The 56,080-nt window shown below is 66.5% G+C and carries 56 protein-coding genes (2 of these 56 running past the window's edge); 43 read left to right on the plus strand and 13 right to left on the minus strand.

All coding sequences use genetic code 11. From position 1 onward, the window contains the following. Both Q8Z05_RS14760 and Q8Z05_RS21475 read right to left on the minus strand, forming a co-directional pair. Positions 1–1,288 carry the 5' portion of a lipase maturation factor family protein gene (locus tag Q8Z05_RS14760; protein ID WP_305940358.1) on the minus strand. It extends 176 nt beyond the left edge of the window, so the window shows 1,288 of its 1,464 coding nt (coding positions 1–1,288); the start codon lies at positions 1,286–1,288; its stop codon lies off the left edge, out of view. A gap of 144 nt (positions 1,289–1,432) precedes the next feature. Further along, positions 1,433–1,951: a DUF3883 domain-containing protein gene (locus Q8Z05_RS21475; RefSeq protein WP_371745982.1), complete on the minus strand. Its 519-nt coding sequence runs from the start codon at positions 1,949–1,951 to the stop codon at positions 1,433–1,435. Between the two features lie 62 nt (positions 1,952–2,013). On the opposite strand from Q8Z05_RS21475, the gene dxr reads away from it, so the two are divergent. The 11 genes from dxr to Q8Z05_RS14820 all read left to right on the plus strand — a co-directional run bounded on the left by dxr (position 2,014) and on the right by Q8Z05_RS14820 (position 13,514). Next, positions 2,014–3,198: a 1-deoxy-D-xylulose-5-phosphate reductoisomerase gene (dxr, locus tag Q8Z05_RS14770; protein WP_305940360.1), complete on the plus strand. Its 1,185-nt coding sequence runs from the start codon at positions 2,014–2,016 to the stop codon at positions 3,196–3,198. 18 nt (positions 3,199–3,216) lie between these two features. Further along, positions 3,217–4,548 carry a M50 family metallopeptidase gene (locus tag Q8Z05_RS14775; protein WP_305940361.1) on the plus strand — a complete coding sequence of 444 codons (1,332 nt, stop codon included), beginning with the start codon at positions 3,217–3,219 and terminating at the stop codon, positions 4,546–4,548. Positions 4,549–4,625: 77 nt separating this feature from the next. Further along, a complete protein-coding gene (locus Q8Z05_RS14780; protein ID WP_305940362.1) occupies positions 4,626–5,300 on the plus strand; it encodes a MarR family transcriptional regulator in 675 nt (224 codons plus the stop codon). Beyond that, entirely contained in the window at positions 5,297–5,770 is a 474-nt protein-coding gene (locus Q8Z05_RS14785; protein ID WP_305940363.1) for a hypothetical protein, read from the plus strand. The genes Q8Z05_RS14780 and Q8Z05_RS14785 overlap by 4 nt, the downstream gene beginning before the upstream one ends. A gap of 42 nt (positions 5,771–5,812) precedes the next feature. After that, positions 5,813–6,106 (plus strand): YciI family protein, encoded by a 294-nt coding sequence (locus Q8Z05_RS14790; protein WP_305940364.1) that lies wholly within the window; start codon positions 5,813–5,815, stop codon positions 6,104–6,106. Positions 6,107–6,155: 49 nt separating this feature from the next. Then, a complete protein-coding gene (gene ispG / locus Q8Z05_RS14795; protein WP_011691265.1) occupies positions 6,156–7,322 on the plus strand; it encodes a flavodoxin-dependent (E)-4-hydroxy-3-methylbut-2-enyl-diphosphate synthase in 1,167 nt (388 codons plus the stop codon). Further along, the gene (locus Q8Z05_RS14800; protein ID WP_305943581.1) at positions 7,285–8,172 is read left to right on the plus strand and encodes a GNAT family N-acetyltransferase; all 888 of its coding nucleotides are present in this window, start codon (positions 7,285–7,287) and stop codon (positions 8,170–8,172) included. Before ispG ends, Q8Z05_RS14800 begins: the two co-directional genes overlap by 38 nt. Positions 8,173–8,213: 41 nt before the next feature. Next, positions 8,214–8,963 carry a hypothetical protein gene (locus tag Q8Z05_RS14805; protein ID WP_305940365.1) on the plus strand — a complete coding sequence of 250 codons (750 nt, stop codon included), beginning with the start codon at positions 8,214–8,216 and terminating at the stop codon, positions 8,961–8,963. 416 nt (positions 8,964–9,379) lie between these two features. After that, positions 9,380–11,191, plus strand: a complete 1,812-nt coding sequence (locus Q8Z05_RS14810; protein ID WP_305940366.1) for a proline--tRNA ligase — start codon at positions 9,380–9,382, stop codon at positions 11,189–11,191. Positions 11,192–11,209: 18 nt separating this feature from the next. Next, a complete protein-coding gene (locus Q8Z05_RS14815; RefSeq protein ID WP_305940367.1) occupies positions 11,210–12,004 on the plus strand; it encodes a sulfite exporter TauE/SafE family protein in 795 nt (264 codons plus the stop codon). Positions 12,005–12,077: 73 nt separating this feature from the next. After that, positions 12,078–13,514 carry a pyridoxal phosphate-dependent decarboxylase family protein gene (locus Q8Z05_RS14820; protein ID WP_305940368.1) on the plus strand — a complete coding sequence of 479 codons (1,437 nt, stop codon included), beginning with the start codon at positions 12,078–12,080 and terminating at the stop codon, positions 13,512–13,514. Here the strand turns inward: Q8Z05_RS14820 and Q8Z05_RS14825 are convergent. The 3 genes from Q8Z05_RS14825 to Q8Z05_RS14835 form a co-directional block, all read right to left on the minus strand. Continuing rightward, positions 13,511–14,584, minus strand: coding sequence for an aminoglycoside phosphotransferase family protein (locus tag Q8Z05_RS14825; protein WP_305940369.1), 1,074 nt, complete (start codon positions 14,582–14,584; stop codon positions 13,511–13,513). The genes Q8Z05_RS14820 and Q8Z05_RS14825 overlap by 4 nt on opposite strands. Positions 14,585–14,637: 53 nt before the next feature. Continuing rightward, positions 14,638–15,369: a VIT1/CCC1 transporter family protein gene (locus tag Q8Z05_RS14830; protein ID WP_305940370.1), complete on the minus strand. Its 732-nt coding sequence runs from the start codon at positions 15,367–15,369 to the stop codon at positions 14,638–14,640. Positions 15,370–15,482: 113 nt separating this feature from the next. Next, the gene (locus Q8Z05_RS14835; protein WP_305940371.1) at positions 15,483–16,688 is read right to left on the minus strand and encodes a ferritin-like domain-containing protein; all 1,206 of its coding nucleotides are present in this window, start codon (positions 16,686–16,688) and stop codon (positions 15,483–15,485) included. Between the two features lie 105 nt (positions 16,689–16,793). Between Q8Z05_RS14835 and rimP the strand changes: the two genes are divergently transcribed. The 5 genes from rimP (at position 16,794) to rbfA (ending at position 22,766) form a co-directional block, all read left to right on the plus strand. Beyond that, positions 16,794–17,411 (plus strand): ribosome maturation factor RimP, encoded by a 618-nt coding sequence (gene rimP / locus Q8Z05_RS14840; RefSeq protein ID WP_305940372.1) that lies wholly within the window; start codon positions 16,794–16,796, stop codon positions 17,409–17,411. Next, positions 17,411–18,391, plus strand: coding sequence for a transcription termination factor NusA (gene nusA / locus Q8Z05_RS14845; RefSeq protein ID WP_305940373.1), 981 nt, complete (start codon positions 17,411–17,413; stop codon positions 18,389–18,391). The genes rimP and nusA overlap by 1 nt, the downstream gene beginning before the upstream one ends. Before the next feature lie 218 nt (positions 18,392–18,609). Then, on the plus strand, positions 18,610–18,951 hold the full coding sequence (locus Q8Z05_RS14850) for a YlxR family protein (RefSeq protein WP_305940374.1): 342 nt from the start codon (positions 18,610–18,612) through the stop codon (positions 18,949–18,951). Positions 18,952–19,103: 152 nt separating this feature from the next. Next, complete coding sequence (gene infB / locus Q8Z05_RS14855) at positions 19,104–22,013, plus strand: translation initiation factor IF-2 (protein ID WP_305940375.1); 2,910 nt, start codon at positions 19,104–19,106, stop codon at positions 22,011–22,013. Between the two features lie 243 nt (positions 22,014–22,256). Then, positions 22,257–22,766 (plus strand): 30S ribosome-binding factor RbfA, encoded by a 510-nt coding sequence (rbfA, locus tag Q8Z05_RS14860; RefSeq protein WP_305940376.1) that lies wholly within the window; start codon positions 22,257–22,259, stop codon positions 22,764–22,766. A gap of 68 nt (positions 22,767–22,834) precedes the next feature. Here rbfA and Q8Z05_RS14865 read toward each other — a convergent pair whose 3' ends face one another. After that, positions 22,835–23,944 carry a ScyD/ScyE family protein gene (locus Q8Z05_RS14865; protein WP_305940377.1) on the minus strand — a complete coding sequence of 370 codons (1,110 nt, stop codon included), beginning with the start codon at positions 23,942–23,944 and terminating at the stop codon, positions 22,835–22,837. A gap of 185 nt (positions 23,945–24,129) precedes the next feature. On the opposite strand from Q8Z05_RS14865, the gene Q8Z05_RS14870 reads away from it, so the two are divergent. The 4 genes from Q8Z05_RS14870 to Q8Z05_RS14885 all read left to right on the plus strand — a co-directional run bounded on the left by Q8Z05_RS14870 (position 24,130) and on the right by Q8Z05_RS14885 (position 26,265). After that, positions 24,130–24,615: a nucleoside deaminase gene (locus Q8Z05_RS14870; RefSeq protein ID WP_305940378.1), complete on the plus strand. Its 486-nt coding sequence runs from the start codon at positions 24,130–24,132 to the stop codon at positions 24,613–24,615. An 84-nt stretch (positions 24,616–24,699) separates the two neighbouring features. Then, positions 24,700–25,173: a thioredoxin gene (trxA, locus tag Q8Z05_RS14875; RefSeq protein ID WP_371745862.1), complete on the plus strand. Its 474-nt coding sequence runs from the start codon at positions 24,700–24,702 to the stop codon at positions 25,171–25,173. A 68-nt stretch (positions 25,174–25,241) separates the two neighbouring features. Continuing rightward, positions 25,242–25,580 (plus strand): CU044_2847 family protein, encoded by a 339-nt coding sequence (locus Q8Z05_RS14880; protein WP_305940380.1) that lies wholly within the window; start codon positions 25,242–25,244, stop codon positions 25,578–25,580. A gap of 70 nt (positions 25,581–25,650) precedes the next feature. Beyond that, on the plus strand, positions 25,651–26,265 hold the full coding sequence (locus Q8Z05_RS14885; RefSeq protein WP_305940381.1) for a dihydrofolate reductase family protein: 615 nt from the start codon (positions 25,651–25,653) through the stop codon (positions 26,263–26,265). 43 nt (positions 26,266–26,308) lie between these two features. On the opposite strand, the gene Q8Z05_RS14890 is transcribed toward Q8Z05_RS14885, so the two are convergent. Further along, a complete protein-coding gene (locus Q8Z05_RS14890; RefSeq protein ID WP_305940382.1) occupies positions 26,309–26,518 on the minus strand; it encodes a hypothetical protein in 210 nt (69 codons plus the stop codon). A 115-nt stretch (positions 26,519–26,633) separates the two neighbouring features. Then, positions 26,634–27,788 (minus strand): pyridoxal phosphate-dependent aminotransferase, encoded by a 1,155-nt coding sequence (locus tag Q8Z05_RS14895; protein WP_305940383.1) that lies wholly within the window; start codon positions 27,786–27,788, stop codon positions 26,634–26,636. A 99-nt stretch (positions 27,789–27,887) separates the two neighbouring features. Here Q8Z05_RS14895 and truB point away from each other — a divergent pair, with 99 nt between their 5' ends. The 4 genes from truB to Q8Z05_RS14915 are packed head-to-tail and all read left to right on the plus strand — an operon-like array spanning position 27,888 to position 31,241. Continuing rightward, positions 27,888–28,808 carry a tRNA pseudouridine(55) synthase TruB gene (truB, locus tag Q8Z05_RS14900; RefSeq protein WP_305940384.1) on the plus strand — a complete coding sequence of 307 codons (921 nt, stop codon included), beginning with the start codon at positions 27,888–27,890 and terminating at the stop codon, positions 28,806–28,808. Position 28,809: 1 nt separating this feature from the next. Continuing rightward, entirely contained in the window at positions 28,810–29,163 is a 354-nt protein-coding gene (locus Q8Z05_RS14905) for a hypothetical protein (RefSeq protein ID WP_305940385.1), read from the plus strand. A gap of 15 nt (positions 29,164–29,178) precedes the next feature. Then, on the plus strand, positions 29,179–29,634 hold the full coding sequence (locus Q8Z05_RS14910) for a hypothetical protein (protein ID WP_305940386.1): 456 nt from the start codon (positions 29,179–29,181) through the stop codon (positions 29,632–29,634). A 44-nt stretch (positions 29,635–29,678) separates the two neighbouring features. Further along, positions 29,679–31,241, plus strand: coding sequence for an HNH endonuclease signature motif containing protein (locus tag Q8Z05_RS14915; RefSeq protein ID WP_305940387.1), 1,563 nt, complete (start codon positions 29,679–29,681; stop codon positions 31,239–31,241). Between the two features lie 79 nt (positions 31,242–31,320). Here the strand turns inward: Q8Z05_RS14915 and Q8Z05_RS14920 are convergent, their stop codons facing one another. Further along, a complete protein-coding gene (locus Q8Z05_RS14920) occupies positions 31,321–31,746 on the minus strand; it encodes a GNAT family N-acetyltransferase (protein WP_305940388.1) in 426 nt (141 codons plus the stop codon). A gap of 148 nt (positions 31,747–31,894) precedes the next feature. On the opposite strand from Q8Z05_RS14920, the gene Q8Z05_RS14925 reads away from it, so the two are divergent. Continuing rightward, positions 31,895–32,461, plus strand: coding sequence for an adenylate kinase (locus Q8Z05_RS14925; protein WP_305940389.1), 567 nt, complete (start codon positions 31,895–31,897; stop codon positions 32,459–32,461). 11 nt (positions 32,462–32,472) lie between these two features. Here the strand turns inward: Q8Z05_RS14925 and Q8Z05_RS14930 are convergent, their stop codons facing one another. Continuing rightward, positions 32,473–33,300 (minus strand): DUF937 domain-containing protein, encoded by an 828-nt coding sequence (locus tag Q8Z05_RS14930; protein ID WP_305940390.1) that lies wholly within the window; start codon positions 33,298–33,300, stop codon positions 32,473–32,475. A 235-nt stretch (positions 33,301–33,535) separates the two neighbouring features. On the opposite strand from Q8Z05_RS14930, the gene Q8Z05_RS14935 reads away from it, so the two are divergent. The 7 genes from Q8Z05_RS14935 to Q8Z05_RS14965 all read left to right on the plus strand — a co-directional run bounded on the left by Q8Z05_RS14935 (position 33,536) and on the right by Q8Z05_RS14965 (position 41,641). After that, positions 33,536–34,519 (plus strand): bifunctional riboflavin kinase/FAD synthetase, encoded by a 984-nt coding sequence (locus Q8Z05_RS14935; RefSeq protein ID WP_305940391.1) that lies wholly within the window; start codon positions 33,536–33,538, stop codon positions 34,517–34,519. A gap of 29 nt (positions 34,520–34,548) precedes the next feature. Beyond that, entirely contained in the window at positions 34,549–35,403 is an 855-nt protein-coding gene (gene kynA, locus Q8Z05_RS14940) for a tryptophan 2,3-dioxygenase (RefSeq protein ID WP_305940392.1), read from the plus strand. Further along, complete coding sequence (kynU, locus tag Q8Z05_RS14945) at positions 35,400–36,644, plus strand: kynureninase (protein WP_305940393.1); 1,245 nt, start codon at positions 35,400–35,402, stop codon at positions 36,642–36,644. The genes kynA and kynU overlap by 4 nt, the downstream gene beginning before the upstream one ends. 185 nt (positions 36,645–36,829) lie before the next feature. After that, complete coding sequence (gene rpsO / locus Q8Z05_RS14950) at positions 36,830–37,099, plus strand: 30S ribosomal protein S15 (RefSeq protein WP_028271969.1); 270 nt, start codon at positions 36,830–36,832, stop codon at positions 37,097–37,099. 246 nt (positions 37,100–37,345) lie between these two features. Then, positions 37,346–39,586, plus strand: coding sequence for a polyribonucleotide nucleotidyltransferase (locus tag Q8Z05_RS14955; RefSeq protein ID WP_305943582.1), 2,241 nt, complete (start codon positions 37,346–37,348; stop codon positions 39,584–39,586). 167 nt (positions 39,587–39,753) lie between these two features. Beyond that, positions 39,754–41,097 carry a M16 family metallopeptidase gene (locus Q8Z05_RS14960; RefSeq protein ID WP_305940394.1) on the plus strand — a complete coding sequence of 448 codons (1,344 nt, stop codon included), beginning with the start codon at positions 39,754–39,756 and terminating at the stop codon, positions 41,095–41,097. Between the two features lie 82 nt (positions 41,098–41,179). Then, positions 41,180–41,641 (plus strand): DUF1579 domain-containing protein, encoded by a 462-nt coding sequence (locus Q8Z05_RS14965; protein WP_305940395.1) that lies wholly within the window; start codon positions 41,180–41,182, stop codon positions 41,639–41,641. Between the two features lie 58 nt (positions 41,642–41,699). Here the strand turns inward: Q8Z05_RS14965 and Q8Z05_RS14970 are convergent, their stop codons facing one another. Then, positions 41,700–41,966 carry a MoaD/ThiS family protein gene (locus Q8Z05_RS14970; RefSeq protein ID WP_305940396.1) on the minus strand — a complete coding sequence of 89 codons (267 nt, stop codon included), beginning with the start codon at positions 41,964–41,966 and terminating at the stop codon, positions 41,700–41,702. 7 nt (positions 41,967–41,973) lie between these two features. Next, a complete protein-coding gene (gene moaA / locus Q8Z05_RS14975) occupies positions 41,974–43,095 on the minus strand; it encodes a GTP 3',8-cyclase MoaA (protein WP_305940397.1) in 1,122 nt (373 codons plus the stop codon). A gap of 68 nt (positions 43,096–43,163) precedes the next feature. Between moaA and Q8Z05_RS14980 the strand changes: the two genes are divergently transcribed. The 7 genes from Q8Z05_RS14980 (at position 43,164) to Q8Z05_RS15010 (ending at position 48,835) form a co-directional block, all read left to right on the plus strand. Next, on the plus strand, positions 43,164–44,747 hold the full coding sequence (locus Q8Z05_RS14980; protein ID WP_371745863.1) for a molybdopterin-dependent oxidoreductase: 1,584 nt from the start codon (positions 43,164–43,166) through the stop codon (positions 44,745–44,747). A gap of 86 nt (positions 44,748–44,833) precedes the next feature. Next, positions 44,834–46,063, plus strand: coding sequence for a molybdopterin molybdotransferase MoeA (locus Q8Z05_RS14985; RefSeq protein WP_305940398.1), 1,230 nt, complete (start codon positions 44,834–44,836; stop codon positions 46,061–46,063). Beyond that, positions 46,051–46,545: a cyclic pyranopterin monophosphate synthase MoaC gene (gene moaC / locus Q8Z05_RS14990; protein ID WP_305940399.1), complete on the plus strand. Its 495-nt coding sequence runs from the start codon at positions 46,051–46,053 to the stop codon at positions 46,543–46,545. Before Q8Z05_RS14985 ends, moaC begins: the two co-directional genes overlap by 13 nt. Beyond that, a complete protein-coding gene (locus Q8Z05_RS14995; protein ID WP_305940400.1) occupies positions 46,542–47,066 on the plus strand; it encodes a MogA/MoaB family molybdenum cofactor biosynthesis protein in 525 nt (174 codons plus the stop codon). The genes moaC and Q8Z05_RS14995 overlap by 4 nt, the downstream gene beginning before the upstream one ends. Next, the gene (locus Q8Z05_RS15000; protein WP_305940401.1) at positions 47,056–47,511 is read left to right on the plus strand and encodes a molybdenum cofactor biosynthesis protein MoaE; all 456 of its coding nucleotides are present in this window, start codon (positions 47,056–47,058) and stop codon (positions 47,509–47,511) included. The genes Q8Z05_RS14995 and Q8Z05_RS15000 overlap by 11 nt, the downstream gene beginning before the upstream one ends. A gap of 77 nt (positions 47,512–47,588) precedes the next feature. Further along, positions 47,589–48,347, plus strand: a complete 759-nt coding sequence (dapB, locus tag Q8Z05_RS15005) for a 4-hydroxy-tetrahydrodipicolinate reductase (protein WP_305940402.1) — start codon at positions 47,589–47,591, stop codon at positions 48,345–48,347. A 5-nt stretch (positions 48,348–48,352) separates the two neighbouring features. Then, positions 48,353–48,835: a hypothetical protein gene (locus Q8Z05_RS15010; RefSeq protein WP_305940403.1), complete on the plus strand. Its 483-nt coding sequence runs from the start codon at positions 48,353–48,355 to the stop codon at positions 48,833–48,835. Here the strand turns inward: Q8Z05_RS15010 and Q8Z05_RS15015 are convergent. Beyond that, a complete protein-coding gene (locus Q8Z05_RS15015) occupies positions 48,832–50,067 on the minus strand; it encodes a heparan-alpha-glucosaminide N-acetyltransferase domain-containing protein (protein WP_305940404.1) in 1,236 nt (411 codons plus the stop codon). The two genes, Q8Z05_RS15010 and Q8Z05_RS15015, sit on opposite strands and share 4 nt — an antisense overlap. Positions 50,068–50,134: 67 nt before the next feature. Here Q8Z05_RS15015 and Q8Z05_RS15020 point away from each other — a divergent pair, with 67 nt between their 5' ends. The 4 genes from Q8Z05_RS15020 to Q8Z05_RS15035 form a co-directional block, all read left to right on the plus strand. Next, the gene (locus Q8Z05_RS15020; protein WP_305940405.1) at positions 50,135–50,476 is read left to right on the plus strand and encodes a hypothetical protein; all 342 of its coding nucleotides are present in this window, start codon (positions 50,135–50,137) and stop codon (positions 50,474–50,476) included. Between the two features lie 79 nt (positions 50,477–50,555). Then, on the plus strand, positions 50,556–51,464 hold the full coding sequence (dapA, locus tag Q8Z05_RS15025; protein ID WP_305940406.1) for a 4-hydroxy-tetrahydrodipicolinate synthase: 909 nt from the start codon (positions 50,556–50,558) through the stop codon (positions 51,462–51,464). Positions 51,465–51,507: 43 nt separating this feature from the next. Further along, entirely contained in the window at positions 51,508–53,199 is a 1,692-nt protein-coding gene (locus tag Q8Z05_RS15030; RefSeq protein ID WP_305940407.1) for a ribonuclease J, read from the plus strand. Positions 53,200–53,400: 201 nt separating this feature from the next. Continuing rightward, on the plus strand, positions 53,401–56,080 hold the 5' portion of the coding sequence (locus Q8Z05_RS15035) for an FtsK/SpoIIIE family DNA translocase (RefSeq protein WP_305940408.1). It continues 263 nt past the right edge of the window; only the first 2,680 of its 2,943 coding nucleotides appear in the window; its start codon is at positions 53,401–53,403; its stop codon lies off the right edge, out of view.

A 56,080-nucleotide genomic window follows, 5' to 3' on the forward strand; every position in this document is an offset into this window, starting at 1 on the left:
CCGCCCGGTCAGCTTCCAGCAGCTTGGCCAGGAAGGCATAGAACCATTCCTCGTGGACGGTGCGCAGGGGCAGGAACCACATCAGCCAGTCCAGCCGGAGGTGGTAGGGGGCCCACTGGCGCGGCAGCCGGCGGACGTCACCGGGCTTGCCGCGGAAACCGTACTCGCGCCAGTCGGAGTCGTCGTCGGGCTCGTCGTCGAGGGTGCCTTCGACCACAATCTCGATCCGCAGTTTGGTCACCGTGCCGAACGCCCCGTAGGTGTTGACCAGCTGCCAGCGGTTGAAACTGGCGTTCATGAGCTGCCGGTGCTGCAGGAGGTTCCGGGCGGGCCAGTAGCTGAGCACCAGAAGGAGTACCGTCACCGCAAGTACGACGGCAAGCCACCATACCGGGGTCTGCGCACCGCCCGCACCGGAGCCGTCCGTGTGCCAGTCCAGCGGGATAACGGGGAGGACGGCGTGGGCCACCGGATCGCTGACCGCGGCGAAGGCCAGCAGGATTGCCATCCAGTTCAGCCAGGCAAAGTTTCCGCTTGCCACGAGCCACAGCTGGGTGAAGATGATGATGCCTGCGGCGATACCGGCCAGCGGCTGCGGGGCGAACAGGAAGAACGGCACCACCAGCTGCGCGAAATGGTTCCCCAGGACCTCCATCCGGTGCAGGGGTTTGGGCAGGAGGTGTGCCTGCCGGCTCAGGGGACCCGGCATCGGCTGGGTTTCGTGGTGGTAATACAGTGCGGTCAGGTCGCGCCATTCGCTGCCCCCGCGGATCTTGATCATCCCTGCGCCGAACTCCAGCCTGAACAGCAGCCACGCCAGCAGGATCAGGATGGTCCGGGGCGGCGGGGTCTGGTCGGAGCCGAGGAAGGCCACGGTGAAGCCGGCCTCCAGCAGCAGCATCTCCCAGCCAAACCCGTAGAACGGCTGGCCCACATTGACGATCGACATGTACAGCAGCCACAGGGCCAGGAAAGCGATCATCGGCAGCCAGGGCGGTCCCAGCTGCGGAAGTCCCAGGATGAGCGTGGCCGAGATGGCCATGCCGCACCAGCAGACCACGTGCAGCAGGCGGTCGGAGTAGCGCCACAGGAAGAGGCTGGGCCGGCGGCGGCGCCTGAAGCTGTCCAGGTAGTCGGGGACCGGAAGGAGGCCGCGCTCGCCGAGCAGCGCCGGGAACTGGTTGCGGCAGGAAAGGAACGCCACAAAGAAAATCGTGGCAATGCCGCGCTGCAGCACCTGCCGGGCGAACTCGTACTCCGGCGCGTCGAACCATGCGGCCCACTCCACGTTGTTCACGTTACGCCTGCCGCGCACGGCGTCAACGGCAGGGGGCCTATGACGCGAAACAGCCGGCCGTTTGCCCTATTTTGTCGGATTGGGCGGCCAATTCCGACATTTTGTGTCAAACGGCCGCAGCCGGCTCGTGCCGGGTCAGGCAGGCTTCGGCAGGGCTGTGAAGTCGTTAGGCTCCAGGACAGAGGTGGCGTCCAGGCTGCCGCTCAGCGGAAACCATCCCGGGGCATGTCCAAAGTTGAAAACGCGGACGAGGTGGTAAATTTCCGCACGTTCCTTGGAGACCTTCAGTTCATTTCGGCTGACAAAGAACGGCGTTTCGGCCCGCGACCTAGTGGTCTTCACTTCGATGAGCCTTTCTTTTCCATTTTCCTCGAAAGACAAGATGTCGAAGCCGCGCCCGTCCCCGTCGGTCTGGCTGACGTGATCAATCCGGGCAGCGAGCTTGCTCTTTCCGGCCTTCGTTAGACGCCGGTATTCCAAGTCCTGAAATGGCTTTTCACATATAGCTGGCCCGAGACCTCGAGTCGAAGCATCTCCAAGTAGCTCCGGACAGTGGCCGCTACCTCGGCGTCGGACCAAGCCGTTTGTCTTCCGGCCAAGGCCGCCCCCAATCTTTTGACACTTTCCGCCCAGGTACAACACACCCTCCCGCATCGCGCCGCCGTCTGCTGCTGTCCTTCGACGAGCCGGCCTTTTGCGTGCGGGATACTTAACGGATGCAGCCACGCAGAATCGTTCTCCTTGGATCCACCGGTTCCATCGGCACCCAGGCGATTGACGTCGTCGACGGCGCCCCGCACCTTTTCGAGGTTGTGGCGCTAAGTGCAGGCGGCGGCAACCTGGAGCTTCTCGCCCGCCAGGCCGTCCATACGCAGGCCAAGGCCGTCGGCACCGCCAGCGGGGATCCTGCCGCCTTGCAGGACATGATCGACGACGCCGCCCGCGCGGCCGGGATCACCGGCTACCGCCCGGAGATCATCGCCGGTCCGGACGCCTCCACCCGGATTGCGGCCATCGAGGCGGACGTGGTGCTCAACGGCATCACCGGTTCCATCGGCCTGGCGCCCACACTGGCTGCCCTGAAGTCCGGCGCCACGCTGGCGCTCGCCAACAAGGAATCGCTGATCGTCGGCGGCGCCCTCGTGAAGGCTGCCGCCCGCGAAGGCCAGATCGTGCCCGTCGATTCCGAGCATTCGGCCCTTGCACAGTGCCTGCGGTCCGGGACAGCTGACGAGGTGGACCGGCTGATCCTGACGGCGTCCGGCGGCCCCTTCCGCGGCAGGACCCGCGAGGAGCTCCACAACGTCTCGCCGCAGGAAGCCCTCGCGCACCCCACGTGGGACATGGGCCTGATGGTCACCACCAACTCCGCCAGCCTGGTGAACAAGGGCCTGGAGGTGATCGAGGCGCACCTGCTGTTCGACATCCCCCTGGACCGGATCGACGTGGTGGTCCACCCGCAGTCAGTGGTGCACTCCATGGTCCAGTTTGTGGACGGCTCCATCATCGCCCAGGCTTCGCCGCCGGACATGCGCCTGCCGATCGCCCTCGGACTGGGATGGCCGGACCGCGTCCCGAAGGCGGCCGCGCCGTGCGACTGGACCCAGGCAACCAGCTGGACCTTCGAGCCGCTCGACGCCGAGGCGTTCCCGGCCGTCGGCCTTGCCAAGGACGCCGCCAAACAGGGGAGCACCTACCCGGCCGTTTTCAACGCGGCCAATGAAGAGGCCGTGATGGCCTTCCATTCCGGCCGGATCCGGTTTACGGACATTGTGGATACCATCGAAGCGGTGCTCAGCGAACACCCAGGATCTTCCGGGCTGACAGTTGAGTCCGTGCTGGATGCTGAAACGTGGGCACGAGCGCGCACCCACGAACGTTTAGCAGTGAGCAGTCTCTAGGAAGCAGCAGATCTCAGCATGAGTCCCGTCATTCTTTTTATCCTCGGTGTCGTCTTTGTGGCGATCGGCATCGCCGTCTCCATCGCGCTGCATGAAGTGGGCCACCTCGTTCCGGCCAAGCTGTTCAAGGTTCGCGTCACCAAATACATGATCGGTTTCGGTCCCACGCTCTGGTCCAAGCGCAAGGGGGAGACCGAGTACGGCGTCAAGGCCATCCCGCTGGGCGGCTACGTGTCCATGATCGGCATGTACCCCCCGAACAAGGACGACGGCACCGTGCGTCCCTCCAGCACCGGCATGTTCCAGACCCTCGCCACCGAGGCGCGTTCCATGGCGCACGAGGAAGTGGGACCCGGCGATGAGAAGCGGGTCTTCTACCGGCTGCCGGTGTGGAAGAAGATCATCGTGATGCTGGGCGGTCCCGTCATGAACCTGCTGATCGGCGTCGCCCTGACGGCGGTTCTGCTGATGGGGTTCGGGATCAGTACCCCCACCACCACCATTGCGGATGTTTCCAAATGCCAGGTCAAGGCAGGGGAGACAGTAGATCCGGATTCCGCGGACTGCAAGCTCACGCCCGCGGCCGCGGCACAACTCAAGCCCAACGACACCATTACCTCCTTCGACGGCAAGGCCGTGACCAGCTGGGAGGAACTCACCGGCTGGATCCGTGCGTCCGCGGGCCGGGAAGTCAGCATCACCGTGGAACGGGACGGCATGCCCGTCACCACCACCGTGACCCCCGTGCTCTCCGCGCGGCCGGTCATCGGCGCCGACGGCCGCCAGGCCACCGATTCCACCGGAACCCTCCAGTACCAGGAAGTCGGCTTCCTGGGCATCGGTGCCCAGACCGCCCTGGTGCCCCAGCCGGCGTCGTCCGTCCTGCCCATGGCCGGGGAAAACATCCAGCAGGTTGCCGGCGTCGTCCTGAATCTCCCCGCGCGGGTGGTGGGAGTGGCGAAGGCGGCCTTCAGCGAGGAGCCCCGCGATCCGAACGGACCCATCAGCGTGGTGGGTGTGGGCCGCGTGGCGGGTGAAGTTGCCGCCATGGAGGAAGTTCCGCTGCAGTCCAGGCTCGCCGCACTGGTGGGACTGCTGGCCGGACTGAACTTCGCGCTTGCGGTGTTCAACCTGGTTCCGCTGCTGCCGCTGGACGGCGGCCACGTGGCCGGCGCGCTGTATGAGGGAGCCCGACGGCGGCTGGCCAAGTTGTTCGGCCGCCCCGACCCCGGAGCGTTCGACCTCGCCAAGCTCCTGCCGGTGACCTACGTGGTGGCGGCGCTACTGATGGGCATGAGTGCGCTGCTGATCTACGCGGACATCGTCAAACCGGTCAATCTCTTTGGTTAATCACCTCTTTCTGGCTTATTTTGATTAATCAGCCGAAAATGATTGATCTAGCATCATCAGCCAATTATGTTTGACTTATGTATGTACTGACCATCGACCAGAAGGGCAGCACGGGAGACACGGACCGCGTACCCGGGCTCCTGGCCCGGCTGCACCGGATGTCCACCGCCGGCCGGTTCGAACGCTCCGTGGGCGACGAAGTCCAGGGTGTCGTGGAAAAGCCGGCGGAAGTCGTGGAAATCGCCCTTCACAGCCTGCGCAGCGGCCAGTGGTACGTGGGAATCGGCGTGGGCGCCGTGGACCTGCCGTTGCCGGCGAGCCCGCGGGAAGGGTCCGGGGCCGCCTTCGTCGCTGCCCGCCTGGCCGTTGAAAAAGCCAAGGCCGCTGCCGCCCATGTGCCTCTGTCCGTGGTTTCTGGCGGGCTGCGCCGCGGCAGTGCGGCGCCGCCCGAAGCCGGACCCGGCATCGCGGCCTGCGCGAACGCCGAGGCTGTCCTCCGCCTCATCGGCCGGCTGGTGCAGGACCGCACGGAGGCCCAATGGAAAGTGGTGGACGCCCTCCGTGAGCTCCAGCAGGACGCATCAGCCAGGCACGGCACCCAGAAGCTTGCGGCCGAACAACTTGGAATCACCGAGCAGTCGGTGAGCCGCGCCGTCCTGAGGTCCGGTTGGCAGGAAGAATGGGCGGCAAGGCCGGCCGCCGAGGTGCTCCTGGCACTGGCCCATGACGCAGTCCTGGAAGGACACAGGTGAACGCTCTCTGGATTACGCTCGCCCTGCTGACGGCAGGCTTCGCTGGCTGGCCCGTCACGGCGCTGGTGTTCCGGCTGGCCCGGACCATCGACGACAAAGCTGACGCGGCCAAGGCGGCCGAGGACCGGGCCGCCGGGGAGTCCGCGGACGAGCCCGCTGCCGATGTCACGGTGGACAAGGCCGGCGCTGGAAACGCGCCCACACCCGCAGCCGCTACGCCCGCACCCGCCACGCGGATCCTTCGCGGCGGGGCCATCATCGGCGTGCTCGAAAGGCTGGCGGTGTGCCTGGCAATCCTGGGGGGCCAGCCCGTGGCCATCGCCTACGTGGTGGCTATCAAGGGCCTGGGGCGCTTCGCCGAACTGAAGGAGACCCCTGTTGCCGCCGAAAGGTTCATCATCGGTACGCTGGCATCCATGCTTTGGGCCGCCGGAGTAGCGGCCCTCGCCAAGATCCTCTTCCTCAGCTGAGCGGGATACATACTCGGGCGGGCGGGGCGATAGGGTATCCGTATGACTGTTTTTGCTGTTGAGTACGTATACGCCGCCGAGTCCACCGAAGCACGCAACGCCGCCCGCCCGGCACACCGGGAATGGACCGCCCGCCTTGCCGGTGAAGGTGCGCTCCTGGCCAGCGGACCTTACGGCGACGGAGCCGGTGCACTGCTCATCTTCAAGGCCGCCGACGAAAACGCGCTGAACGGAATCCTCAAGCTGGATCCTTTCGCTGCCGCCAACGTTATCGCGGGCACACGCACCACGGAATGGAACCCGGTGACCGGCCTCCTGGCCGACCACGCCGCTTAGCCCGCCGGAACCATCCACCATCGACAGTTCGATATAAAGAGGAGTCCACGTGACCTCGGTCAGCCTGGGAATGCCGTCAGCACCGCCGCCCGTCCTTGCCCCGCGCAGGAAGACCCGCCAGATCAAGGTGGGTTCGGTGGGGGTCGGCTCGGATTCGCCCATCAGCGTGCAGTCGATGACCACGACGCCCACCACGGATATCAACGCCACGCTGCAGCAGATTGCTGAGCTAACGGCGTCAGGCTGCGACATTGTGCGCGTCGCCTGTCCGTCCGCGGACGACGCGGAGGCGCTGCCGATCATTGCGCGGAAGTCCCAGATCCCCGTCATTGCGGACATCCATTTCCAGCCCAAGTACGTCTTCGCTGCGATCGAAGCCGGCTGCGCGGCAGTGCGCGTCAATCCCGGCAACATCCGCAAGTTCGATGACCAGGTCAAGGAGATCGCCCGCGCCGCGAAGGACCACGGCACGTCCATCCGGATCGGCGTGAATGCCGGGTCCCTGGAACCCGGGATCCTGAAGAAGTACGGCAAGGCGACGCCGGAGGCCCTCGTGGAGTCGGCGGTCTGGGAAGCATCGCTGTTCGAGGAGCACGGCTTCCACGACTTCAAGATTTCCGTCAAGCACAACGACCCCGTCATCATGGTTGCCGCCTACGAGATGCTGGCTGAAAAGGGCGATTGGCCGCTGCACCTTGGCGTCACCGAGGCCGGACCGGCGTTCCAGGGCACCATCAAGTCCGCCACGGCTTTCGGCGCGCTCCTGTCCAGGGGTATCGGCGACACCATCCGCGTCTCCCTTTCGGCTCCTCCGGTCGAGGAAATCAAGGTGGGAAACCAGATCCTGCAGTCGCTGAACCTGCGACCCCGCAAGCTCGAAATCGTCTCCTGCCCGTCCTGCGGCCGCGCCCAGGTGGATGTTTACACCCTTGCCGAGCAGGTCACAGCCGGCCTCGAAGGGATGGAGATCCCGCTGCGCGTGGCCGTCATGGGCTGCGTCGTCAACGGACCCGGCGAGGCACGTGAGGCCGACCTCGGCGTGGCATCCGGCAACGGCAAGGGACAAATATTTGTGAAGGGCGAGGTCATCAAGACTGTCCCCGAGAGCGAAATTGTTGAGACACTGATCGAAGAGGCCATGCGTATCGCTGAAGAGATGGGGGAGGCCGATGGCGAAGATGCTGTCAAGGGTAGCCCCGTGGTTAGCGTCTCGTAAGGAGACCACAGGGCCCGGGGTATCGATCCGGGTCCTGTCCGGGCCGGATACCGCCACGCTGCGGGAACTGGCCCGGACGGACGTTGTAGCCAACGTCTTCATCCTGTCGCACCTGGCGGCGACGGGCACGGCCGCGCCCACCATGGGCGGGGCCAGTATCTACGGTGTGTTCGACGGCGACGCCCTGGTGGGCGCGTGCTGGGCCGGGGCGAACCTTGTCCCCGTCCAGTTGGAGCCGGAACTTGCCGGACTCGTGGCCGAGCACGCGCACCGGTCCGGCCGCCGGTTCGCCTCCATCTTCGGCCCGGCGGACACGGTCCTGGCCATGTACGGGCAGCTGGAGCAGCTCGGGCAGCCCGCCCATGAAGTCCGGGAAGACCAGCCCCTGATGACCATCACGGGGCCGCCAGCGGTCCAGGCGAACACTGAATTGGGCATCAGCCAGCTCGCGGATTTCGACAGGATCCTGCCGGCCTGCGCCGCCATGTTTGAAGAAGAAGTGGGTTACTCGCCTTTCCTTGGCGGCCGCGAGTTCTACAGCAGGCGGGTGGAAGGCCTCATCCGGCAGGGCCATTCCCTCGTCCACCTCAACGCAGACGGCCAGGTCATGTTCAAGGCCGAACTGGGCGCCGTGACTCCCGACGTGACCCAGGTCCAGGGGGTCTGGATGAACCCCTCCTTCCGCGGACTCGGCCTCAGCGCCAGCTATATGGCCGCCGTCGTAGTCCAGGCGCAGCAGCTCGCGCCCGTCACCAGCCTGTACGTCAACGATTACAACGCGCGGGCGAGGGCCACCTACGAGCGCGTGGGCTTCCGCCAGGTGGGTACGTTCGCTACAGTTCTGTTCTAGCTGGCCGCAACCGGCCCGCATTCGAACTTATTGGGGGATAAATGAATACGTCCGTTGTGCGCATTTTCGGGGCATCTGCCCTTCTGGTGCTTTGCCTGTCCGCGTGCGGCGGACCCGCGAACACCGCTGACGCCGGGGCCGCCTCGGAAACTCCGGCAGCATCCGCCACCCCAAGCCCGACCCCCACCGAAGATCCGTTCAAAATGCTGACGTCCGACGAGCTCTCGGAGATCGCCGGAGCGGTGAAGGATTCAGACGGTGTGGCCCTGACCGTGATGCCGGCGGACAAAGTCTCGCAGGCCCTGGACCAGATGATGTCCATCATGAACGAGGTGCAGGTGGAGCCCGCCGAGTGCAATTCGATCGCTACGGGCACGGCATTCAAACCGGACAGCAACACCACCATGGCAGTGGGCGCCTCCACGTCCTCCACGGCTGAACTAACGCAGACGCTTTCGCTGCTGTCCGGCGTGGACAAGGAAACGCTGGACCAGACGCTCACGCAGCGCAACAGTGAAATCGGAGCGTGCGGCAACATCAGCATGAACGTCGGGGGAATGGCTATGACAGCCGCCACCACCAAGCTTGACAGCGATGCAAGCACCCCGGGCGCCGTCGCCCTGCAGACGGACGTCACGCTGCCCACGGGCGCCACGCAAAGCACCATTATGATCTTCGCGGTCAAGGGCGGCGTCCTGATTTCCGCCCAGGCGTCAGGCACGGGAGTCACCTCCGCCGACCTGGCCTCAGCAGAATCCTTCCTAGACCAGGCGGCCGCTCTTATTGACTAGGCGGCCGTCACCGGGGGCGCGCACGGTAACAACGAGTCAACAACAGAAAACTGCGTGACGACTCTTGTAATGGTGCCGTGGATCACATAGGTTCTTTCCTAACCGCGCCGATGGGGTGCGTGCGGTCTCAGGGGGAAATCAGCAGATGGCACTGGACGTTGACCTTCCCAGCAGGCACGCCTAGCGCTCCTCCGGACTTGTAGGTCTGACGGACCGTAAGAGCCACGCCAAAACAGGATGACCAGCCGGCAACGGCCAGGGGCTTCCTCTAGTTCTGGCGTGGCTCTTCTCCGTCCGGCAACGGCGTCCGCCGCCCGGGAACCCGGCACCCGCCGCGCCACGGTAGATTAGTACCCAGACGAATTTGCCCAGCCCGTCATCTGAACAGGCACCTCCCAAGAAACGGATTCCTACCCGTGGTCCTTCGACTTTCCAAGCTGTTCCTGCGCACCCTGCGCGAAGATCCCGCCGACGCCGAGGTGGCCAGCCACCGGCTCCTGGTCCGGGCCGGGTACATCCGCAGGGCTGCGCCGGGCATCTACACCTGGCTGCCGATGGGCCTGAGCGTGCTGCGCAAGGTGGAAAAGGTCATCCGCGAGGAAATGTCCGCCATCGGCGCCCAGGAAGTCCACTTCCCGGCGCTCCTGCCCAAGGAGCCCTACGAGGCCACCAACCGCTGGACCGAATACGGCGAGGGCATCTTCCGGCTCAAGGACCGCAAGGGCGGGGACTACCTCCTGGCTCCCACGCACGAGGAAATGTTCACCCTCCTGGTCAAGGACCTGTACTCCTCGTACAAGGACCTTCCGCTGAGCATCTACCAAATCCAGAACAAGTACCGCGATGAGGCGCGGCCCCGCGCCGGCCTGCTGCGCGGCCGCGAGTTCATCATGAAGGACTCATACTCGTTCGACGTCGACGACGCCGGCCTGGACGCCAGCTACAACGCCCACCGCGCCGCCTACCTGAAGATCTTCGAGCGCCTCGGCCTGGAGGTCATCCCCGTGGCCGCCACGGCGGGCGCCATGGGCGGCTCCCGGAGTGAGGAGTTCCTGCACCCCACGGAGATCGGCGAGGACACCTTCGTGCGGTCCGCCGGCGGCTACGCAGCCAACGTCGAAGCCGTGACCACTGTGGTCCCCGCTGAGATCGACTTCAGCAACGCGCCGGCTGCCGAGATCCGGGACACCCCGAACACCCCCACCATCGACACGCTCGTCGACGCAGCCAACCAGCTGGTTCCCCGCGGTGAGAACGACGGCGGGGCCTGGACTGCCGCTGACACGCTGAAGAACGTTGTCCTCGCCGTCACCCTGCCCACCGGGGAACGCCAGATCGTTGTCATCGGCGTGCCCGGTGACCGCGGCGTCGACCTGAAGCGGGTGGAGGCCAACATCGGCGCCTACCTGCCGGTGGCCGGCGAGATCACCGTGGAAGCCGCAGGCGAGGAAGACCTCGCCCGCAACCCCCTGATCGTCCGGGGATACCTCGGCCCGGGTATGACCCTGGGTACCCCCCTCCTTGGCCTGGAAGGTGCCGCCAAGCTCCTGTACCTGGTGGATCCGCGCATCGTCAGCGGCACCGCCTGGGTCACCGGAGCCAACATGGCCGGGAAGCACGTCTTCGGCCTCGTGGCCGGACGCGACTTCGGCTGGGACGGCGTGATCGAGTGCACCGAAGTGCGCGCCGGCGACGAAGCCCCGGACGGTTCCGGACCGCTGGAGACCGCACGCGGCATTGAGATGGGCCACATCTTCCAGCTCGGCCGCAAGTACGCCGAAGCCCTCGAGCTGAAGGTCCTCGACCAGAACGGCAAGCAGGTCGTGGTCACCATGGGTTCCTATGGCGTCGGCGTCACCCGCGCCGTCGCGGCCCTGGCCGAGTCCAACCACGACGCCAAGGGCCTGATCTGGCCCCGCGCAGTGGCTCCCGCCGATGTCCACGTCGTGGCAGTGGGCCGGGGCGAGGAGATCTTCGCGGCCGCGGAGAAGCTGTCACTCGAGTTGGAAGCCGCAGGCCTCGAGGTCATCTACGACGACCGCCCCAAGGTTTCCCCGGGCGTCAAGTTTGGCGATGCCGAACTCGTCGGCGTGCCCACCATCCTCGCCGTCGGCCGCGGACTGGCGGACGGCCTCGTGGAGATCAAGGACCGGCGCAGCGGTGAGGCTGAAAACGTGGCCGTTGAGAAGGCGGTTGACTACGTGGTCAACGCCGTCCGCAGCAAGTAACTCGGCACGGCCCAAGGGGTGATCTCGGGATTCGAGTCGCTGGAGCCCGCCACGTTGGCCCTCATCATCGTGGCTGGCTTCGCCGCAGGGTGGATTGATGCCGTAGTGGGCGGGGGAGGGCTGATCCAGCTCCCGGCGTTGCTGCTGGTGCCGGGTATCAGCCCGGTCCAGGCACTGGCAACCAACAAGATGGGCTCGATCTTCGGGACCACCACCAGCGCTGTGACGTACTACCGCCGCGTCAGGCCGGACCTGCGGACGGCCATACCCATGGCCGTCATCGCGCTGGCGGGAAGCTTCGGCGGTGCGGTGCTGGCCGCCACCCTGCCAGCAAGCGTTTTCAAACCCATCATCGTGGCGGCGCTGGTCGCCGTCGCCCTCTTTACTGCGTTCAAGCCCAACGTTGGTGACCTGACCTCGCTCCGCCACGACGGCAGGACGCACTATGCGGTGGCCTGCCTCATCGGCGCGGCCATCGGTTTTTACGACGGCCTGATCGGGCCCGGGACGGGATCGTTCCTGATCATCGCACTGGTATCGGCTATGGGGTACGCCTTCCTGGAAGCCAGCGCCAAAGCGAAAATCGTGAACATGGCCACCAACGCCGGCGCACTCATCTTCTTCCTGCCGCACGGCTCGCTGCTGTGGGGCGTGGGGCTGGTTCTGGGGCTCGCCAACATGGCCGGCGGCTACCTTGGCGCGCGGACCGCAGTAAAGCAGGGCAGCACGTTCATCCGCAATGTCTTCCTGGCCGTCGTCGGCGCCCTGATCCTCAAGCTGGGCTTCGACATCTGGCAGGACACCTTCGCCTGACGCCTTTCGTCCGGCCGCGTTCCGGACCGAAAGACCCTCCCTGGCGGGCGGGGAGCGGGCGTAGCATGCTCCTATGTCAGCAGGGGACGAACCTTTCCGGGACGCCTTGGACGCAGCAGCCCGACATGCCCGGGAATGGCTGGAAAGCCAGCCGACCCGGCATGTGGGACCCCGGGCCACAGCGGGGGAGCTGGACGCCGTCTTCGGCGGCCCGATGCCCGGGAACGGCCTCCCGGCGGGCGACGTGATCGACTATCTCGCCACCAATGCTGAACCAGGCCTGATGGCCATGCCCTCCGGTCGCTTCTTCGGCTGGGTCATCGGCGGCACCCTGCCCGCTGCCATGGCGGCCGACTGGCTGGTCAGCGCCTGGGACCAGAACACATGCGTGAGGTTCGCCACCCCCGCCACGGCGGCCATCGAAGGGGCCGCCGGGAAGTGGCTGCTCGAGCTGCTCGGCCTTCCTGCGGAGTCCGACGTCGGGTTTACCACGGGAGCAACCATGGCGAACTTCACCGGTTTGGCCGCGGCGCGGTGGCGCCTGATGGCCGACGCCGGCTGGGACTTCGACAGCGACGGCCTCGCCGGTGCGCCTCGGATCCACTGCTTCGTGGGCCAGGAACGCCATGACACGATCGACCTCGGACTTCGATACCTGGGCCTTGGCCGGCCCACTGTCGTCCCCTCCGACGGCCAGGGCCGTATCAATCCGGCAGAACTCGACTGCGCCCTGGACCGTTCCCTGGTCAGTGCCTCGCGTGGTGCAGACGGATCATCCCGGCCCCCGCTGCTGGTCTGCCTGCAGGCCGGGAACCTGCATTCCGGCGCCTTTGATCCGTTTCTTGAAGCGATCACCGTCGCCCGGTCGCACGGTGCATGGGTGCATGTGGACGGCGCTTTCGGACTCTGGGCAGCCGCCCTGCCCGAACTGGCCGCTCTGACCGCAGGAGTGCAGGGTGCCGATTCCTGGGGAACCGACGCACACAAGACCCTCAATGTGCCCTACGACTGCGGCATTGTGGTGGTCCGGGATGCGCGCGCGCTGCGTTCGGCCATGGGACTGCACGCCAGCTACCTGGTCCAGGACGCGGACGGCGCCGCGGATCCGTTCGAGACTGTTCCGGAACTATCGCGCCGCGCACGCGGCGTCCCTGTCTGGGCGGCGCTGAAGTCCCTCGGCAGGGAGGGTGTTGCAGCACAGGTGCGCAACCTGGTCAGCCGCGCTTCGCAGCTGGCGGAGCGGCTGTCGGTGCTGGACGGCGTCGAAATCCTCAACGACGTCCAGTACACGCAGGTCTCGCTGGCTTTCGGCGACGACGCCACAACGCGGGCCGTGACGGCCCGCATCATCGAGGACGGGCTGGTGTGGATGTCCGGCTCCCGCTGGCATGGACGCGACGTCCTGCGGATTTCGGTGAGCAACTGGACCACGGACGGGTCCGACGTCGACACGGCCGTCGACGCGGTTCGGAAAGCCCTGGCGGCAGTCCGCGGCCCGGAGGGCGCCTAACCGGAAGCGTGGCCCGGTGCTGCCTGGCCAGGGGCCCCTTCCGCCGATGCTGCTTGTCCCGGTTCGGGAAGATCGTGGGCCGCGGGCAATCCTGGAAGGGTGCGCCCCGCAAGCGTGCTCGCGACCCACAGGGAGCGTGCGAGGTCGCCGTCGTGGTGCGGACGGCCGGCATACGACAAGGCATTTTCAACTTCGCGGGCAAGGCTCCACTGCCGCGCCACCTCCGCATCCAGCCCCGCGGAGGCGCTGAAATCGCGGCACCTTTCCAGCAACCCCTGCCGGGGATCGGACCGGGGGAGGTCACGGAGACGGTTCCACAGGAGCGGGGCCACGGAGAACTCGGCTTCGCCGATCATCGGCTGCGGATCTATGGCGGCAAAGCCTTCCGCGGCAGCCGAGGGCGGCTGGCACTGCGGCCGGGCCAGGATGTTCAGGTAGTGGAAGTCCGAATTCACCAGAACGTCGGTCCCGGCACGGCGGCCCACCGCTCCGCGGGTCTGGCAGACCTCCAGGGCGGCCTCCAGCAGCCAGCGCGGAAATGGCCTCCCGAGCTGCTCCCAGTCCGCGGGGAGATCATCGCTCCATTGTTCGGCGCGGGCTGCCACATGGTCGAATTCCTGCCACTCCGGGCGCTGGTCCGGCGCCAGGCTTAGCTGCCGGGTCAGCCCGCCCCATACCTCTGTGGCCGTCTCCAGCGGGACATCCTGAAGGGAGCGGCAGGCGTCCAGCCGCTCCAGCAGCATGGAACACGTTCCGGCATCTGATTCCAGGAGCCGCACTGCCCCCTGGCCGTCCCAGAGCCGGAGGGCGTAACGCTCAACCCGGGCTTCGTCGTGCGGGTAGGCAACCTTCAACGCAGCAGGAACACCTGCCCGGGTCACCGGGACAACCACGCCGCCATGACCGCTCCATGGCAGCGCGCCAGGTTCGAGGTCCAGTTCAAGGCCCCACCGCTCCAGGCGTCCGCAGATCAGTCCCTGCAGGGAGCCGAGCCAGGCTCGTCCGCCGCTGGTCCGGCTGTAGCGGCGGCTGAGGTCAGGCGGGATGGGGACGGCTGCGGGTGGTTTCATCGGATCCAGCGTACCGCCGGGTAGCCGGGCCGGATCGCTGGCAGCGCCGCCCGTCAGGCGACGACGCCGCTGGCACCCAGCAGGTTGCCGATGGCGAAGGTGGCGATGAGTGCCAGGGCGCCGCCGACCACCACCCTGAGGGCTGCCTTCGTTTTGGAGCCCCCGCCGATCCAGGCACCGAGTGCGCCGGTCAGGGCCAGCGCCACGAGCACGGCCACGAAGGTCAGGGGGACCCGGATGTTTTCCGGGGGCAGCAAAATGGCCAGCATGGGCAGGACCGCGCCGACCAGGAAGGCTATGGCGGACGCGAAAGCGGCGTGCCACGGGCTGACGATATCGGTTTCGTCAATGTGGAGCTCGGCGGAAAGGTGGGCGCCGAGGGCATCGTGGGCCGTGAGTTCCTTGGCGACGGTGCGCGCGGTGGCGGCGCTGAGGCCCTTGCCCTGGTAGATGGCGGCGAGTTCCTCCAGCTCTTCCTCGGGCTGTTCGGCCAGTTCGCGCCGTTCCTTTTCGATCAGCGCCTGCTGGCTGTCCTTCTGGCTGCTGACGGACACATACTCGCCCAAGGCCATGGAGATGGCGCCACCCACCACGCCGGCGGCACCGGCGATGAGGATGGGGCCCGATTCGGTGGTGACACCGGCAACACCCACCACAATTGCCGCGACGGAGACAATGCCGTCGTTCGCTCCCAGCACACCCGCGCGCAGCCAGTTCAGCCGATGGGCGATGTCGTTGTGGTGCGGTTCATTCTCGTGCTGCGTCGCGGTCCCTGCGGTATCCATGCCTATAGCAAACCATTGGTGTCCGGACCCTGCCACTAACACATGGCTAAGGAAGGTTAGGCAGCCCTCGGCCGGGAGCGGCCGGACGGCAACGTGCTGGACGGGAGCTGGCCTTATCCGGCGTCCGACTGCCGGGGCGGTGCCGGCGGCGCCGTCGGATCCTGGCCCCGCCCGTCCTGCGGGAGTTCGGGGAGCTGCGCAGTGTTCACCACGATGCCAGGGAGGGGACCGGGGTCGGCGCCCCAGAGTATTGCGCGGTTGGCGGCGGCCAGGAGACCCGAAATGGCCCATTGCCGGGTGCTGCCGTCGCTGAGCGCCACCAGGTCCCCGTACACCGGGAGGGTTCCTGCTTCGAGGCTACCCAGGCCGGACGCGGGCGATTCGAGGAACAGCGGGCCGAGCGTGTACCCCGCCTCCCGCGGCGGAATGGCCGCACACTGTGCCCGGCTCAGCGCCTCCGCCTCGGCAAGGACTGCTTCATGCCGCGCCAAAAGCTGCGACGCCGAGTCGGCGGCAGCGCCCTCAAGGCGGGCGACGGCCACCTGATAGCCGTAGACCGTTTCTGCTTCGGTCTTGACCGTCATCGCCAGGGCGCCTTCCGGAGTCGCTGTGGGTGCCACCGGTTCTGCAGCCGTTCCGGAAGCAGCCGGCGCCGCCCGGCATGAATCTTCGCCGGCCGCCTGCGCTCCGGCTGACGGCGTTGTTACCGGAAGGGGCGCCGTTACCGGAAGCGCGGGCGCCGGCGGTGCGGCGGCCCCCACCGCCGGCGCCAGCGAGGATGCCTGAAGAAGCTGGGCGGTGCCGACGGCGGCCAGCAGCCGTGCCATACCGCCGTCGGACGCTTCCGCATCAGTCAGGCGCTGCCCGCCGCTGGCGGACAGTGCGGCCACAAGCCCGGCGGGGGAGTCCGGCCCCGCCGTCGTACCGCCCGCTGAGGCGGAGGGAACCCCGGAGGCAGTCCCCGACGCGGCACTTGTGGCTGATTGCCCCTGATCAGATGTTTTCTGACCGGGGGCGTTCTGATCAGGGGCGGCCAATGCTCTGGCCTGGGTTGTCAGCAAAGTCACAGTGCGGAGCAGGGCCTGGCGCTCGGCACCGGAAACGGAATCGGCCAGGCGGCTGCCAGTGGTGCGCAGCTGCAGCGTTTCGGCAAGGGCCGCGGCCCGTGCGCGTTCGGAGAAGGCTGGTTCCGGCGCCTCAGGCGGCGGGCCCGGAGTCAGCACCAGCCCGAGGCTGATGACAAGCACTGCCAATGACGCCAGGATGCCGTACCGGAAATAGCGGCCCGGCCGTCGTTTTTCCTTGGTGTCGTCTTTCACAACAGACCATGTTGTCATGCCCGGCAGCAAGCGGGTGCACCACGGCGCCCATAAAATCGCTACGCTAGTACACACAACATCATCTAGCGGGAGGCGGCCGGCATCGTGAGTAATGCAGAAGCCACGACTTCATCAGACCGGACCGGGACGGGCAAGGCTGAGGCCGAATCCGTGCACAACCCGGAGGCCGAGCGCGTCCGGGCGCTGCTGGAGCCCTCGGTCCAGGCACACCGACTGTACCTGGAGGACGTTTCCATTCAGGTCGCCGGTGCCAACCGGGTGGTCCACGTAGTGGTGGACCTGCCGCAGGAGGAGACCGGCGGAGTAAGCCTGGACGTTATTGCGGAGATTTCCAAGGAGCTGTCCGGCGTCCTGGACAGCGATCCCAGCTACGACAGCCGCCCTTACGACCTCGAGGTTTCCTCGCCCGGCGTCGGACGGCCCCTCACCGAGCAGCGCCACTGGCACCGTGCCCGCGGCCGCATGGTCAAGGTGAACGTCATTCAAGGGGACAACATCACCGGCAGGATCCAGTCCGTTGACGACGACGGCGTGACCCTCATTCCGGAGATCGCGGCCAAAAAGGGAATGAAGCCCAAGCAGGGCGAACCCGAAAAAATTCCTTTCGACAGGATCCGCAATGGAAAAGTCGAGATAGAGTTCAGCCACCTCGATGAGGTCGGTCTGGAAGATGAACACAATGGACCTTCTGAGGAGGCCTGATGGATATTGACATGAGCGCACTGAGACTTCTGGAGCGTGAGCGTGAAATCCCGCTGGACCTCCTGATCCCCACCATCGAGCAGGCGCTGCTGGTGGCCTACCACAAGTCTCCGGGAGCCTTCGAAAAGGCCCGCGCAGAGCTGGACCGCAAGAGCGGCCACGTGACCATCTGGGCAACTGAAATTGACGACGACGGCGCCCCCATCGGCGAGTTCGAAGACACGCCGGCGGGGTTCGGCCGCATCGCTGCCAGCACCGCGCGGCAGATCATCCTGCAGCGTCTTCGCGACGCTGAGGACGACAACGTCCTGGGCCAGTTCAAGGGTCGCGAGGGCGAACTGGTGGCCGGCACAATCCAGCAGGGCAACAACCCGCACATGATCCAGGTCAACCTTGGAACGGTGGAGGCGCTGCTGCCCCCGCCCGAGCAGGTACCCGGCGAGAAGTACCTCCACGGCAACCGGCTTCGCGCCTTCGTCATCGACGTGCACCGCGGCACCAAGGGTCCGTCCATCACGCTGTCCCGTTCGCACCCCGGCCTGGTCCGGAAGCTTTTCGAACTGGAAGTCCCGGAGATCGCCGACCGCTCGGTGGAGATCGTGGCACTGGCCCGCGAGGCCGGCCACCGCACCAAGATCGCTGTCAAAGCCAACATCCCCGGCATCAATGCCAAGGGTGCCTGCATCGGCGAAATGGGTTCCCGTGTCCGGGCCGTCATGACCGAGCTCAATGACGAGAAGATCGACATTGTTGACTACAGCGAGGACCCGGCCACGTTCATCGCCAGCGCCCTGTCGCCGTCGAGGGTGAATTCCGTCACTATCACGGATGAGGCAACCCGCTCCGCACGCGTTGTAGTGCCGGACTATCAGCTGTCGCTCGCCATCGGCAAGGAGGGCCAGAACGCCCGTCTGGCCGCCAAGCTCACCGGCTGGCGCATCGACATCGTCTCCGACGCGGCGGCTCCGCGCGAAAACTAGGCCGTCTCGGCGGCAGCAACCCCCGGATTATCCCGCCCGGTTTTGACCCGTCATTTCGGGGCCGGGGCACCGGAGGGGCTAGAATAGACATTGACCGTGCCTTATGGCCGGTATTCGTGCGCCTTGAGCGTGCCCGCAGAATCTGCGTTCCTTTCGGACGCGTGATCCCGCAGGCGGGTTCGGGGCGGCAGATTTGCAGGGGCAGGAAGATACTCACCGTGGCATTAGTGCAACACCTTGAGGATCAGCCGCAACGCACCTGCATCGGATGCCGGAAGAAGGGGCCGCGGTCAGAGCTACTCCGGCTCGTCGCCGAAGGCAGCGGTTCCGCCGCTGTCGTGGTGGACGAACGACGCCGGATGGCTGGCCGGGGTGCATGGCTGCACCCCAGCGAAACGTGCCTGGCGCTGGCAATCAAGCGGCGTGCGTTCGGACGTGCCCTCCCGGGCGCCACCGGAACCGCCGCCGTCGAACGCCGGATAACGGCAGGCACGCAAGCCGTGGACACTCCGGTGGCCGCAGCAACAACCGTCCAACCTGAAAGCGGGTCAGAAAACTGATGGAAACCCGATGAGTTCCCAGCGATGAGTGCGCAACGATGACAACTTTGTTGCGCTCTGCAATGGACCTTTCAGCTGCACTCGCGGCGGAGGTCCGCAGTAAGAAGTAGACGGTTCGTGCCTGGCTCGGTGCGGACCGAGACAGGAGAAATGTGGCCAAGGTCCGCGTACATGAGCTCGCTAAAGAGCTCGGTATTACTTCCAAAGATGCAGTAACCAAACTGCAGGAACTGGGCGAATTCGTTCGCTCTGCCTCTTCCACCATTGAGGCCCCCGTTGTGAGGAAACTCCGCAACGCCTACCCCGCCGCCGGCGCTTCGAAGTCCGAAGCTCCCGCTGCAGCGCCCAAGGCGCCCGCCAGCCCCGCGGCTTCCCGTCCGGCCCCCGCGCCGGGCCCGGCAGCACCCAAGGCTCCGGAACCCAAGGCTGAAGCTCCGGCCGCAGCGCCCGCCCCGTCGGCGCCTGCTCCGGCAGCAGCAGCACCTGCTCCCTCGACTCCGGCTGCAGCCGCGCCCTCGGCACCGGCTCCGGCCGCACCGTCCACCGGCGCGAAGCCCGGTGCCCGTCCGGCACCGAAGGCCGAAGCTCCGGCTGCCCCCTCCCGCTCCGGCGGACAGGGCGGCTCGGCGCCCCGTCCGGGCGGTCCCCGTCCCGGCAACAACCCGTTCGCGACTTCCCAGGGCATGCCCCGCGGCCGCGGCGGCGACACCGAACGCACCTCGCGTCCGGGCAACAACCCGTTCGCTCCTTCCCAGGGCATGCCGCGTCCGGGCGGAAGCCGCACCGAGGGCGAACGCCCCGGCGGCCCGCGTCCGGCAGCCGGTGCAGGAGGTCCCCGTCCGGGTGCTCCGCGTCCCGGTGGTACCCAGGGTGCACGTCCCGGCGCTCCGCGTCCGGCCGGCGCTGCCGGCGCACGCCCCGGTGCAGGCGGCGGAAACCGTCCTACTCCCGGCATGATGCCTAACCGCACCGAACGTCCCGCACCCGCTGGTGCAGGTCGTCCCGGCGGCGGCGGCCGCGGTCCCGGACGCCCCGGTGGCGCACCGGGTACCGGTGGCGCTCCCGGCGCCGGCGGCGGTGCTCCGGCCGGCGGTGGCTTCGGCAAGGGCGGCCGCGGTCGCGGTGGCACCCAGGGTGCCTTCGGTAAGGGCGGCGCAGGCCGTGGCAAGCAGCGCAAGTCGAAGCGTGCCAAGCGCCAGGAACTCGAGCAGATGAGTGCTCCGTCGCTGGGCGGCGTCAGCGTGCCCCGCGGCGACGGCAACACCGTTGTCCGCCTCCGTCGCGGCTCGTCCATCACGGACTTTGCCGACAAGATCGAGGCGAACCCCGCCGCACTGGTGACGGTGCTCTTCCACCTCGGTGAAATGGCCACGGCCACCCAGTCGCTGGATGAGGAGACCTTCGCACTGCTGGGCGAGGAACTTGGCTACAAGCTCCAGGTTGTATCGCCGGAGGATGAGGAGCGCGAGCTGCTCTCCGGTTTCGACATCGACTTCGACGCCGAACTTGAAGCTGAAGGCGACGAGGAGCTCGAAGCACGGCCTCCGGTTGTCACCGTCATGGGTCACGTTGACCACGGTAAGACCCGCCTGCTGGATGCCATCCGTAACTCCGACGTCGTCGCGGGTGAACACGGCGGCATTACGCAGCACATCGGTGCTTACCAGATCACCACCGCGCACGAAGGCACCGACCGGAAGATCACCTTCATCGATACCCCGGGCCACGAGGCGTTCACCGCCATGCGTGCCCGTGGTGCGAAGGTCACCGACATCGCAATCCTGGTGGTCGCAGCGGACGACGGCGTGATGCCGCAGACCGTTGAGGCCCTCAACCACGCACAGGCGGCCAACGTGCCGATCGTCGTGGCTGTGAACAAGATCGACAAGGAAGGCGCCAACCCGGACAAGGTCCGCGGCCAGCTGACCGAGTACGGACTGGTTCCCGAAGAATACGGTGGCGACACCATGTTCGTGGAGGTCTCTGCCCGCCAGAACCTCAACATCGACGAGCTGCTCGAGGCAGTCCTGCTCACCGCAGACGCAGCCCTGGACATGCGCGCCAACCCGAACAAGGACGCCCGCGGTATCGCGATCGAAGCCAACCTGGACAAGGGCCGCGGTGCGGTTGCCACCGTCCTGGTCCAGTCCGGTACCCTGCGCGTCGGCGACACCATCGTCGCAGGCACGGCCCACGGCCGCGTCCGTGCGATGTTCGACGACGACGGCAGCGTCCTGACCGAGGCCGGCCCGTCCCGCCCCGTGCAGGTGCTGGGTCTGTCCAACGTCCCGCGCGCCGGTGACACCTTCTTCGTGACCGCTGACGAGCGCACCGCCCGCCAGATCGCCGAGAAGCGTGAAGCAGCCGACCGTAACGCCGCCCTGGCCAAGCGTCGCAAGCGCATCAGCCTTGAAGACTTCGACCAGGCCGTCGCCGAAGGCAAGATCGACACCCTCAACCTCATCCTCAAGGGTGACGTGTCCGGTGCCGTGGAAGCCCTCGAAGACGCGCTGCTCAAGATCGACGTCGGCGAAGGTGTCCAGCTCCGCGTTATCCACCGCGGTGTCGGTGCGATCACGCAGAACGACGTCAACCTGGCAACGGTCGACTCCGCCGTCATCATCGGCTTCAACGTCAAGCCCGCCGAGCGGGTTGCCGAACTGGCAGACCGCGAAGGCGTGGACATGCGCTTCTACTCCGTCATCTACGCAGCAATCGATGACATTGAGATGGCCCTCAAGGGCATGCTCAAGCCGGAGTACGAAGAGGTCCAGCTTGGCACCGCCGAGGTCCGTGAAGTGTTCCGTTCCTCCAAGTTCGGCAACATTGCCGGTTCCATCGTTCGGTCGGGTGTTATCCGACGCAACACGAAGGCCCGCATCAGCCGCGACGGCAAGATCATCGGCGACAACCTCACCGTTGAGACGCTCAAGCGCTTCAAGGACGACGCCACCGAGGTCCGCACGGACTTCGAGTGTGGTATCGGTCTTGGCTCGTACAACGACATCAACGAGGGCGACATCATCGAGACCTTCGAGATGCGCGAGAAGCCGCGCGTCTAGTCGTGTGAGTTTCACAGGGTCGGGGCCGTTGGATTTTTTCCGGCGGCCCCGCCCCTTCGCTGGGTGGCCAACGTCTTACGACGTCGGCCACCCAGCTTCGGCAGGCCCGATGCCACTCCCAGGCCGCCGGAAAAAATCCAACGGGAGTCCGTCGTAGACTCGCCTTAGGCGCGTGGCAATTACCAAACTTGAGTACGTAAGCCGCTAACGCGCCGTCGTACATCCAAATATTTAGGAGTGGAAATGGCTGATCCGGCACGCGCTGCCAAGTTGGCGCAGCGGATTAAGGTTGTTGTTGCAGAGGCTTTGGGCCGGAAGGTCAAGGATCCGCGGCTTGAAGGTATTACTGTTACCGATGCCCGCGTGACCAATGACCTGCAGCACGCCACGATCTACTACACCGTGTTCGGGGACCAGGTTGTCCAGGCGGATGCTGCCAAGGGCCTGGAGAAGGCCAAGGGCGTCCTCCGGCAGGAAGTGGGCCGCAACATCACTGTGCGGCTGACTCCCACGCTCGAGTTCGTGGCTGACCAGATTCCGGTCAACGCCTCCAACCTGGAGGAACTGCTCCGCGCCGCCAAGAAGCGCGACGCTGAAGTGGCCGCCCTGGCTGCCGGCGCCAAGCACGCCGGCGACGCCGATCCGTACAAGAGCGACATTCCCGACGACGTCGAAATCGACGAAGACGACTTCGACGAAGAGGATGAAGACCTCATCGACAACGAAGAACTCGACGAGGACAACAGCAAGTAGGACGTTGCGCTACGAGTGTGGCCGGACCCGTAACGGGCCGGCCACACTCTTGTTTAAGGGGCGCTACGTCAGTGGCGGGAGTGCCTGTCAAGGTCAACGGAAACCACTTTGCCCTCGGGCGCCTGGTTCGGCGCCGGGAGGGCATCGGTGGTTGCGTACAGCTTGGAATCCCTGATGGCGACGTCGGCAGTTACCTTGGCGGCCAGCACCGTCCGCTGCTTGTGGCGGTCTATCTTGAGCACGCCCTCACCGAACAGGGACGCGACGTACACGTCGCCGTCGTCGTCCAGTGCCAGCCCGGTGGGTGACATCACGTCGTCGGCAAAGAGCCGGACACGGCCGTTGTCCGGGTTGACCCGGTATACGGCGCCGCGGGCACCGAGTGCGGGGTCCTCCGGTCCGCCCGGGAGCACTGAAACGTACAGCCATCCGTCGTGACCCACCGCGACGTCCGTGGGAACGGGCTCAAAGTTATAAGTGAGGCCCGCAACGCAGCCCGGGAGCTGCAGGGCTGACGCCACTTCGGCCGTGACGGTATAGGGACGCGGCGGCAGGACGGCGACGGTCTCAGTGTCGCCGGAGTCGGCGTCGACGGCCACGATGCTGTTGGCCCCGGCATCTGCCACGTACACGGTGTCCCCGGACAACGCGATGCCATAGGGGTGGGAGTCGACGGTTCCGGCATACGATGCGGGCACCTCGGGCGGTAGCTGCGCCGCGCACGCCTCCGGCAGGTCCTCAAAACCGTACGTGACGTCGCCGTCGGCGTTCTCGCTTGTCTCCAGGGCGGCAAGGTCACCGAACGTGGCTTGCTTTCCGTCGCGGGCAATGGTGCGGATATGACCGGCGAGCGGACGGGCATCCATGGGCCCTGCTCCCTGGCTTTCGGCGAAATAGGTGGTGCCCCGCCGGTAGGCGCTGCCGGCCACATCCCAGGCAGGGTCCGAATACAACTCCGATCTGGCGCCGTCAGGACCGATCCGGATCAGCCGCCCGGCGAATTCCTCACTGACGGTGACTGCACCGTCGCGGGCCGTGCTGACGTGGAGCGGACTCACCAGCCCGCCCGCAACGATAACGGGATCGGACTGTGGCGGTGCGGCAGCGCCCGCAGGGCCGGATGACAGGAAGACCGCGGCAGTAACAGCAGCCGCGGCAAGCGAAACGTGCTTTCTCATGGTGGTCTCCAAATGGACAGGATGATTCCCGGGAATCACTGAGACCACGGATCAGGCTGGCGGAAACACCGCCGCCCCCCCACATCGCACATTCTATTTCTTCCCCGCCGGGCACGTCGATGGTTCCCGTAAACTCCGCTGGCTTTCTGCCCGGAAAGTCGCGGCTGGCTGGCTATGATCGGAGCATGGACGCCCAACCTTCCGCCGCTGATATCCAGGACTTCCTAGGCCAGGCCGTCAACCTCGCCATGCAGAACGTGGGTGAGGGCGGCGGGCCCTTTGGAGCGCTCGTGGTCACCGCCGACGGCGAACGCTATTTTGGCGTCAACAGGGTGACGCGGGACAACGACCCCACCGCGCATGCCGAGGTGGTGGCCATCCGCACGGCCGCGGCGGAATCCGCCAACTTCGATCTCAGCGGGGCCGTGCTCTATGCAAGCTGTGAGCCCTGCCCGCTGTGCCTGGCCGCTGCGCTGTGGGCGCGGATCGGCCGCGTCTATTTTGCCGCGGACCGGCATGGCGCCGCCGCCGCCGGGTTCGACGACGCCCTGTTTTACGAGTATTTCGAGGGGACCCGGCCGGAACTCATGCCGGTCAGGCAAACCGACATCCCGGCGTCGAACCTCCCGTTTGATGCGTGGCGCGACAACCCGGACCGCACCGAATACTGAACGGGCCCGGGCTTCCGGCCCGGTGGTAGGGCGGCGGGACCTTAGACTCTATCCGCCCCCGGCCGGCAGGCGTCCGATTAACGCATGACTTCAGGAGCGACTGGACGGCCGCGCGGAGCAGTGCAACCGAGACTCATCAAGTGTCCCGGTTGTGGCAAAACGAACAGGATTCCCGCGGCTGCTCCCGGCCGTCCGCGCTGCGGCAACTGCAGCCACGACCTGCCATGGATCGTCGACGCCGGCGACTCTGACTTCAAACACATCGCGGAGGAGTCAACGGTGCCTGCCCTGATCGACTTCTGGGCCGAATGGTGCGGCCCCTGCCGGTTGGTCAGTCCGGTCCTGGACCAGCTGGCGACCGAGAAGGCGGGACGGATCAAGCTGGTCAAAGTCGACGTTGACCGGGCACCGGGGCTCTCAGCACGGTTTGCCGTGCAGGCGATCCCCACCTTGATGGTGATTATCGGCGGCATGGTGGTCGCCCGGCAGGCGGGCGCCGCTCCGGCGCCGGCCCTGCGGACCTGGCTGGAACACGCGCTTTCCTCCAGCCTCAGCTGAGCACCCCACGGCTGTGCTCCCGGGATTCTAGGCACATGTTCGGCACAGTTCGGCATACGGAGGAAGCGATGACAGAAATACTGCGCTACGAAGTCGGGTCAGGCGTGGTCCTGGTGGAAGCCGAGGAGGACAGCTTCGGGGTGGAACACCGCTCACGTGACGAACAGGGGATCCAGGACACCGGGCGCAGGTTCGAAGATGCACTCGCAGCCGTCAGACCGGCCGCCAAGGCGGCCGCCGAAGTTTTGGGGGATCTGGCTCCCGAGCATCTGGAGCTGCAGTTCGGCGTGAAAATGGCGGGGGCGGCCGGGGCCATCATCGCCAGGAACGTGACTGAAGCGCACTTCATCGTCCGGATGTCGTGGTCGCCCGAGCAACCGCCGCCCGACGAGGAGCCTGAGTACTAGGGCGTATCTCCTGCAGCCTCGAAGTGATCCCGTCGCCGGGCCGACGACGGGCGACAGAAAGGAACACCTCATGGGACTGATCCACATCGACCTTTTCACCACGCTCGACGGCGTCGCACAGGCGCCCGGCGGGCCGAGTGAGGACCCCGAAGGCGGGTTCACGTTCGGCGGCTGGCAGGCACCCCTCATCGACGAGGTGGTCGGCGAACAGATCGACGCCGGGATGGAGGGGATGGACGCGCTGCTGCTCGGGCGCCGGACCTACGACATTTTCGCCGGGTACTGGCCACACGCGGACGGGGACATTGCGCGGCTGTTCAACCGCCTCCCGAAATACGTGGCCTCGCGCCGGACGCCCGCCCTCGAGTGGGCCGGCTCCACCCTGCTCGGTCCCGATGTCGCCGCCGCCGTGAGCGAACTGCGCGACCGCCACGCGAACATCCACGTGATCGGCAGCCTCGACTTCGTGCAGACCCTGTTCGCCGAGCGGCTCTTCGATCGGCTCACGCTCTGGGTGTATCCGATCCTCCTCGGCAGTGGAAAGAAGGTCTTCGCCCGCGGCGTGGTCCCGACGAACCTCAGGCTCATCGAGCCGGTGGTCGCCTCACCGAAGGGTGCGGTGTTGCAGCGCTATGCCCTCGCCGAGGGCACGCCCGGCGTCGGCGATATGTCGGCTGTCGACTGATCGCGGCCCTGCTCTGCGGGGCAGGTTCGCCCTGTCCGGGGCGCTACGTTCGCGAACGGCGGCCGCCGCGGGCACCCAGCCCGCCGAGCAGCGGCGATCCCATCCCCAGCAGGAAACCGAAGTCATACCAGTTGCCTGCCCTGGCGGTGTTGTAGAACGGGAATTCCGCCCAAGCTCCGAACACGTGCGCGATGAGCACGATCCACGCCGTCAAACCGTTCCAGAAGCCCCACAGCAGGTCCTGCCACCACATGATATTCCTCTCCGGTGCCGCCCCTGTGGACAGGTTAAGGCGCTGCCGGGTTCTGCACTAGGGACTCAGTGCCCCACTTGATCCGTGCATGCTGCGCCGGGCAGAACGTAATGCGTCAGTGCCGGGAGGGCAGGCGGCCCAGGCCTTCCACGAGTTCGGTCCGGGCGCCGCACAGAGCGATCCGGATCCAGCCTTCACCGATGGAACCGAAGGCCGTGCCCGGGGCGAAGGAAACCCCGGAATCGGCCAGGAATTTCCGGACCCAGGACCGCACATCGCCACCGCTCACGTGGGAAACGTCCGCCCACAGGTAGAAGGCCCCCTGCGCCGAGAGGAACGGAATGCCTTTGGACTCAAGCACGGCCGAGGCCGCGTCCCGGTTGGCCCGGTAGTGGGCATGGGCCTGGCTGACGTAGTCCTGCGGCCCCGTGAGCGCGGCGATCGCGGCGTACTGGGAAGGCGAGGCGACGCAGGAGACGATCGACTCCATGACGTTGTTCATTTTCCGCTCCAGCCCGGGCGGGCAGATCAGTGCCCCGATCCGGAGTCCCGTCAGTCCATAGGTCTTGGACAACGTCAGGGACGTGAAGACCCTGGCCTCGCCGGGGACGTCGCTGTCAAAGCGGGCAGGGCTGACGTGGGGTACGTCGTAGGTGAAGGCCTCGTAGCATTCGTCGGAGATGATCCAGAGGTCGTGGCGGCGGGCCAGGTCAACGAGGCTGCGGGTCAGTTCGCCGCCCAGGACTGCGCCCAGGGGATTGGAGGGCGAATTCAGGACCAGCACCTTGGTCTGCGGCGTGATGAGGGACTCAAGGTCCTCGATCCTCGGCTGGAAGTCGTGCTCAGGGTAGAGCGGGTACCGAACGGGCACTGCGTGCAGGAGCCGGCTGGTCATGGCAAACGTGGGGTAGCCGGGGTTCGGGATCAGGATCTCGTCACCGGGGGAGAGCAACAGGCTCATGGCGAAGTGGAGGCCCTGCTGGGCGCCGTCCACCACGTAGACCCGCTCTGTTCCGACCTCAACGCCGTTGTGCTCACGGAACCTGGCCGCGAAGGCTTCGCGGAGGGCCGGGATTCCGGCATTCGGTGTGTAGTTGGTCTCGTCGCGGTCCAGGCAGGCCATGCCCGCCTCGAGGACATGGCGGGGGAGCGCGAAGCCTGGTTCCCCGATGCTCAGCACAATGGCGCCGGGGGTGCCCCATGCGGCTTCGGTGATCTCGCGGATCTGGTTGGCGGGGAAGTCGCTGACATGGGCGGCAAGCTCGGGCATGTCTGCCATCCTAACTGCCGCCGTCGTGCTGGCCGCGGGACCCTGCCGCCCGCCGTCGGGCGAAAAGGGAGAGGCGCGGGCGCGGATATACTGGGAGGCGTGCTTTCTGGACTGGTAATAGTGGACAAGCCGCAGGGATGGACCAGCCACGATGTGGTTGGACGGATGCGGCGGCTGGCCGGTACCCGGAAAGTGGGGCATGCCGGCACGCTGGATCCCATGGCGACGGGCGTGCTGGTTCTCGGTATCAATAAGGCCACCCGCCTGCTGACCTACATCGTCGGAACCTCCAAGACGTACACGGCCACCATCCGCCTCGGCGAATCCACCGTGACGGACGACGCCGAAGGTGAGGTAATCAGCAGCCAGTCTGCCGCTGCCATCACCGAGGAAGCCATCCGGGCCGGCGTCGCGGCACTCACCGGCGAGATCCAGCAGGTCCCCAGCAGCGTCAGCGCCATCAAGGTCAACGGCGAACGCGCCTATGCCCGGGTCCGGTCCGGCGAAGACGTGAAACTGGCTGCGCGGCCGGTCACCATCCACCGCTTCGACGTCCATGCAGTCCGGCCCGCGGGTGACGGTGACGTCCTTGACGTGGATGTCACCGTGGAATGCTCGTCCGGAACGTATATCCGTGCCCTGGCGCGGGACCTGGGCGAAGCGCTGGGCACGGGAGGCCACCTGACGGCGCTTCGGCGGACCCAGGTCGGCCCGTACACGCTGGACCAGGCCCGGACGCTGGAGCAGTTGGCCGGGGAACTCGAAGTGCTGGAGATGTCGCAGGCGGCGCGGGCGCTCATGCCCAACCGCGAGCTCAGCGCGGAGGAGGCCACTGAAATTTCCTTCGGGCGCCGCATCGCCGCAGGTGCAGGGGCAGGAACGCCGGCCGCCGCCACCGCAGACAAGCCCGCCGCAGCTTTTGCGCCGGACGGCTCGCTGGTGGCACTGCTGGCCGACGCCGGCGGCTATGCGAAGCCGGTGCTGGTTTTCGCGCCCGGTAACGAACAGCAGGCCACGTAGTTTGGACGCGTACTTTTACATCATTCTGGCGGTCGGGCTGCTTTCCACGATCATCTGCACCGTAGCGGGGATCCTGAAGAAAGCCCCGAACGATGCCACCCTCCTGTCAGTCGCCGCCGTCGAACTGGCACTCCTGGTGTACCTGGTGGGCTCCATCGTCCGCGTGGCGTCGGGAGAGCAGATCGCCGGCGAAGCGTGGGAGTTCTGGGGCTACCTGGCCACTGCCCTGATCCTGCCCATTGGCGCCGTGTACTGGTCCATCCTGGAGCGCACCCGGTGGAGCAACTTTGTCCTGGCTGCCGTGGGCGTTACCGCCCTGGTGATGGCCGCCCGCATGAACCAGATCTGGTACTGAGTGGAAGAAGCAGACGTGACTCCGCAAACCCCCGTCAACAAGGCCGGCGCGGCTCCGAAGGCCCCGTCCAAGGACACCCGGAACACCGGCCCCGGGCGGCTGCTGATCGCGGTTTATGCAGTGTTCGCCATCTCCGCCACCGCACGGGCGGGATACCAGATTCTCACCAAGTTCTCCGAGGCTCCGCTTGCGTACCTGCTTTCGGCGTTCGCGGCACTCGTTTACGTGGTCGCCACGGTCTCGCTGGCGAAGGCCGGCAGGACCTGGTTCAAGGTGTCAGTGGCTGCCGTGCTGGTGGAACTCGTAGGTGTGCTGGTGGTGGGGGCCCTCAGCATCTTCGACTCCGTCAGCTTCCCGCATGAAACTGTCTGGTCCCTCTTCGGCCGCGGCTACGCATTCATCCCGCTGTTGCTGCCCATTCTTGGCCTCGTCTGGCTTTACAAGCGGCGGCCTGCGCGTCGCGGGATCTAAGTCGGCGGACCTAAACTGTCAGACCCTCGAGGCAGAGTTATCCCATGGAGGTCTTGGGGGAACTCGCTGACGCAGGAGGGGCGTTGCGGTGGGCCAAATTGCCCGCCGCCGCTTCTGCTGTTCGGCCCGCTTCCGGTCCTGGCCTGCGCAGCGTCCCCGCCGGACCGCAGCCTTCTCAGGCGATAGCGTCCGACGGCGGTGAGCCCGGTGATCTCGCCCGGGTCCTTGGGCTGATGGCGGCTTTGAGTTCGACGGCGGTTGCCGGCTCTGCGGTGATGAGCTTCCGGGAGGCGGCTGACTTCGCTGCGAACGTTGAGGAAATCGCCCGGTCCATGGAATACCTGCAAGTGGTCGCAGCCGGGGCTGTGGAGCGGACCCGGCGGGAGGCTGTTTCTGCGGCACGGGCTGGCTCTGGCTCCGGTTCCGGGGTTGATTGGACCACGGGGTGGGGCAGCCAGAAGTCCACAGCCCCGGATCCGGGTGACGACGGGTGCCGGAACACTACCGAGTTCCTGCGTATGAGGCTGAGGATCGGTGCCGGCGAAGCCCGCCGCCGGCTTGCGCTGGCCGAAGCGGTGCTGCCAACGACCGGGATCACCGGGCACACCGAGCCGCCGGAACGGCCCGAACTCGCCGCCGCCGTGGCCGCGGGGACCGTTGCGTCCCGCGCCGCGAGCATCATCACCCTGGCCCTGGACCGGGTCCGCCATCATGCCCCCGAAGACGCCGTGGCCCGGATGGAACACAACCTCACCAGCGCAGCGGCGGAACACGACACCGATTTCCTCTCCCGTATCGCCCGGCGCTGGGTCGACGGGCTCGACCAGGACGGCTCCGAACCGTCCGAGGAAGAACTCCGGCACCGCCAAGGCGCGTTCATCCGGAAACCTCGGCGGGGACTGCACCACGTGGAAATCTTCGCCACCCCGGACCAGTACGAGCCCCTCCTGACCGCGATGAACACCGCCACTAACCCCCGCACCCGCCCTGGCGACACGGACACCACTTCAGCCGATGCCCTGGACCCGCGGACCAGGCCGCAGCGGCTCCTCGACGGCCTCGTCGGCGCCTCCAAAGCAGGACTCAGCACCGGAGACCTGCCCGCTGCCGGCGGGCTGCGGCCACAGGTCATGGTCACCATCGACTACCGCGACCTGCTCGACAAACTCGAACAAGGCATCCCGGGCACGGGCTCCTTCACGTTCACGGGACCCGTCACCGCCGCCACCGTCCGGAAGATCGCCTGCGATGCGGACATCATCCCCGTCCTCCTCGGCAGCCAGGGCCGCATCCTGGACATCGGCCGCACCACCCGGATCTTCCCGCCGCACATCCGCAAAGCCATCACCGCCCGCGACCAGGGCTGCGCCTTCCCAAGCTGCACCATCCCGGCCCCCTGGTGCGAAGCCCACCACATCACCTACTGGTCACACGGCGGAGCCACCAGCACCGACAACGGCACCCTGCTCTGCAGCCATCACCACCACCTGATCCACAAAGAACAGTGGCACATCCAGGTCAAAACCGGGATCCCCTGGTTCATCCCGCCACCCCACATCGACCCGAGACAGGTTCCGCGAAGAAACAACTACTTCCGGCTCGAATGAGACGCCAGCGGTTCAAACCACATGCCCTCGGGATCCCATGACACCAGCAAGGGATCCCGGCCGGGCCGGCACCCTCGGACTACCGGAACACGGCGAACATCCTCAACGGTTCCGGTCTGAAATCCGAGCCTTCGGTGAATCCCAGGGCCTCGTAGAACGCGCGTTGTCCGGCTTCGTTGTCCGTGATGAGCACCGTCTGCCTGACGTGCCCGTATCTGGACTGGATGGCTTTCAGCATGGCACGGCCGGCGCCGGAAGCCTGAAACGCTGGATTGACCAGGATGTCCTGTATGTAGCAGATGGTGGCGTCGTCAGAGATTGCGCGCGCCAGACCCACGAGCGTCCCGGCATCGTTTCGGCAAGCCACTACGAACGCAGATCCGCGGATCGCTCGGAGGAGCACGGCGGGTTCAGCCGTGTAGCTGGTCCAACCCACTGATTCGTACAAGTCAATGACTTCCGCGTCGGAAAGCTCGCTGCTGTCGTGAATGCTGAACTCTGGCATCGGACCAGTGTTCCATGGCGGATGGTTGCCGCAGCAGGTCAGGGCATTTTCCGACGACGGCTGATTCAGCGGGGTGCTATCGTGGCAAATCGCCGTGCGCCAGGGTTCAGCGGACGCCAGAGTCCGAGCAAAACAGGGGGAGCAACCCGTGACATCCATTCCGGCAACTCCAGGCCGCGTCCTCTTCTACGGTGTGACGGGCAGCGGTAAGTCGTCGGCGGCCCGCGCTTACGCCCACGCGTCAGGGCTCCCGGAGTTTTCAGCAGATGACGACATTGGCTGGCTTCCCGGCTGGCAGCAACGCAGCGTCGAACACCAGCGGCAGCTCGCGGCTGATGTCGCGTCCCGCGACCGCTGGGTGTTGGACAGCGCCTACGGGGCCTGGCGAGACATTGTTGTACCCCGGGCCGAGCTGGTTGTCGCCTTGGACTATCCGCGGTGGCTGTCGCTTGCCAGGCTGATCCGCCGCTCGGTCCGACGAGTCATCACCAGGCAGCCCGTCTGCAATGGAAACGTGGAAACGCTGGCGAGGCTCTTCGCGGGCGACTCGATCTTCTACTGGCACTTCAATTCATTCGCCAGGAAGAGGCGCGTCTTCCGGGAATGGCAGGCCGATCCGGACATGCCGCCGGTGTTGGTGTTTCGCAGGCCGAGGGACCTGGACAGCTGGCTGGCCCAGGTTGCCGCCGCCACGCCACGTCCTGGGCGCGGCTGACGGTCAGGCGGCTATTTCTTTCCGAAGAGCCCGCCCAGCAGCCCGCCGAGCCCGCCGCCGTCGTCCTTTTTATCCTCAGGACGATCGTCGGTCCGGTTCCCGGCCCGCTCGCCCGGGAGATCGACGTCGATCACTTCGCCCGGAACGGGCGCGCCGGCCTGCGGCCTCGGCTGGCCCAGCGGCCCGGTCGGGGTTTGCGGCGCCGATTTATTCACAGACTCCGGTACTACTGCGCCGCGGGACTGCTGGCCACCTTGCGCACCCCCGCCCAGGATGCCCCCGAGGATGTCCCCGAGCCCGCCTTGCGACCCGCCTCCCTGCGACCCGCCGCCAAGAATGCCGCCCAGGATGCTGCCGAGGTCGATTCCACCCGGTCCGGCCGGGGTGCCTGCAGCATCGCCGCCTACCCCGCCGCCTGCCGGCGCGTTCCGGCCGCCAAGAACCTTGTTGGCGAGGTAGGACATCACGATGGGCGCCAGTATGGGCAGGAGCTTCCGGACGAGGTCGCCGCCCACTCCGCCGAGGTTGGCAGTCCCCGCGAGCTGGCTGGCCACCTGGTCCTGTTGTCCGCCGAAAACATGGCTGACGATCTTTTCGCCGTCGGCGGTGTCTACCTGCGAAGCATCCACGCCGCCGTCGATGAGGCCGTCCTGGTGCTGGGCAAGTGCTGACTCAAGGGAGGCGGCGCCATCCGGCGCCTGTGCGTTGCTCTGCATGCCGGCGAGGAGGGTGGGCACCGCAGCCTCGACGGCAGCCTGGGCGGATGCCCTGTCCGTGCCGAGCAGCCCGGCAATCTGGTCAACGGGAATCTGTTCAAGGATCTCGCGGATGTCAGTCATAGCACTCTCCTTCAGCCCGCTGCGCGGCAGCGGGTGTGGTTGGCTGCGGCGCGCAGCTGCGTCGCCGGATGCTGCCCTTGCATCCTAGTCCGGGACGCAGGGCGGTGGAAGGCCGGACGCGGGGGACCGGCCGCGACGTCGGGCGGCCCGGGCAATTGCAGGTAATCTTAGAGAGTTCCGGGGCCCGGCGCGGCATTCCGGACGAGTCAATGGCAGGCAGTAAAAGGCGAGGTTGATGGTCCACATCTGGAACGATCCGTCCGAGGTCCCAGCGGACTTCGGCCCTACCGTCGTCACGTTCGGCAATTTCGACGGCGTGCATCGGGGGCATCAGCAGGTGCTCTCACAGCTCATCCGCACCGCCCGACTGAACCGTGCCCGCGCCGTCGCGATCACCTTTGACCCCCACCCCGCCCAGGTGCACCGGCCCGAATCCGCGCCCGAACTCATCATGGGCCTCGAAGACAAGCTCGTCGCCCTGGGTGAGCTGGGCCTGGATGCCGTCCTGGTGATGAAGTACTCCCTGGAACTGGCAAGCCTCACGCCGGAAGAGTTCGTTGCCAGCGTCCTCGTCGACAGCCTCAAAGTCAGCCACGTGGTGATCGGCCACGACGCCCGCTTCGGCCGCGGCAACTCCGGTGACTTGTCCACCATGCAGGAACTGGGCGAGAAGTTCGGGTTCACCGTCCAGGTCATCAGTGAGTTCGGTTCTGAAGGTTTTCCCATTCACGACGACGGCGGCACGGACCGCCGTTGTTCGTCCACCTGGGTTCGTGAGGCCTTGCGGGACGGCGACGTCTCCACGGCAGCAGCCGTCCTGGGCCGTCCCCACCGGATGCGCGGCGCGGTGGTCCACGGCGCTGCCCGCGGCCGTGCGCTCGGTTTCCCCACCGCCAATCTGGCGTCGGACGCCAGCGGCTACATTCCGGCCGACGGCATCTACGCCGGCTGGCTCGTTGACCAGGCCGGCACCAGATGGCCGGCGGCCATCTCCGTGGGTTCCAATCCCACGTTTGACGGCGTCAGCAGGCAGGTTGAAGCACACGTCATCGACCGGCCGGAAGAGCCCGTTGAAAACTTCGATCTGTACGACCAGACAGTAGTTGTGGAGTTCGTGGCGCGCCTGCGGGGCATGGTGGCGTACCGTGGGCCGGAGGCGCTCGTCGATCAGATGCGCCTGGACGTCGTCCAGGCCCACGACATCCTGTTCCGGCGCTGACCCCAGTCACTGGCAAGGAAGGCACCGCTGTGTCCGTAGAGAAAAACACAAGGAAACTGGAAAAGGACATTGTCCGGGATTTCAGTTCACGGATGAGCTATGCGTCGTACCTGCAACTGCCCACGCTGCTCAGCGCGCAGCAACCGGTCAGCGATCCTGAACACCACGACGAACTGCTCTTCATCATCCAGCACCAGACCACTGAGCTGTGGCTGAAGCTGGTCCTTCACGAGCTGCGCAGTGCCGCGGCCTGGCTCCGCAGCGACGACCTTGGCTCCGCGCTGAAAGCGATTGCGCGGGTCAAACACATCCAGAAGACCTTGACCGAGCAGTGGTCCGTGCTGGCCACGCTGACACCCACCGAGTATTCACAGTTCCGCGGCTTCCTGGGCAACTCGTCGGGGTTCCAGTCCAGCCAGTACCGTGCCGTGGAGTTCGTCCTCGGCAACAAAAACCGCAAGATGCTGCCGGTATTCGAGTCAGACCCGGAAGCGTATGAGCAACTGAGCCGCGTACTGGAAGCGCCGAGCATCTACGACGAATTCCTGGCCTACCTCCACCGGCAGGGCTTCGATATCCCGGCATCCCTGCTGGAACGCGACGTCACCAAGGCTCACCAGTTCTGCCCGGAACTGGTGCCGGTGTTCAAGCACATCTACGAGAATGCGGCAAGCAACTGGGGCGCCTACGAGGCCTGCGAAGAACTCGTGGACCTGGAGGACAACTTCCAGCTGTGGAGGTTCCGGCACCTGCGGACGGTGCAACGGACCATCGGCATGAAGTCCGGGACCGGCGGGTCCAGCGGGGCCGCGTTCCTGCAGAAGGCCCTGGAACTGACCTTCTTCCCCGAGCTTTTCGCTGTCAGGACGGAGATCGGCCAGTGAGCACGGTTCACCAGACTCAAGAGGCCCTGCGGCAGCGCGCCGTCGAGCTCGACGCCGCGGACCCGCTGGCGGGCTACCGAGACCATTTCGTCGGAACGGACACCGACCTTTCCTATCTGGACGGGAACTCGCTGGGCCGCCCGCTGAAGCGGACCGCCAAGGACATCAACAGCTTTATCCAGCACAGCTGGGGCGGCCGGCTGATCCGCGGCTGGGACGAGGAATGGCTCCGGCTGCCGGAGGCCATCGGCGACCAGCTGGGCCGGGCGGTGCTGGGAGCTGCTCCCGGGCAGACCATCATCGCCGACTCCACCACCGTTGTCCTTTACAAGCTGATCCGTGCGGCCCTCGCGGCGGTCAAGGATCCGGCCAGAACCGAAATCGTCCTGGACACAGACAACTTCCCCACGGACCGCTACCTTCTGGAGGGCATCGCCCGGGAAGAAGGGCTGTCGCTGCGATGGATCGAAGCCGATCCCGCCGCCGGGGTGACCGTTGAACAGGTGCGGCGGGCTGCCGGGCCGGCCACCGCCGTCGTGGTTCTCAGCCAGATCGCCTACCGCTCCGGCTACCTCGCCGACCTGCCGGCGATCACTGCGGCAGTGCACGACGCCGGCGCACTGGTGGTGTGGGACCTCTGCCACTCCGCCGGGTCGGTGGAGATCAACCTGGACGCCGCCAGCGTCGACTTCGCCGCAGGCTGCACTTATAAGTACCTCAACGGCGGACCGGGTTCACCGGCCTTCGCGTATGTCAATGCCCGGCACCTGCCCGGGCTGAGCCAGCCGATCTGGGGATGGATGGGCCGCAAGGACGCTTTCGAGATGGCGGCAGGGTATGAGCCGGCCCCCGGCATCCGCAGCTTCCTCAGCGGAACGCCGGCCATCTTCGGGATGATCGCCATGCAGGGCACGTTGGACCTGATCGAAGAAGCCGGGATGGCCGCACTCCGCGAAAAATCCCGGAAGCTCACGGCTTTCGCGCTAGAACTCCACGACGCCTGGCTGGCACCGGCCGGCGTCGAACTGTCCACCCCGCGGGACCCGGAGCAGCGGGGGAGCCACATCACCGTGGACCACCCCGGCTTCCGGGAGATGACCGCCGAGCTCTGGGCACAGGACGTCATCCCGGACTTCCGGGCGCCGCACGGGATCCGGATCGGGCTGTCGCCGCTGAGTACGTCGTTCCTGGAGGTCTACCGCGGTGTTGCCGCCATCCGGGATCTGCTGCCGCGCCCGTAGGGGTACGGCGTGTTTCGACAAGATTGCGGCCGGGCCGGTAAACTAAACGTTGGATCCGGCTGCAGTCCGTGGCGGCTGGTCCTTGTTATGTGCAGGAATCCCCGAATTTGCGGGGATGTCCGGCACAGGCACACCCGGCAGTGAGTTACTGATTCGGGCCTCACGGCACATCTCTAGGAGTTATTGTGGCACTTGACGCCGCTGTAAAGCAGTCCATCATCAAGGATTTCGCAACGTCCGAAGGCGACACCGGTTCGCCGGAGGTCCAGGTTGCAGTCCTGACTCAGCGGATCAAGGATCTCACTGAGCACATGAAGGAGCACAAGCACGACTTCCACACCCAGCGCGGTCTGCTGGCCATGGTTGGTCGTCGCAAGCGTATGCTCACCTACCTCAAGAACACTGACATTGCACGCTACCGTGCGCTCATCGAGCGCCTCGGCCTGCGCCGCTAGTCAGCTCTAAGGGGCGGCCCCTTCCGTGTCGGAAAGGGCCGCCTTCTTCAAACAAAACTAAACAGGAGGATCAACCGCATCACGCATTCGCGGTCCTCGGTAGTGATTCCCGGGAACGGCTTCGAAGAGTGAAGCCCGGCCCGTGGGTCTCGATCGATGACCGGGTGCAGTGCAGGCCAGTAGACAGATGCTGGACTGGGTTGATGCGGCTGGACTTCCGTTAACCAAGAAACGGAGGTGACTCTCTTGGAGGGTCCCGAAATCCAGTTCTCAGAAGCCGTCATTGACAATGGCCGCTTCGGCAAGCGTGTAATCCGCTTCGAAACCGGCCGCCTTGCCAAGCAGGCAGCCGGCGCAGCCATGGTGTACATCGACGAAGACACCGCGCTGCTGTCCGCAACCACCGCCGGCAAGCACCCGCGTGAAGGCTTCGACTTCTTCCCGCTGACCGTTGACGTCGAAGAGCGTATGTACGCCGCCGGCCGCATCCCGGGCTCGTTCTTCCGCCGCGAAGGCCGCCCGTCCACCGAAGCCATCCTGGCGTGCCGCCTCATGGACCGCCCGCTGCGTCCGGCCTTCATCAAGGGCCTGCGCAACGAGGTCCAGATCGTCGTCACCGTGCTGGCGATCAACCCGGACGAGCTCTACGACGTCGTGGCCATCAACGCCTCCTCGATGTCCACCCAGCTCTCCGGCCTGCCCTTCTCCGGCCCGATCGGCGGCGTCCGCGTTGCCCTCGTTGCCGACGAGAACGGCTCGCAGTGGGTTGCGTTCCCGAAGCACTCCCAGCTTGAGAACTCCGTGTTCAACATGGTTGTTGCCGGCCGCATCGCCGGTGACGACGTCGCCATCATGATGGTCGAAGCCGAAGCGACGGACAACTCCTGGAACCTGATCAAGGAACAGGGCGCCACGGCTCCCACCGAAGAGGTTGTTTCCGAAGGCCTTGAGGCTGCCAAGCCGTTCATCAAGGCGCTGTGCGATGCGCAGGCCGACCTCGCCGCCCGTGCCGCAAAGCCGACCGTCGAGTTCCCGGTCTTCCTCGACTACGAGGACGACGTTTACGCCGCCGTTGAGGCTGCCGGAGCCGAGAAGCTTGCCGCTGTCTTCCAGATCGCTGACAAGCAGGAGCGCGACACCGCTTCGGACGCCCTGAAGGACGAGGTCATCTCTTCCCTGGCCGGTCAGTTCGAAGGCCGCGAGAAGGAGCTGTCCGCAGCGTTCCGCTCGGTCACCAAGCACGTTGTGCGCCAGCGTATCCTCAAGGACCAGATCCGCATCGACGGCCGTGGCCTGACGGACATCCGCCAGCTCACCGCCGAGGTTGAGGTCCTGCCCCGCGTCCACGGTTCGGCCATCTTCGAGCGCGGCGAGACCCAGATCATGGGTGTCACCACGCTGAACATGCTGAAGATGGAACAGCAGATCGACTCGCTGTCTCCCGTGACGCGCAAGCGCTACATGCACAACTACAACTTCCCGCCGTACTCCACCGGTGAGACCGGTCGTGTGGGCTCGCCCAAGCGCCGCGAAATCGGCCACGGTGCCCTGGCAGAGCGCGCGCTCGTGCCGGTGCTGCCGTCCCGCGAGGAATTCCCGTACGCCATCCGCCAGGTGTCTGAGGCTCTCAGCTCCAACGGTTCGACGTCGATGGGTTCCGTCTGCGCCTCCACGCTCTCCATGCTCAACGCTGGTGTGCCGCTGAAGGCAGCTGTTGCCGGTATCGCCATGGGCCTGGTTTCCGACCAGGTTGACGGTCAGACCCGCTACGCAGCGCTGACCGATATCCTCGGCGCCGAAGACGCTTTCGGCGACATGGACTTCAAGGTTGCCGGTACGTCCGAGTTCGTCACGGCCATCCAGCTGGACACCAAGCTCGACGGCATCCCCGCGTCCGTGCTGGCAGCAGCACTGAAGCAGGCCCGCGAAGCCCGCCTGCACATCCTGGATGTCATCAACTCCGCGATCGACACCCCGGATGAGCTCTCGGAGTTCGCGCCGCGCGTCATCGCGGTCAAGATCCCGGTTGACAAGATCGGCGAGGTCATTGGGCCCAAGGGCAAGATGATCAACCAGATCCAGGAAGACACCGGCGCCGACATCTCCATCGAGGACGACGGCACGGTCTACATTGGCGCCACCAACGGTCCGTCTGCCGACGCAGCACGCTCCGCCATCAACGCCATCGCCAACCCGCAGGTTCCGGAAATCGGCGAGCGCTACCTGGGTACGGTCGTCAAGACCACCACCTTCGGTGCCTTCATTTCCCTGACCCCGGGCAAGGATGGCCTGCTGCACATCTCCGAGCTGCGCAAGATCGCCGGCGGCAAGCGCGTTGACAACGTCGAGGACGTCGTCTCCGTGGGCCAGAAGATCCAGGTCGAGATCACCAAGATCGACGACCGCGGAAAGCTGTCCCTGTCCCCGGTTATCGCCGAGGAAGAAGGCGCTGAAAGCGCTGAGTCCGTCGAGGCTGCTGCAGAGTAGTCTGCAGAGCCTGTCGTAGTACCAGCAGGACGGCGGGGCCGGTGGATCATCCACCGGCCCCGCCGCATTTAAGCCGAGCGATTGAACGACGGTTCCCGGAGCCGCGTGGGAATGGTCCGCTGGTACGATTGCAGGCAGATTTGGCACCGTATTCGTGAAAGGCCTTGATGACTGTCGTTCCCCTGCCGCTAGTGCAGAACCATCCCGGAGACACCCTGATCCACGGAGCCGACGGCGGGTCCGTTGTCCGCCGGTCCGTGCTCCCTGGCGGCGTGCGTGTACTGACGGAGGCCATGCCGGGCCAGCGTTCCGCGACCATCGGGTTCTGGGTGGGGGTAGGGTCCCGGGACGAAGCCCACGGACAGCACGGATCCACGCATTTCCTGGAACATCTGCTGTTCAAGGGGACCAGACGGCGCACCGCGCTGGAAATTGCGTCCGCCTTCGATGAGGTTGGCGGAGAATCCAATGCGGCCACGGCCAAGGAAAGCACCTGCTACTTTGCCCGCGTCCTGGATACCGACCTCCCGATGGCCATCGATGTCATCGCGGACATGATTACCGGCGCCGTTCTGGACCCCCAGGAGATGGAGCAGGAACGGGACGTCATCCTGGAGGAAATCGCGATGGACAGCGATGATCCCACGGACGTCGCCCATGAGCACTTCGTCGCGGCGGTGCTGGGAACGCACCCGTTGGGACGCCCCATCGGCGGAACCCCCGAGGCCATCCGGGCGGTGGCCCGCGATTCCGTCTGGGACCACTACCGCCGGTACTACCGTCCGGACGAGCTGGTCATCACCGCCGCCGGCGGGCTTGACCACGACGTCGTCTGCGGACTTGTGGTGGACGCGCTCCACCAGGCGGGCTGGGCGCTGGAACCCGGTACGGCTCCCGTGGAGCGGCGTTCCACCGAGCGGGCCGACATCACCGGCACGGCCGGGCTGCACGTGGTCAAACGGCCGGTGGAGCAGGCCAACATCATCATGGGCTGTCCCACGATCGTGGCTACGGACGGGCGCCGCTACGTCATGAGCGTGCTCAATGCCGTCCTGGGCGGCGGCATGTCCTCGCGGCTGTTCCAGGAGGTCCGGGAAAAGCGCGGCCTGGTGTACTCCACGTACTCCTTTGCTTCGTCCTATGCCGATGCAGGCTACTTCGGCATGTATGCGGGGTGCACACCGTCGAAGGTCCGCCAGGTCGTTGAGCTGCTGGGTGCAGAACTGGACAAGCTGGCTGAGCACGGCATTTCCGGCGAGGAACTCAAGAAGGCCGTGGGCCAGCTCTGCGGCGGGATTGTGCTGGCGCTCGAGGACACCGGATCGCGGATGTCGAGGCTGGGCCGGGCCGAGCTGGTCTCCGGCGAATACCAGGACATCGAGGAGACCCTCCGGCAGATCAAGAACGTCACCGTGGAGCAGGTGCGGGAGCTCGCACAGGAGCTGGCGGCAGCGCCGCGGACGGTGACGGTCGTGGGTCCTTTCGAGGAAGACGAAACGTTCGGCCTCTGAGCCGGACTTTCCAACGCTGTCCAAAGCTGGACATCCCACCGTAGCGGCGTGATGATGAAGCCGGGGCCACACTGGAGGAGCAATGGACCGTCTGCACCCGGGGACTGCGCAGGAAGAGCTGCATGCTTTCCTCGGGCATTGGACGGGAACCACCAGCATCGAGGCTACGCCGCGCCGGTCCGCCAGAACGGCGGCTGCTGAACTGACCTTCACCACCGCCGCCGGCGGGTATGCCGTGCTGCAAAGCTACCGTCACACCGAAAATGACGGGATCCGTTTCGAGCGGCATGGGATGTTCACCATGGACCCTGACCACCCGGACACCGTCTGGTATCACGTGGACAGCGTGGGACTGCCGCGGGAAGCGCCCACGCGGTGCAGCTGGCACTGCGGAGTCCTAACCGTGGAACGGCGCAACGGCCGGGATACGTCCCGGCACACCTTCCGGGTAGACGACGGCGTGCTGACGCACACCTCCGAGGTCCGCCTTGCCGGCGCCACCGCTTTCGCTCCGTTCATGACCTCCGTCTGCCGCCGCACCTGAGAGCGCGCGAACGGACACCTGAGGCCCCGCCGGGCGGCACTCGGAACCCCGGGACTGCCTAGCCGCCGGCAAACGGCGGAAGCACGTCGACGACGTCGTCCGGCTTCAGCGCCGCTGCACGGTTCCGCACCGCCACTTCGTTGAGCAGGAAGCTGCTCCGGGACAGCAGGCGTGCCAGCGGCGGAGTTCCGGCCGGGGGCTCCGGGCGCTCGACGGCGAGGATCGCCTCCAGGAGCGAGTCGACAGTGGCGCCGGCGGGGAGCTCATAGCGCTCCTCGTCGACGCCGGCGGCAGCGCGCGCGGCAGCGAAATATCGTACGTTCACAGGTGGTTCAGCCTCCGATGGCGCTCATGCTGCGGTCCGGCTGGACGAAGTCCGGAGCGTCCAAACCGACGTGGTCCATGCCGTGGGCCTTGGGCTTGATCCACATGGCGTCCTGCCAGCGCTCGGCGAGCTGCTGGTCCGTGGCGCCCTCACGCAGCAGCCCCAGGAGATCAAATTCCTCGCGGGAGAACAGGCAGCTCATGATCTTGCCCTCGGCCGTGATGCGGGTGCGGCGGCAATCGGAGCAGAACGGCTCGGTGACGGAGGCGATGATCCCCACCGTTCCCAGCACGGGGCCGGCGGCCCCGGCCGTGCCGGGTACACGGGACCGGACTTCGAAGCGTTCGGCGGGGGCGCCGTCACGGTCCCTCGGATCGGCGCTGAGCACATAGTCGACGGACAGGAGTTCGCGGATTTCGGCCGCGGTGATCATGTTGCGGCGGGTCCACCCGTGGTCGGCGTCGAGCGGCATCTGTTCGATGAAGCGGAGTTCGTACCCCCGGTCCAGCGCCCAGGCGAGCAGTGACGGGGACTCGGCGTCGTTGATTCCGCGCATCAGGACGGCGTTGAGTTTCACGGGGCCCAGGCCCGCGGCCCAGGCGGCGTCCACCCCGGCCAGGACCTTGTCCAGGAACGGCCGGCGCGTCAGCTTGGTGAATGTCTCCTCGTGCAGGGAATCCAGTGAGACGTTGATCCGGGAGAGCCCGGCGGCTTTGAGCCCGGCCGCCTTCTTGTCCAGGCCGACGGCGTTCGTGGTCATGGAGATCGGCAGGTCGGGGTGGGCCCGGCGCAGGGCAGAGATGATGTCGAGCAGGTCGGCCCGGACAAGGGGCTCCCCGCCGGTGAGGCGCAGTTCGCGCACCCCCAGCATGTCAACGCCGATCCGCACGATCCGGACGATTTCCTCAGCGGACATCACGGCCTGCTTGGCCAGCCATTCAAGGCCCTCGGCGGGCATGCAGTAGGTGCAGCGCAGATTGCATTTGTCGGTCAGGGAGAGGCGCATGTCCGTGGCGCGGCGTCCGTAACGGTCCATCAGGCCCGCGGGCATGCCCGCCGGCCGCGGCGGTACTCCCGGACCGGAACCGGCACCGTCCCTGGGCTGTGGCATACCAAGCTGAACACTCATAAATTCAGGCTACGCCACCTTTGGTCCAACCATCACGCCTATGACAGCTGCGAACCTATGCTGGAGGGGTGAACAAGTCCCAGCCGGCGCCGCCCCAGGCCGCTGCCGCAGGCGTTGTGTCGGTGGCCGCGGGGGTGGTCGCCGGCGAACTCGCCGCAGCCTTCGTGAGCCCGGCGCTGTCGCCCATGACAGGGGTCGGCGGTGCGGTGATCGATGCTGTTCCGCCGGCCGTCAAGGACTGGGCCGTCGCCGTGTTCGGAACTGCTGACAAAGTGGCGCTGCTCATCGGCATGGGCCTGGTTATAGCTGCCATGGCCGGGCTTGCCGGTGTCGTGGAATGGCGGCGCCGCTTTGCCGGGGCTGCGGTCATTGCAGTTTTCGGCGTGGTGGGCCTGGTGGCGGTCCTGGGCCGGGCCCAGGTGACCGGTAATGCTGTGGTGCTGCCGCTGCTGGCCGCCGGAACCGCGATCCTGATGCTGCACTGGCTCATGTCGCGCCTCCGGGACTGGAAGACGACTGGCACGGTGGCGGAGCGGTCCGCCCCGGAGCGGCCAGTACCTGAGCGGCCGCCGGCCGCCGCGGCAGGCCGCCGCCGGTTCCTGCAGGCATTGGGCGGGGGCGCCGTCGTCGCAGCCGCCGGGGGAATGCTTGCCGCAGCACTGCGCGGAGCCGCTGCCGGCGTCACTGAGTTCCGGAGCAGCCTGGCCCTGCCGTCCGCTGCTTCGCTGGCTCCGCCGCTTCCGGCCGGTGCTGAGCTGGACCTTGGCGGCATCAGTCCGCTGGTAACGCCCAACCGGGACTTCTACCGGATCGATACCGCGCTCACGGTGCCGGCCGTCGATCCGGAAACCTGGGTCCTTAAGGTCACGGGCATGGTGGACCGGGACATCGAGCTGGATTTCGCCAGCCTGCTTTCCAAACCCATGACTGAACGCCACGTGACCATCGCCTGCGTCTCCAACGAAGTGGGCGGGGACCTGATCGGTAATGCGCTGTGGCTGGGCTGGCCCGTCCGGGAGCTGCTGGCGATGGCCGGGCCACAGAGCGGAGCGGACATGGTGTTGTCCCGGAGCACGGACGGCTGGACGGCCGGCACGCCGCTGGAGGTCCTCACTGATGACCGGGATGCCCTGCTTGCCATCGGGATGAACGGCGAGCCGCTGCCACTGGAGCACGGCTTCCCGGTGCGGCTAGTCGTCCCCGGCCTGTACGGCTACGTATCCGCCACCAAGTGGCTCACAGAACTGAAAGTGACCAGGTTCGCGGACGACGCCGGATACTGGACGCCCCGCGGCTGGAGCGAGCGCGGACCCATCAAGATGTCGTCGCGCATCGACGTGCCGCGCGCCGGGCGTCCCGTGCGTGCCGGAACGGTGGCATTCGGCGGCGTCGCGTGGGCCCAGCACACCGGAATCGGCAAAGTGGAACTGCGCGTCAACCGTGGAGACTGGCAGGCCGCGGAACTTGCTCCCGGTATTTCCCGGGACACCTGGTACCAGTGGCAACTGCCGCTGGCATTGACGCCCGGGCAGTACGAAATCCAGGTCCGCGCCACGGACCTGAACGGTGCGCCGCAGATCGAAGACCGTGCCCGGGTGGCGCCTGACGGCGCCACCGGATTCCACACCATTAGAGTTGACGTGACGCCGTAGCGGGGCGCACGTCGCATAGGAAGACCGCAGCAGGCGGAACGCCGCAATGAGCCCGACAGCAATGCCCGGACCGAGGTAAGGAACGCATGCACAGCACCGACGACAGGCATCACGCCCGCACTGTGGAGGACCACCGCGACGCCGTGCGGCAGCTGCTGGCGGGCCTCAACGGTCCCGGCCGTACCGAACAGCTCCCGCTGCTGGCGGCCCTGGGACGAGGGCTGGCCGGGGATATCCCCGCTCCCGTGGACCTGCCGCCGTTCGCGAATTCCCAAATGGACGGCTTTGCCGTGCGCAGCAGCGACATATCCGACGGCGGGACGCTCCTTGCGGTGGCGGCGCCGATCCCGGCCGGGGCCACCGCGGCCGTGCTTGAACCGGGCACGGCAGCCCCGATCATGACCGGAGCCATGATGCCCCCGGGAGCCGACGCCGTCGTGCCTATTGAAAGGGCCGTTCCCGATTCCTTCCCGGACCCCGGAACGGCAGCCACCGTCCGGCTGCCGGCAACACAGCCAGGCACCTATGTCCGCAACGCAGGCAGCGATATCTGCTCGGGGGAGCTGGCACTGGCCGGCGGAACCTTCCTGGGCCCGGGCCAGCTGGGGCTCCTGGCGGCCCTGGGCATCACCCAGGTCAGGGTGCACCGAAGGCTGAAAGTTCTGCTCGCCACCACGGGGGACGAAGTGGTGGAGCCCGGTAACCCGCTGGAACCCGGAAAGATCTACGACTCCAACGGCACGCTACTCGAATCAGCCATGAGCCAGGCCGGGGTGGACGTCCTTCGGGCAGCCATCTCGACAGACAACCCCGATGAACTTACGGCGATGTTGCGGGAGCACGCCCCGCACGTAGACCTGATCGTCACCACGGGCGGCGTCAGCAAGGGCGCCTACGAAGTGGTCCGGCAGGCTGCAGCCGGGCAGGACGTTGAATTCCTGCATGTGGCCATGCAGCCCGGCGGTCCCCAGGGGATCGGGCGGTTCGACGGCGTTCCGTTTGTTGGTTTTCCGGGTAACCCGGTCAGCTGCCTGGTTTCCTTCGAGATGTTCCTGCGGCCGGCGCTCAGTTCGCTGTTCGGGGCACCGGCGCCGCGGCCGGCCATCCGGGCCAGGCTGGCGGAGCCGGTGGAATCACCCGAGGGCAAGCACCAGCTCCGGCGCGGCAGGCTCCTTCCGGACGGCACGGTCCGGCTGGAGGGGGGAGCGGGCTCGCATCTCGTTCACGCCCTGGCCAGTTCCAACGCCCTGATCCATGTCCCGGTGGGGACATCTGCGCTCTCCGCGGGCGCAGAAGTGGAAGTATGGACGCTGTGAATAATGAAGAAACTGCTGCCGGCCTGACGCATCTGCGCCGGGACGGGACAGCCCAGATGGTTGATGTTTCCGGCAAGGCCGAAACTACGCGGGAGGCTACAGCCACCGCCACGGTCCGCACCACCGCGGAAGTGCTCGCCCTCCTGGGCGCGGGGGACCTGCCGAAGGGCGATGCCCTGGCCGTTGCCCGCGTGGCCGGAATCATGGCGGCAAAGAAGACCCCCGAGCTCATCCCGTTGTGCCACCCGTTGCCCATCTCCAAAGTCACCGTCGACTTCGAACTGGGCCGGGACTCCGTCGCGGTGCTGGCGACCGTCAAGACCCGCGGCGTCACGGGCGTCGAAATGGAAGCGCTCACCGCCGCCTCGGTGGCGGCGCTGAGCGTGTACGACATGATCAAAGCAGTGGACAAGCACGCCGTGTTGACCGACATCAGGGTGCTGGCCAAAAGCGGCGGCAAGAGCGGGGACTGGACAGCATGAACAGCTTTGGACAGCAGCCCGAACCGCACCGCCACGGAGAGGCCACCGGCCGGAAGGCCGGCGTCGTCATTGCCTCCAACCGGGCCGCAGCGGGCATCTACCGCGACGAAACCGGTCCGGTGATCACCGACTGGCTGACGGAGCACGGCTTCGAAACGTTCCCGGCCATGGTGGTGCCCGATGGCGAACCCGTGGGCGCAGCGCTGCGCGCCCTGCTGACGCAGCATCCCGCCGTGATCATCACCAGCGGCGGAACCGGGCTGAGCCCCGATGACCTGACCCCGGAGATGACGGTCCCCCTGCTGGACCGCGAGATTCCCGGGATCATGGAGGGCATCAGGCAGGCCGGCCTCGCGAAGACGCCCATGGCAATGCTAAGCCGCGGACACGCCGGCGCGGCCGGACGGACCTTCATAGTTAACCTTCCCGGATCACCCAAAGGCGTTATGGACGGCCTGAGCGTGCTTGATCCGGTGATCAGCCACCTTTGCGACCAATTGGAAGGCAGCCATGAGCACTGAAACCGGATTTGAGATAGTGAATGCCGTGCTGAGCGCGGAGCCCATCTCCGTGGCGCAGGCCATCGCCGCTGTGGAATCGGACACGGCGGGCGCCGTCGTCAGCTTCAGCGGCGTAGTCAGGAACCACGACGGCGGCAAGCCGGTTGAGCGGCTCAGTTACAGTGCGCATCCCACGGCCCACCAGGTGATGGCCGACGTCGTCGCCCGGCTCGTCGCCGAACATGCGGGCGACGGCGGCGAAACAGTGCGGATCTGGGCCGCGCACCGGGTGGGCATGCTGGAAATCGGCGACCCCGCCCTGGTGTGCGCCGTGTCCGCCTCTCACCGCGGCCAGGCGTTCGAGGTGTGCTCGGAGCTTGTTGACCGGATCAAGGCGGAGGTGCCCATCTGGAAGGAACAGTTCTTCAGCGACGGGACCGTTGAATGGGTCGGGGCCGGGGCGTAAGGAAGTCCGGGGCCGGAGCCTAGTAACCTCCCGTCCCGGTTCAACCCGGCGGCCGGCCCGACGGTAGGGTTAAGTCCATGACCGAACAACTTGCCGTCGCCGTCCTGGGCGCGAACGGGCGCATGGGCGCCGAGGCCGTGAAAGCCGTGGAAGCGGCCCCCGACATGAAGCTTGTAGCGGCCCTTGGACGCGGTGATTCCCTGGATGAACTGGTCACCGCCGGCGCCCGCGTTGTGGTGGACCTGACGGTTCCGGAAAGCACCGAAGCGAACGTCCGTTTCGCCGTCGAACACGGCATGCACGCCGTCGTCGGCACCACCGGCTGGGATGCCGGCAGGCTCGGCGAACTTGAGGAACTGCTAGGCCGGAGCGCCGGCGTGGGCGTGCTCATTGCCCCGAACTTCGCGCTCGGTTCCGTGCTGGCGTCGGCCTTTGCCGCCAAGGCCGCCAAATACTTCGAATCGGTGGAAGTTATCGAGCTGCACCACCCGGACAAGGTTGACGCACCGTCCGGCACCGCGGTCCGCACTGCACAGCTGATCGCAGCCGAACGCGCCGCCGCCGGCATCGGCGCCAGCCCGGACGCCACCACCAGCGAACTTGCCGGTGCCCGTGGCTGCGAAGTGGACGGCATCCGCGTCCACAGCGTGCGCCTCCGCGGCCTGGTGGCCCACCAGGAAGTCCTCCTTGGTGGCCCGGGGGAACAGCTGACCCTACGCCACGACTCCTTCGACCGTGCCTCTTTCATGCCGGGCGTGCTGCTGGGAGTGCGGAACGTTGCCGGCCACCCCGGGCTGACCGTGGGCCTGGACGGCTACCTGGACCTCGGAGTCTGACGGCAATGGGCAACGTCCTCGCCGGCCTGAAGAAGAACCGCACCAAGATCTGGGTCGGCGCGGTAACGCTCCTGCTGGTCTTCTACCTGGTGGTGTCCTTCCAGCGCTCCGTGCTGCTCATCACCGACCCCAACCCTGTGGCGAAGGCCATTGGCGCCGCCTACCTGATCCTGCCCGTGATCGGCGCCTGGGCGCTGGTCCGCGAACTGATGTTTGGTGCCCGGACGGAGCAGATGGCCAAGGTCCTCGAAGCGGAAGGCGGCCTGCCTGTCGACAACCTGCAGCGCACCCCCGCCGGAAGGATCGTGCGGGAATCCGCGGACGCCGAGTTTGAAAAGTACCGGACAGAAGCAGAATCAGCGCCGGAGGACTGGCGCTCGTGGTTCCGGCTCAGCTGCGCCTACGATGCCGCAGGAGACCGCAAGCGCGCCCGGGCCTCCATGCGTGATGCCGTGAAGCTGTTCCGCGGGGGCGGCAGCCCCGCCTAGCGGACGCCCGACCGCTGGTAGCGGCCCACCTCGCTGGCTGCGTGGGCCACCCACTCCAGCGGCCCCCGCCAGCTGAGCACCGCGACCGACCCTCCGATGAGCACCGCGGTCAGCGCCTGGGCCGCATACACGCCTTCCTCAGTCCACCCGGCCGGCAGCGGCTGCAGGTACATGGCGGCCACCAGGCAAACATGCGCCGTGTACAGGCTGAGGGTCATGGCACCTGCACCCCGCAGCGGCAGCAACAGGTCCAGGGCGAGCCATTCGCCCAGCCTCCCCAGCAGCAGGCAGGCACCCACCACGGCGGCGGCCACGGCGGATGTATGGAGCAGGTCCAGCGTGGTGCCCGAGTGCGGCGCGCTGCTCGCAAGCCACCACCACGAGCCGGACTGATCGATCCCCGCAAGATTCACCTGCAGGAGGCTGTCCAGTGGGTAACGGGGGTCCGCCAGCCGGGCCTGCAGCGCTTCCTTGCCGCCCCACGCATCCATCGCCAGCACGCCCAGCCATTTGGCCAGCACGGCCACCACGGTTCCGCCGGCCAGCAGCAGCACCTGGATGGTTGCCTTCGCCAGTGCCAGCCGCCCGATCAGCAGCCCGATCAGCAGGTAGCTCAGCCACTGCAGGACGGGGTAGTAGCCGGTCAGGAAGATATCCCCGAGCAGGCGCCCTGGCGTGGCGAGGTCGTCCCAGTTGGGGTTGTGGCCCAGCTTGAGCGCCGGGGAAGGTGCCAGGAGCCACGGCCGCAGCAGGTAGGCCAGGACCGGCGAACCCACCACCCAGCCGGCAGCCAGCGCACAGAGCGGTTTGATGCCGAGCCCGATGAACGGAAGGACGCACAGGAACAACACGGCATAGTGGACCAGGATCACCGCGACGTTCACTTCCAGGCCGCCCAGGAAAAGTCCGACGACGGCGATCACCAGGGCGCGGAGCGCTATTCCCCGGCGTGCGCCGCTCAGTTCCTGGCCTTGCAGCGGACGCTGCTTGCCGGTGGACAGGGCCAGTCCGATCCCGGCCAGGACGGCAAAAAGTGCAGCCGCCCGTCCCGAGAAGGTCAGGCCGATCCAGGTGGGCGTCAACTGTGCGTCGGCTTCGAAGGTGGGAAGCAGGTGCGTGGCCATCATGCCGAGCAGCGCCAGTCCCCGGGCCGCGTCGATTCCGGTGAGTCTCGTCGTCTTAGTGGTGCCTGGGGCGGTCCGCGATGGTGAAGCAGTGCCACGGGAGGTCATGAGCCGATGGTCTCATATCCGGCTGGAAGCCCTTGTATTCGAATATATGTTCGAATAGCATCGTTCCATGAATAATGCACCAGAACGTGGAACTGCTGCTTCGGGGCCCCTTCGGGCGATGAGCCCCGGCGTGGTCGATTTCCTCTTCAGGCAACTTGTGGCCGGAGAGCCCGCAGAGGACATCCAGTGGAGCAGTGAGGGTGTGGCCCTCTCGGCCCAGCCTCCGGGCGCGGAACTGGCGCGCAGGCTCTCCGAATGCGACCTTGAAGCCCTCACGCCCACGGAACTCTTTGACTACGTCCGCGCCGCCCAGCGGCTGGCCGCCTGGGCGGAGTCGCTCCGCCAGGACGCTGTGGGCCGTTACTGCGGCACCGGCCGCCCGGAACCGTCCAGCAGTCCAAAAAAGTGACGGCCTCCGGCGCGAATTTGACGATGATCACGCCGCCGCCATTGTCCTAACAAGCCGGGGACAAGGTAACGTTTTTCCTATGGCTGACACTTCCGCGAATATCCCTGCTTTCGGTACCCTCCTGACCGCAATGGTCACGCCGTTTTTCGAAGACGGCAAAGTGGACTACCAGCAGGCGGCAGAACTGGCTGTCAAGCTTGTCGACGACGGCTGCGACGGCCTCGTCGTCACCGGAACCACGGGAGAAACGTCCACCCTCACCGACGAGGAGAACGTGGGCATGTTCCGTGCGGTCAAGGAAGCTGTCGGCGGCCGCGCCGCGATCATCGCCGGCACCGGAACGAACGACACCGCACACTCCGTGCACCTTTCCAAGCAGGCAGCCGAGGTCGGCGTCGACGGACTGCTGCTCGTCACGCCGTACTACAACAAGCCCAGCCAGGCCGGTGTCCGCGCCCACTTTGAGACGATCGCCTCCGCCACCGACGTTCCCGTGATGCTCTACGACATCCCCGGCCGTTCCTCAATCCAGATTGCTCCGGAGACGATGATCCGCCTCTCCGAGCACCCGAACATCGTTGCGGTCAAAGATGCCAAGGCCGATTTCGCCGCCGCCACCCGCGTCATGGCGAACACCGACCTTCTTTTTTACTCCGGGGACGACGGACTGACCCTGCAGTGGATGGCGCTGGGCGCCGTCGGGCTCGTGGGCGTCACCACGCACGTTGCCACTCGCCGGTTCCGCGAGCTCATCGACGCCGTCAACGCGAACGACCTCGGCACCGCCCGGAAGATCAATTTTGAACTTGAACCTGTTGTCCGGGCCACGATGACCCGCGTGCAGGGTGCCGTTGCGGCCAAGCAGATTCTTAAATGGCAGGGAGTCCTGCCCAACTCGGTTGTCCGTTTGCCCCTCGTGGAGCCGGACGAAGCTGAGATCGCAATCATCCGCGAGGATTTGGCGGAAGCAGGAATGGTCTTTTCCTGATCGGCAAAGACCTCTCCTGCTTTCGCCCGGAAAGTAGTGCACTATGACCCAAACCGCCCTTCCCGGCCTTGTTACGCCGCCAAAACTGCCCAAGGACACCCTGCGGATCGTTCCGCTCGGTGGCCTCGGGGAGATCGGCCGCAACATGACCGTTTTCGAAATCGACGGCAAGCTGCTCATCGTTGACTGCGGCGTCCTCTTCCCGGAGGAGACCCAGCCCGGCGTCGACCTGATCCTGCCTGATTTCTCCTACATCGAGAACCGCCTCAATGACATCGTCGCCGTCGTCCTGACGCACGGCCACGAGGACCACATCGGTGCCGTTCCGTACCTGCTGCGCCTGCGCGCCGACATTCCCCTGATTGGTTCCCAGCTGACGCTGGCCCTGATCGAGGCGAAGCTGCAGGAACACCGGATCAAGCCGATCACCCAGATTGTCACCGAGGGACAGGTGCAGAAGTTCGGCCCGTTCGAATGCGAATTCGTGGCCGTCAACCACTCGATCCCTGACGCCCTGGCCGTGTTCCTCCGTACTTCCGGCGGCACCGTGCTGCACACCGGCGACTTCAAAATGGACCAGTTGCCCCTGGACGGCCGCATCACCGACCTCCGCCACTTCGCCAAGCTGGGCGAAGAAGGCGTGGACCTGTTCATGTCGGACTCCACCAACGCCGACGTGCCGGGCTTCACCACCGCCGAGAAGGAAATCGGTCCCACCCTTGACCGCCTCTTCGGCCAGGCCACGAAGCGCCTGATCGTCGCGTCCTTCTCATCGCACGTGCACCGCGTTCAGCAGGTCCTGGACGCCGCGGCCAACCACAACCGCAAGGTTGCCTTCGTGGGCCGCTCGATGGTCCGCAACATGGCCATCGCCGAGAAGCTCGGCTACCTCGACGTACCCCCGGGCATCCTTGTCGACATCAAAAACATTGACAACCTCCCGGACAACCGTGTGGTGCTGATGTCCACCGGTTCCCAGGGCGAGCCGATGGCAGCCTTGTCCCGCATGGCCAATGGCGACCACCGCGTCGTCGTCGGCCAGGGCGACACCGTCATTCTCGCCTCCAGCCTGATCCCCGGCAACGAGAACGCCGTCTTCCGCATCATCAACGGCCTGCTCAAGCTCGGCGCCGATGTCATCCACAAGGGCAACGCAAAGGTCCACGTGTCCGGCCACGCGGCGGCCGGGGAACTGCTGTACTGCTACAACATCCTCGAACCGCTGAACGCCATGCCGGTCCACGGCGAGACACGGCACCTGATTGCCAACGGCAAAATCGCCCTCGAGTCCGGCGTGCCGGATGAGAGCATCCTGCTGGCGGACAACGGCACCGTGATCGACCTCCGGGACCACCAGGCCGACGTCGTGGGCCAGGTCGAAGTGGGCTTTGTCTACGTTGACGGCTCCAGCGTCGGTGAAGTCACCGAAGCTGACCTGAAGGACCGCCAGACCCTCGGCGATGAAGGCTTCATCTCGATCATCACCGTGATCCACCGCGCCACCGGCAAGGTGGTCTCCGGACCGGAAATCCACGCCCGCGGCGTGGCTGAAGACGATTCCGTCTTCGACGAAATCATTCCGAAGATCAACGCTGCGCTGGAAGAGGCCGTTCTCAACCACACGGACCACACCACGCACCAGCTGCAGCAGGTTGTCCGCCGCGTCGTCGGCACATGGGTGAACCGCAAGCTCCGCCGCAAGCCCATGATCATTCCGGTGGTGCTGGAAGCATAAAGCGCCCGGGATGGTTGACGGGGCCCTCCCCGCCGGAAAGTGTGCCTTCGGGCCGCAGTCCGCGGGGGAGGGCCTCGTCATTTAAACCCCTTGGAGCCCGCCCCCACAACGCGCGACACCCGCCGCTCTGTCCGCAACATGCATCGTGGAACGCCCCGGAAATCCGCGGTTTTTGGCTGGGCTTCGGGTACCGTGGCGGGTATGGCGACACGTACCTCCTCCGCGCCTAGAGGCAACTCAAGCGGCAAATCAGGCAGCTCAGCGGGCAGGAGCTCCGGCTCCGCTGCGTCCAAATCCACCCGGGCCGGAGGAACGTCAGGCACAGCACGCACGCGTCAGATGGCCGCCGTCGAACCCCGGCAGCCCTGGCTCGTGCGTATGGCGGCAGGCGCGTGGCTGGGAATCGGGCACGTCGTCGGCGGCGGTGTCCGCCGGATCGGCCATGACGTCAGCGACCTCGCGCCCGAGGACCGCCGTGACGGCGCCGCACTCTTCAACCTCGCCCTGGGCGTGTTCGTTGCCACCTTCGCCTGGTGGGGCTTCAAGGGGTGGTTTCCGGACACCGTGTTCGCGATCGTCAACGGCACGTTCGGCTGGATGTCCCTGCTGCTGCCGCTGATGCTGTTCGTCTGCGCCTTCCGGCTGTTCCGCCAGCCTTCGGACGGACGGGGCAACAACAGGATCGGCATCGGTTTCCTCATCATGACCTTTGCCGGCTGCGGCCTGGCTCACGTCATTGGCGGCCAGCCCACAGTCACGGACGGCTTCGACGGACTGCGCCAGGCGGGCGGAATGCTCGGCTTCCTGGCCGCGTCGCCGCTGGCAGCCCTGCACACCGCGGTGCCCGTGGCCGTCTACGGCCTGCTCGCCTTCACCTCCCTCCTGATCGTGACCGCCACCCCCTTCGGCGCGATCCCACGCCGGATCAGGGATGCCTATGAGCACCTCATGGGCATCGACCTGCAGGAACCCGGCGACGGCCACGACCGCAGCTACCTCTACGAAAACTCCGCCCCGGCAGCGCCCAAAAAGAAGAGGCGCGGCCGGCTGTTCGGCAAAGACCAGGAAAATGATCCCCGCCTCGAAGGGTATGTGGGCGACGAAGCTTTCGAACATGCCGTCATCGACGACGACGAAGCCGCCGACAGCGCCAACGGCCCCAAGGCAGGCGGCAAAAGCCCCCGCCCGGCACCGGGCGTGCGCCGGCCCACCCAGGCCGAAATCGCCGTCGAGAAGATCAAGGCGGCCCAGGGGCTGGGCACCAGGGGGCCGGAGGCAAACGGCGAGAACGCCACCGAGGCCATCCCGCTGGTGACCCCCGGGATGGTGGCTGCCGGATCGCTCAACCCCGCAGCTGCGGCCGGAGCCGGTGCTGCTGCCGCTGCGTCAGCCGCGCAGGTTCCTTCGCGCCCGGTGGCCCCCGCGCCGCCGCCCACGCCGATTCCGCAGCGTACGGAGCAGCTGTCGCTGGCAGGCGACGTCACGTACACCCTGCCGTCGTCGGACGTGCTGACCCCGGGATCCATCCCGAAGGAGCGCACCGAGGCCAACGACGCCATTGTGGCCTCCCTGACGGAGACGCTGACCCAGTTCAACGTCGACGCCCAGGTGACCGGCTTCAGCCGCGGCCCCACCGTTACGCGTTACGAAATCGAGCTCTCGCCGGGCACCAAGGTGGAACGCGTCACCGCCCTGTCAAAAAACATCTCCTACGCCGTCGCCTCCAGCGACGTCCGCATCCTCAGCCCCATCCCCGGCAAGTCCGCCATCGGCATCGAGATCCCGAACACGGACCGCGAGACGGTCTCCCTCGGCGACGTTCTCCGCAGCCAGAACGCCCGGCGCACCGACCACCCGATGGTGATGGGCGTCGGCAAGGACGTCGAGGGCGGCTACGTCGTGGCGAACCTCGCCAAGATGCCCCACCTGCTCGTGGCAGGTGCCACCGGCGCCGGTAAGTCGTCCTTCGTGAACTCCATGATCACCTCGATCCTTATGCGCGCCACGCCGGACGAGGTGCGGATGGTCATGGTGGACCCCAAGCGTGTGGAACTCACGGCGTACGAGGGCGTCCCGCACCTGATCACGCCCATCATCACCAACCCGAAGAAGGCCGCCGAAGCCCTCCAGTGGGTGGTCCGTGAGATGGACGCCCGCTACGACGACCTCGCCAACTACGGCTTCAAGCACATCGATGACTTCAACAAGGCCGTCCGCGCCGGCAAGGTCCACCCGCCGGTCGATTCCAAGCGTGTGATCCGCCCCTACCCGTACCTCCTGGTCATCGTGGACGAACTTGCCGACCTCATGATGGTGGCTCCGCGGGACGTCGAAGATTCCATCGTCCGCATCACCCAGCTGGCCCGTGCCGCCGGCATCCACCTGGTTCTGGCCACCCAGCGGCCGTCGGTGGACGTCGTGACCGGCCTGATCAAGGCCAACGTCCCGTCCCGCATGGCGTTCGCCACCTCCTCCGTCACCGACTCCCGCGTGGTCCTGGACCAGCCCGGCGCGGAAAAGCTCATCGGCCAGGGTGACGCGCTCTTCCTGCCCATGGGTGCCTCCAAGGCGATGCGTGTGCAGGGCGCCTGGGTCACGGAATCCGAGATCCACAAAGTCGTCGAGCACGTCAAGGGCCAGCTCAAGGCTGTCTACCGCGATGACGTTGCCCCCGAGGCGGAGAAGAAGCAGATCGACGACGACATCGGGGACGACCTCGAAGTCCTGCTCCAGGCCACCGAACTCGTGGTCACCACCCAGTTCGGCTCCACGTCAATGCTGCAGCGGAAGCTGCGCGTCGGCTTCGCGAAGGCCGGCCGTCTCATGGACCTGCTCGAATCCAGGGGAGTGGTGGGCCCCTCCGAGGGCTCCAAGGCCCGCG

The sequence above is a fragment of the Arthrobacter oryzae genome (assembly GCF_030718995.1).
Classification (GTDB): Bacteria; Actinomycetota; Actinomycetes; order Actinomycetales; family Micrococcaceae; genus Arthrobacter; species Arthrobacter oryzae_C.

What these genes read in the sequence shown, in the direction of transcription:
- Q8Z05_RS21475 (WP_371745982.1), bottom strand. Translation starts at nt 1,951, where the DNA reads ATGCGGGAGGGTGTGTTGTACCTGGGCGGAAAGTGTCAAAAGATTGGG.
- dxr (WP_305940360.1), top strand. Translation starts at nt 2,014, where the DNA reads ATGCAGCCACGCAGAATCGTTCTCCTTGGATCCACCGGTTCCATCGGC.
- Q8Z05_RS14775 (WP_305940361.1), top strand. Translation starts at nt 3,217, where the DNA reads ATGAGTCCCGTCATTCTTTTTATCCTCGGTGTCGTCTTTGTGGCGATC.
- Q8Z05_RS14780 (WP_305940362.1), top strand. Translation starts at nt 4,626, where the DNA reads ATGTATGTACTGACCATCGACCAGAAGGGCAGCACGGGAGACACGGAC.
- Q8Z05_RS14790 (WP_305940364.1), top strand. Translation starts at nt 5,813, where the DNA reads ATGACTGTTTTTGCTGTTGAGTACGTATACGCCGCCGAGTCCACCGAA.
- Q8Z05_RS14800 (WP_305943581.1), top strand. Translation starts at nt 7,285, where the DNA reads ATGCTGTCAAGGGTAGCCCCGTGGTTAGCGTCTCGTAAGGAGACCACA.
- Q8Z05_RS14805 (WP_305940365.1), top strand. Translation starts at nt 8,214, where the DNA reads ATGAATACGTCCGTTGTGCGCATTTTCGGGGCATCTGCCCTTCTGGTG.
- Q8Z05_RS14820 (WP_305940368.1), top strand. Translation starts at nt 12,078, where the DNA reads ATGTCAGCAGGGGACGAACCTTTCCGGGACGCCTTGGACGCAGCAGCC.
- Q8Z05_RS14825 (WP_305940369.1), bottom strand. Translation starts at nt 14,584, where the DNA reads ATGAAACCACCCGCAGCCGTCCCCATCCCGCCTGACCTCAGCCGCCGC.
- Q8Z05_RS14830 (WP_305940370.1), bottom strand. Translation starts at nt 15,369, where the DNA reads ATGGATACCGCAGGGACCGCGACGCAGCACGAGAATGAACCGCACCAC.
- nusA (WP_305940373.1), top strand. Translation starts at nt 17,411, where the DNA reads ATGGATATTGACATGAGCGCACTGAGACTTCTGGAGCGTGAGCGTGAA.
- rbfA (WP_305940376.1), top strand. Translation starts at nt 22,257, where the DNA reads ATGGCTGATCCGGCACGCGCTGCCAAGTTGGCGCAGCGGATTAAGGTT.
- Q8Z05_RS14865 (WP_305940377.1), bottom strand. Translation starts at nt 23,944, where the DNA reads ATGAGAAAGCACGTTTCGCTTGCCGCGGCTGCTGTTACTGCCGCGGTC.
- Q8Z05_RS14870 (WP_305940378.1), top strand. Translation starts at nt 24,130, where the DNA reads ATGGACGCCCAACCTTCCGCCGCTGATATCCAGGACTTCCTAGGCCAG.
- trxA (WP_371745862.1), top strand. Translation starts at nt 24,700, where the DNA reads ATGACTTCAGGAGCGACTGGACGGCCGCGCGGAGCAGTGCAACCGAGA.
- Q8Z05_RS14880 (WP_305940380.1), top strand. Translation starts at nt 25,242, where the DNA reads ATGACAGAAATACTGCGCTACGAAGTCGGGTCAGGCGTGGTCCTGGTG.
- Q8Z05_RS14885 (WP_305940381.1), top strand. Translation starts at nt 25,651, where the DNA reads ATGGGACTGATCCACATCGACCTTTTCACCACGCTCGACGGCGTCGCA.
- Q8Z05_RS14890 (WP_305940382.1), bottom strand. Translation starts at nt 26,518, where the DNA reads ATGTGGTGGCAGGACCTGCTGTGGGGCTTCTGGAACGGTTTGACGGCG.
- Q8Z05_RS14895 (WP_305940383.1), bottom strand. Translation starts at nt 27,788, where the DNA reads ATGCCCGAGCTTGCCGCCCATGTCAGCGACTTCCCCGCCAACCAGATC.
- Q8Z05_RS14915 (WP_305940387.1), top strand. Translation starts at nt 29,679, where the DNA reads ATGGAGGTCTTGGGGGAACTCGCTGACGCAGGAGGGGCGTTGCGGTGG.
- Q8Z05_RS14920 (WP_305940388.1), bottom strand. Translation starts at nt 31,746, where the DNA reads ATGCCAGAGTTCAGCATTCACGACAGCAGCGAGCTTTCCGACGCGGAA.
- Q8Z05_RS14930 (WP_305940390.1), bottom strand. Translation starts at nt 33,300, where the DNA reads ATGACTGACATCCGCGAGATCCTTGAACAGATTCCCGTTGACCAGATT.
- Q8Z05_RS14935 (WP_305940391.1), top strand. Translation starts at nt 33,536, where the DNA reads ATGGTCCACATCTGGAACGATCCGTCCGAGGTCCCAGCGGACTTCGGC.
- Q8Z05_RS14960 (WP_305940394.1), top strand. Translation starts at nt 39,754, where the DNA reads ATGACTGTCGTTCCCCTGCCGCTAGTGCAGAACCATCCCGGAGACACC.
- Q8Z05_RS14965 (WP_305940395.1), top strand. Translation starts at nt 41,180, where the DNA reads ATGGACCGTCTGCACCCGGGGACTGCGCAGGAAGAGCTGCATGCTTTC.
- moaA (WP_305940397.1), bottom strand. Translation starts at nt 43,095, where the DNA reads ATGAGTGTTCAGCTTGGTATGCCACAGCCCAGGGACGGTGCCGGTTCC.
- Q8Z05_RS14985 (WP_305940398.1), top strand. Translation starts at nt 44,834, where the DNA reads ATGCACAGCACCGACGACAGGCATCACGCCCGCACTGTGGAGGACCAC.
- moaC (WP_305940399.1), top strand. Translation starts at nt 46,051, where the DNA reads ATGGACGCTGTGAATAATGAAGAAACTGCTGCCGGCCTGACGCATCTG.
- Q8Z05_RS14995 (WP_305940400.1), top strand. Translation starts at nt 46,542, where the DNA reads ATGAACAGCTTTGGACAGCAGCCCGAACCGCACCGCCACGGAGAGGCC.
- Q8Z05_RS15000 (WP_305940401.1), top strand. Translation starts at nt 47,056, where the DNA reads ATGAGCACTGAAACCGGATTTGAGATAGTGAATGCCGTGCTGAGCGCG.
- dapB (WP_305940402.1), top strand. Translation starts at nt 47,589, where the DNA reads ATGACCGAACAACTTGCCGTCGCCGTCCTGGGCGCGAACGGGCGCATG.
- Q8Z05_RS15010 (WP_305940403.1), top strand. Translation starts at nt 48,353, where the DNA reads ATGGGCAACGTCCTCGCCGGCCTGAAGAAGAACCGCACCAAGATCTGG.
- Q8Z05_RS15015 (WP_305940404.1), bottom strand. Translation starts at nt 50,067, where the DNA reads ATGACCTCCCGTGGCACTGCTTCACCATCGCGGACCGCCCCAGGCACC.
- Q8Z05_RS15020 (WP_305940405.1), top strand. Translation starts at nt 50,135, where the DNA reads ATGAATAATGCACCAGAACGTGGAACTGCTGCTTCGGGGCCCCTTCGG.
- dapA (WP_305940406.1), top strand. Translation starts at nt 50,556, where the DNA reads ATGGCTGACACTTCCGCGAATATCCCTGCTTTCGGTACCCTCCTGACC.
- Q8Z05_RS15030 (WP_305940407.1), top strand. Translation starts at nt 51,508, where the DNA reads ATGACCCAAACCGCCCTTCCCGGCCTTGTTACGCCGCCAAAACTGCCC.